Here is a 56,040-nt window from a genome sequence, read left to right as displayed (position 1 = left end):
CGATCCTGATCGTCACCCATGACCGTTACTTCCTTGACAATGTCACCAGCTGGATTCTCGAGCTGGATCGCGGCCGCGGCATTCCCTACGAGGGCAATTACTCGTCCTGGCTGGTGCAGAAGCAGAAGCGTCTGGCCCAGGAAGGCCGCGAAGACGAGGCGCGCCAGCGCGCCATCGAGGCGGAAAGCTCGTGGATTTCCTCCAGCCCCAAGGCGCGCCAGGCCAAGTCCAAGGCGCGTATCCAGCGCTATGAGGAGCTGGTCGCCAAGCAGAACGACAAGGCGCCGGGCACGGCCGAAATCATCATTCCCGTCGCCGAGCGTCTTGGCCAGAATGTCATCGAGTTCAAGAATTTGAACAAGGCGTTCGCCGATAAGCTGCTCATCGACGATCTCTCCTTCAAACTGCCGCCGGGCGGCATTGTCGGCGTGATCGGCCCGAACGGCGCGGGTAAAACCACTTTGTTCCGCATGATCACCGGCCAGGAAAAGCCCGATGGCGGCGCGATCGAGATCGGCGAGAGCGTGCAGCTCGGCTATGTCGACCAGTCGCGCGACGCGCTGGACGACAAGAAGACCGTCTGGGAAGAGATTTCCGGCGGCAATGACGTGATCTATCTCGGCAAGCGCGAGATCAATTCGCGCGGCTATTGCTCGACCTTCAATTTCAAGGGCGCCGACCAGCAGAAGAAGGTGGGCATGCTCTCGGGCGGCGAGCGCAACCGCGTGCATCTGGCGAAAATGCTGAAGAAGGGCGCCAACGTCCTGCTGCTCGACGAACCGACCAACGACCTCGACGTCGACACGCTGCGCGCGCTGGAAGAGGCCTTGGAAGAGTACGCGGGCTGCGCGGTGATCATCTCGCATGATCGCTTCTTCCTCGACCGCATCGCCACGCACATGCTGGCCTTCGAAGGCGACAGCCATGTGGAGTGGTTCGAAGGCAATTTCGCCGATTACGAGGAAGACAAGAAGCGCCGCCTGGGCGTGGACAGCGTCATCCCGCACCGGCTAAAGTACAAGAAATTCAGCCGCTGATTGTTTTCGAGGCCGGGCGATTTGCCCGGCCTTTTCTTTGCTCTCTCCGCCGTCATTGCGAGCGGAGCGAAGCAATCCACGACTCGGCGCCTCGCAGGCTGGATCGCCTCGGCCGCGACGATTGCGCGGCGAGACTTGAACGCAACCCTTTCTCCCGTCATATTGATGCAGATCAATGAATTTCGACGAGCGCCCCTTGCCGCAACACATCGTCCAGTCTGAGAAATTCGCGGGGAGCGGGACAACGTTTCCGTGCTCGGCGCCGGTCATGCGCGACCGTTCGCCGGAGGAGCCGCCCGTCGTCATTCTCATTCACGGCATCCGCTCCAACACCCTTTGGCGCCCTGAGATCGAAGCGACCTTGCGCAGTGAGGGCCTGGTCGCCCATCTCGCCAATTACGGCTATGTCGACCTGTTCCGGTTCCTGGCGCCGGTCGGGCGCTTTCGCCGCCGCGCCATCGAACAGGCCAAGGCGCAAATCCGCGAGATCGTCGGCGAGAGCGCCGTCCCGGTCTCGGTGATCGCCCACAGCTTTGGCGCCTATGTGTTCGCCCATGTCTTGCGCGAATGCGCGGACCTCACCTTCGACCGGATCATTTTCTGCGGCGGCGTGACGCCGTCGAGTTTTTGCTGGGACGATCACAAAACCCGTTTCAACGGGCCGCTGATCAACGACATCGGCGCGCGCGACATCTGGCCCGCGGTGGCGGAGGCCGTCACCTTCGGCTATGGCTCCGCGGGCGCGAACGGTTTTCGCAAACCCTGGGTCCGCGACCGGCGCCATGCCGGCCTGTCGCATTGCGATTTCCTCAACGCCGAATTCTGTCGAACCTTTTGGCTGCCCTGGCTACGCGCCGGCCATTATGTCGAGGGCGCGGCGAGCGAGCCCGCGCCGGCCCGGAGCTGGCTCGATCTGTTCAGCGTTTTCAATATCCGCACGGTGCTGTTCGGACTGGCGCTGTGGTACGGCGCGCCCCACGCCCGCGCCTACTGGGCTTTTTGAGCGCGACGCCATTCCGCCTTGAGACGTCATGCCCGCGCTTGTCGCGGGCATCCACGAGGTCCCGCTCGCCGGAGCGGCGGCATTGGCGAGATCATTCCGGCTTCAATAAGCGCACGTCGGGAAAATACTTGCGATAACGCGCGCCGCCGCCTGCGCCATGGCTTCCATGGATTTTTCCGCCCAGACGGCGTCGTTCTGAAAAATGTCGATGAGGATATTGGTGTCGACGAGAATCATTCCTCGCCACGCAGCAATTGCATGATTTCATCGCTTGTCATGCCGGTCAGCGGCCCGCCGCGAAAAGGCTGTCGGCGCGCGACCTCCTGCAACTGGCGACGGAACGCATCGACATCAGCCGGCGCCTGTTGTTCCCGCTCGATCAGAATGCCGCCGCCGGGCGCGGCGCGCACTTCCACGCGGTCTCCAGGCTTGATGCCGGCGGCGTCGCGGACCGCTTTCGGCAGCGTGACCTGACCCTTGACCGTGACCGTCGTCGCCATGGGTATTACCTCCATTCCAAGAAGGTAATACTTTCCCGCGGCGGCTTCAACGCGCTTACTCTGTACCGTCCATCAGCCGCGCCGCCGCCGCTCGCGCCTCATCGGTGATTTTCGCCCCCGACAGCATGCGCGCGATTTCCTCCAGCCGGTGACGGTCCTCCAGCGGCGCCACGCTGGTCGCCGCCCGCGCGCCCTTGTCGGCGAGGTGTTTGGAAATCCGCAGGTGTTTTTCCGCCCGCGCCGCCACCTGCGGCGCGTGGGTCACGGTCAAAACCTGCACCCGCTGCGCCAGTCGCGCCAGCCTTTGGCCGATGGCGTCGGCCACCGCGCCGCCCGCGCCCGAATCGATCTCGTCGAACACCAGGGTCGGCGCCGAGCCCCGATCCGCCAAAACCACCTTTAACGCCAGCATGAACCGCGACAGCTCGCCGCCCGACGCCACTTTCATCATCGGGCCGGGGCGGGCGCCGGGATTTGTTTGCACCCAGAACTCGAGTTTTTCGGCCCCATCGGCACTGGCGCTGGCCTCGTCCAAGGTGATCTCGGTCGAAAATTTCGCGTCCGCCAGTTTTAATGGCGGCAGTTCGGCGTTGACCGCCTTGTCCAGCTCGGACGCCGCCTTCTTGCGCGCCTTGCTCAGCGCCGCGCAGCTTTTGCGGAATGCGGCTTCCGTCGCCTCGCGCTCCGCCTCCAATTGTTTCAGACGGGTTTCCCCGGCGTCGAGTGCGGCGAGATCGTCGGCGATCTTTTGCGCCAGGACCGAAAGGCTTTCGACGGGCGCGCCATATTTACGGGCGGCGGCGCGCAGCGCAAACAGCCGCTCCTCCACCCGCTCCAGCTCGCGCGGATCGAATCGCGCGTCGCGCAGCGCCTGATCCAAAACCTGCTGCGCATGGTCGAGGGCGTTGAGCGCGGCGTCGAGCGCCTGAAGGCAGGGATCGATCAGCGCCGGCGCCTGGGGCTGGCGGCGGTCGAGCCGGCGCAGCACGCCCGAAAGCTGGGCGAGCGGCGAACCGTCGCCCGACACCGTGTCCTGGGCGTCGCGCAACTCGCCAAAAACTTTTTCGGCCTGCTGCATGGCGATGCGCTCGCCGGCGAGTTTTTCCTCTTCGCCCGGCTCCGGGCGCAGTTTTGACAGTTCGTCGAAGGAATGGCGGAGGTAATCGGCTTCCTTGCGCGCCAGCTCGATCTTTTCCCGCTCATCCTGCAGCAGCCGTTCGGCGTGGCGCCATTGCACATGGGCCGAGCGCGTCGATTCGGCCAAGGGCTCGAGCCCGCCAAACGCATCGACCAGCCTGCGGTGCAAAGCGGGATCGGCCAGCGCCCGGTCGTCGTGCTGGCCGTGGATCTCCACCAGCTCACGTCCAATCGCGCGCAAAACCTGCACGGAAACCGGCTGGTCGTTGACATAGGCGCGGCTGCGGCCATCGGCGAGTTGCAGGCGGCGCAGGATCAGGTCGCCGTCGACCAAAATCTCCTGTTCCGCGGCGATCTGGCGGGCGGGGTGGTCGATGGCCAGATCGAACACGGCGGTGATCTGCCCTTGCGGCTGTCCGGCGCGCACCAGGGCGCCGTCGCCGCGTCCGCCGAGCGCCAGCGAAAAGGCGTCGAGCAGGATGCTTTTGCCTGCGCCGGTTTCGCCGGTGAGCACGGTCATGCCGGCGGCGAACTCCAGCTCCAGCCGGTCAATCAGGACGATGTCGCGGATCGCGAGCTGGACGAGCATGTTGGTGTTCCGCAGCGTTGAACGTGTTTCTCGCAAAAACGCCGCGCGAATTCAAGAAACGATCAGCTGCTGCGGAAAAGCTTGGAGATCCAGGAGTCCTGGCTCTCCTTCGGCGACAGGCCCTGGCCCTTCAGCCGGTCGAACGCATCCTGGTAGAACGGCGAGTTCGGATAATTCGCGCCGAGCACGGCGGCGGCGGTCTGCGCCTCATGGGTGACGCCGATGGCCAGATAGCATTCGGTCAGACGCTCCAGCGCCTCCTCGGCCTCACGCGTGGTCTGATACTTGAACAGGACCTCGCGGAAACGGTTGATCGCGGCCGCGTAATTTTCCTTTTTCATGTAGAATCGGCCGACGTTCAGCTCATAGGCGGCGAGCTGGTCGCGCGCCACCTGCAGCTTGTAGCGGGCGTCCGCGGCATATTCGGATTTCGGATATTTCTCCACCACGGCCTGGAAATATTTCATCGCCCGGACCATGTTGCCCTGGTCGCGATGGATGTCGGGCATGTTTTCGAACAGAACCTGGCCCGCGAGATAGGTGACATAGGCGGCTTCGGGCGAGGTGGGATAGAGCGTGAGATAGCGGTCGGCGGCGGTGGTGGTGTCGGTGGCCTTGCCGTCGCGATAATTGGCGTAGACCTCCATCAGCAGCGCCTTGCGCGCATGCTGGGTGAACGGATGCTTCTTCTGCAATTCGCCGAATTTTTTCGCCGCCCCTTCGTAATCGCCCTTGTCCAGCTTGGTCAGGCCCTCGTTGTAGAAATGGTCGGCGGGAACCTGCGGATCGACTTTTTGCTCGTATTTGGAGGGACCGAACGGATTGAGGTCGTCCAGCGAAAAGGCGAGGGCGGGCGCGCCCGACAGGGCCAGCGCGGCAAGCGCCACAAGAAGTTTCGGGCCGTATTCGCTGTTGCGGTTCATCATGAGGCTCTGGACAGGTTTGGCGGTCTTGGCGCTTGTAACGGATGTCGCGCCGTGAGGCTATAGCGGCGCGCTGCCACAAAAGCCGGGCTTTTACGGCGAATTTAAGTCGCGCCGCGCGTCCTCGTCTTCAGGAATGAGGACGGCATGCAAAAGGCGCCGGCCTTGCGGCGGCGCCTTTGCTGTGGAGCGAAAAAGCTTCAGTTGCGTTCCGGCAGGAAGGCGGGGGCGCGCAGGTCGGCGCGGGCGCCTTCGCGATTCTGAGGAACCGGGGCCTCGACGAAACGCCAGGCGCTTTTGTCGGCGAACAGGGCGTCGAGCACGGCGACATTCATCTTGTGGCCGCCGCAATAGGACTGGTAGGCGCCGATCAGCGGCGCGCCGGCCAGCGCCAGATCGCCGACCGCGTCGAGCATCTTGTGCCGGACGAATTCGTCGGCATAGCGCAGACCCTCGGGGTTGAGGATGCGGTCGCCGTCGATGCCGACGGAATTTTCCAGGGAGGCGCCGAGGGCAAAACCCATTTTGGTGAGTTTTTCCACGTCGGAGAGGAAACCGAAGGTGCGGGCGCGGGCGAGTTCGCGGCGGAAGGCCTGCGGCTCCAGGTCGAGAATTTTGCGCTGGCGGCCGATCACCGGATTGTCGAAATCGATTTCGACATCGAGCCGAAAACCTTCGTCGGCGGGGCGCAGTTCGGAATAGCCGCGGCCGTGCTCGATTCGGACCTTTTTGAGAATCTTGATGAAGCGGCGGGGCGCTTCCAGGGTGGTGAGGCCGACGCTGTCGATGGCTTCGACGAAAGCGGCGGCGGAGCCGTCCATGATCGGGGTTTCCGGGCCGTCGACTTCGATCAGGCAATTGTCGACATTCAATCCGCGCAGCGCGGCGACCAGATGTTCGATGGTGGCGACGAGATTTTTGCCCTCTTCGCCGATCACCGTGCACAGGTCGGTCATGGTGACCTTGGTGTGGCGGGCTTCGATCCGGCGGCTGGCGCCATTGGCGAGGCCGGTGCGCTGGAACACGAGGCCGACATTGGCTTCGGCGGGGTTGAGGACGAGGCGGACGGGCTTGCCCGAGTGAACCCCGATGCCTCCGGAGACGACGACGCGGTTCCGAAGCGTGGTCTGTTGGGTCGACTTCATTCGCATCCCGATCTTTTTTTCGCCCCGCCAGATTCGCGGGAGCGTTCCGCTTTTGACCGGCTATCGCCACATTTTTGGGGGACACTGATCCCGAAGGTGGCGCGCCGGACTTTTTCTCATCGGCCCCAGCCTGCGCGAGCCCTTGCGGCCCGGTCGCTCTGGAGCGGCGGCGGCGCAATGCGCTGCGCCACGTCTAGAAGGTAACCGCGCCCCCCTGTCAAACCAAATCAAACTTTCTTACGGCCCTGTTACAAATTTAACCGTCTTTTCGCCACGACCCGGAATCAGCATATTGACAGTGATTCGGCGGCCACACACAGTTGTTAAGAGAGTGTTAACACTTTTGCGCCCCATTCTATCGAATCAATTGTGGCCGGGAGAGGCCGCAGGGGCCGGCGCGGCGTTCTGATCTTGGTCAAACCTATGACCGAACGTCCGCGCGGAAACGTCCGCGGAAAAAGCTCGGTTTGCCGGCGGTTCCGGGGAGAACGCGCCGCCGCCCGACCCCCGCGACGTTAGCGCCCGGGGAGTCCTTGGTCTTCCGAATTGATTTGCCTCGGCGCCTCGTTATCTTGAACCGCGCGGCGTGACGAACACACCTCGTCAGGCGGGAGGCGGGGTTGGTGAAGGAACCGGGTCAATCGACGAAGCGGGGGGCGCAGGCCGGAGGCAGGCGCCGGGCCAAGGCGGCGGAGCCGCCATTGGCGGTGATCGCCATTGGCGCGAGCGCCGGCGGCCTCGACGCTTTGGAAAAATTCTTCGACTTCGTCCCCAACGACACCGGGGCGGCCTACGTCGTCATCCAGCATCTCGACCCGAATTTCCGCTCCATGATGGACGAGCTGCTGTCCCGGCATTCGGCGTTGCCGATTCGCAAGGCCGAGACGGGCATGCCGATCGAGCCGAACGTCATCTATCTCAATCCCGCGCGCCAGGAGATGCGGCTGGAGAGCGGGAGGTTCCGGCTGTTTCCCTCCGAAAAGGTCGGCGGCCTCAACCTGCCGATCAATTCCTTCTTCGCCTCGGCCGCGACCGAATTCGGCGCGCGCGCCATCGGCGTGATTCTTTCGGGCACGGGGTCGGACGGCACCAAGGGCTGCGAAGCCATCAGGAAGGCGGGCGGCGGCGTGTTCGTGCAGGAGCCGTCCAGCGCCAAATTCGATTCGATGCCCTCCTCGGTGCTGGCGAAAAACCTCGCCGACGGGGTCGCCGCGCCGGAAAAACTCCCCGGCCTGATCGTTGAGCGCCTCGCCGGAGAGGCCCCGCAGCAGCCCCGCCACGAGCTCCTGCTGGAGGCGGACCCGTTCGCCACCATTTTCTCGATCATCAAGTCGCGCTACGACATCGACTTCAGCGTCTACAAACATCCGACCATGGAGCGCCGCATCCGCCGGCGCATGGGGCTGGTCGGCTGCCTGAGCCTGGTCGATTACGCCGATTTCCTGGCGATCAACCGCGGGGAGGTCGCCAATCTCTTCAACGACCTGCTGGTCGACGTCACCGCCTTCTTCCGCGACGCCGAGGCGTTCGACGCGCTGATCGAACAGGTGGTCAAGCCGCTGGTGGAGCGAATCGCCGACGAGCGCGAGATTCGCGTCTGGGTGGCCGGCTGTTCCTCGGGCGAGGAGGCCTATTCGATCGCCATCTGTTTCGCCGAGGCCGCGGAAGCGCTCGGCAAGCGGCTCAACTTAAAAATTCTCGCCACCGACATCCATGCGCAGACGCTGGCCGTGGCTTCGGCGGGGCTCTATCCGGCTTCGGCGGTCGCGGGGCTGCCGGCTGAGCATGTCGAACGCTATTTCGAGCGCGAAGGCGACCAGGTGCGCATCCGAAAGAGCATCCGTCGCCTGATCGTCTTCAGCCAGCACAATATTCTCAAGGACCCGCCGTTCGCGCGCATCGATCTGCTCACCTGCCGCAATGTGCTGATCTATTTCGACGAGGACGCCCAGAAATTCGCGCTCAACCTGTTCCACTTCTGCCTGGTTCCGGGCGGCGTGGCTTTCCTCGGCCCGAGTGAATCGCTCGGCGATGTCGCCGGCGAGTTCAAGACGGTGAACCAGAAATGGCGCATCTTCACCAAGACGCGCGACATCAGGCTGTTGCCGACCGGCGTGCTGACGCCGCGCGGCCTGCACACCAGCCACGCCGGAGCGCCGCGCGCCGCCGACGCGACGCGCGGGCTCGCGCCGTCGCGGGACGTGTCGCGCGCCACTTTCGCCGCGCTGAAGGAATTGCTCGCCCGCTTCGCCCCGCCCGGATTCTTGTTGTCGCGCGATGGAACGCTGCTGCACATCTTTGGCGACGCCTCCAAATATATCGACCTGAAGCCGGGCGTTTTCACGCAAAAGATCGCCGACATGCTGCCGCGCGAACTGGCGCTGGTGGTCGCCAACGGGCTTGGCGCGCAGGCGCGGATGCCGTTCCCGAAATTCCGCCGCAGCATCAGGCGGGAGACCGAGGCCGGCGAGCGCGTCGAACTGGTGTCGATCGAGCCCGTGTCCGAAACCGAGGGGGTGAGCGATTTCCTGCTGCTGACCATCGAGACCCGCGAGGAGAAGCCCAAGGCGGCCGAGCCGGAAGCGCCGGCGGTGGAATCGGCGTCCACCGCCGACGAGGTTTTGGAGTTGCGCCGCCGCAACCAGGGCCTGCTCGACGAGCTGCAATCCACCGAAGAAAACCTGCAATCGGCCATCGAGGAGCTCGCCACCAGCAATGAGGAGCTGCAATCCACCAACGAGGAGCTGATGGCCTCGAACGAGGAATTGCAGTCGACCAACGAGGAGCTGCATTCCGTCAACGAGGAGCTCTATTCCGTCACCTCGGAGCACCAGCGCAAGATCGACGAGCTGATCCAGGTGACGCTCGACATGGAGCACCTGCTCAAGGCGACCGAGATCGGCACCATCTTCCTCGACGACAAGAAGCATGTGCGCCGCTATACGCCGGCCGCCGCGCAGGCCTTCAACCTAATTCCCCATGACGTGGGGCGGCCGATCTCGCACATCACCGTGCGCTTCGACAATGCCGATTTTCACGCGCTGCTCGACCGCGTCTCCGAGACGCGCGAAATGTGCGAAAAAGAGGTCAGCGTCGGCGGGCGCGGCTATTTGTTGCGCATCCTGCCCTATCGGGTGGACGGCGAGGACATGCAGGGCTCGGTGGTGACGCTGGTCGATATCGACAAGCTCAAGCGCGCCCAGGCGCAGGTGCGCGAACTCGACCGGCGCCAGCGCACCATTCTCGCCTCGATGCAGGATTCGCTGGTGAGCTGGGACGCGCGCACCAACCGCATCACCTTCTGCAATCAGGTGTTCGCCGCCGTCTACGACACCTCGCCCTCCGCTCTGGTCGATCGCGACGTGTTCGACGTGCTGGAGACGCTGGCGCCGGAAACTCTGCCGCACGTGCGCGCCGCCATCGAGGCGCTCAAGACCGAGCGAAAGTACGAAACCCTGATCCATCGCCAGCGCGCCGACGGCGGCGAGATCTGGCGCACGGTGATTTTTGCCCCCGTCCAGGACGACGAGGGGGCGACCATCGCCTATGTCGCCTGCGGGCGCGACGTCTCGGAGCAGGTCCGCCATGTCGCGGCGCTCAAAGAACTTTCGGCGATCGAGGGCGACCTCAATCTGCCGGTGCAGGAGGCGATCCGGCCCGCCCTGGAGATCGGCCTGCGCATTCTCGGCCTCGACCGCGCGCTCGCCACCGAGGTCGCGGGCGACCATCATCGCGTCATCGGCGTGGTCGGCGGGCCGGACGACGGGCTCGCGCCGGGCACGCCGGTCTGGCTGCCCCATGATCTGTGCAACCGCGCCTGCGGCACGCCGGCGGCGGGGACCTGCCGGTTCTGTGCGCCGGAGGGGACCAGCTGGCCGCAGATCGCGCCGGGCGCCGAGGCCCACGCCACTTGTCCCGAGGATGGCGACCTCTGCGAGATCGTGCTCGACGGCGCCCATATCAGCCTGCGCGACGGACGCGCCGAGCTGGTCGAAACGGAGCAGGGCTCGGCCACCTATATCGGCATACGCCCGCAAACCAACGGCAAGGTCTATGCCGCCGTCAGCTTCTTTTCCGACGCCGGGCCGAAATTCGGGCCGCTCACCAACATCCAGCGCGGCTTCGTCAAGCAGATCGCCCAATGGATCGGGCTCAAGATCGAGGCGCACAACGCCCATCAGGCGCTGCTGCGCAACGAGAGCAAGCTGCGCCTGCTGTTCAACAGCGTGCCGCAGTCGATCTGGCTGATCGACGCCGACCGCCGCGTGCTGCGCGCCAATCGGGCGGCCGCGTCCACCGTGGGCCTCTCGCCGGACGATGTCGTCGGCATGGACATTGACAGCGTGCTGGCGCCGCTCGACGCCGACTGGCGCGCCCATAATGAGGAGGCGCTGACGACGGGCCGCGCCAGCACCAATGTGCTGACGCAAGCCACCGACGCCGACGGGGCGGTGCGCTGGACCTCGACGGATCGCATTCCCTATCGCGACGCCGCCGGCGACGAGAACGCCATGCTGCTGATCGTCACCAGCGACATCACCCAGCTCAAGGCGCGCGAGATCGCGCTGTCGGCGGCCAATGCGGCGCTGGACGCCAGCCAGGTCCGGTTCGAGCGGCTCTACCGCCACACGCCGGTGATGATGTGCTCCTTCCTCGCCGACCGCAGCATTGTCGTCGCCAGCGACGCCTTGCTCGACAAGACCGGACGGGCGCGCGACGCCGTCATCGGCCACGACATCTGCGACCTGCTCGACGCGGACTCGCGCGAAACCCTGGTCGGCGAACTGCTGCCGTCGCTCAGCGAGGCCGGCTATTGCCAGGGTGTTCCCTTGCGTCTGGTCGCCAGCGACCAGACGGTGATCGAGGTCGAGTTCTCCGCTTTCGCCGAGACCGAGACCGAGCCGGAACTGTCCTATCTCTGCGTGCTCGTCGATGTCACCGCCCGCAACCGCGCGCAGGAGGAGCTGCAGCGCGCCAACATGCGTCTCGCCAGCGCCAATGAGGGGCTGGAGAAATTCGCCCATGTGGCCTCGCACGACCTCCAGGAGCCGCTGCGCAAGATCAGCGTGTTCGGCAAGATTCTGGTCGACGAGCATGGCGCTTTGCTCAACGCCGAAGGGCGCCATTGCCTGGAGGTGATGACCGACGCGGCGGTGCGGATGCGCGACCTCGTGCACAACATCCTGGCCTTCTCCTACGCCAACAACGCCCAGGCCGAGACCGAGGACATTTCGCTCGATTCGGTGGTCGGCGAGGTGGTGAGCGAACTCGACGCCTCGATCCGGTCCAATGCCGCCATCGTCGTCAGCGCCGGCCTGCCGGTGATCCGCGGCGACCTCACCGGCGTCCAGCAGCTGGTCCGCAATCTCGTCTCCAATGCGATCAAATACCGTCGCGCGGAAGAAGATCCGCGCGTGGCGATCACCGCGCTGATCGAGACGCATGGCGATTGCGTGCTGCGCGTGCGCGACAATGGCCGCGGCATCGAGGCGTCGCAGCAGGCGCTGATCTTCCAGCCCTTCACCCGGCTGATGCCGCGCAGCAAGATCGCCGGCTCGGGCCTCGGCCTCGCCATCTGCAAGTCGGTGTGCGACCGGCGCGGCTGGACGCTTTCGGTCGAGAGCGAGCCCGGCGTCGGCTCGACTTTCGCCGTGGTCATCCCGGCGCAGGATGTGGTGGGTCCGGCGGACTAGCTCCGCCCGGCGGGGGATGCAACCTTCGTCGGATCAGTGCAACGCTTGCGTGTATTAACTTTTGATTTAGAATTGATAAAACTGGTTGGTGGCCATCTGATTCGTGAGTCGGTTGCGTGCGTGGGGCGGCGGCGTTTCGCCGGTTGAGGGATTCCCAATGCTCGAAGTCGCCGGCCACGCGAAGTCACCCTACATCCTCATCGTGGATGACGACGACGACGACGTCTTCCTGATGAAAAGCGCCCTCAATCGGATCGGTTGGGGCGCGGGGTCGCATATCGAGTGCGGGCGGGTCGACAATGGCGTGGACGCGCTGGCCTTGTTGTCGCGTAGAGATTTGCTCGCGGAATTGCCGGCGGCGGTGATCCTCGACATCAACATGCCTAGGCTCGACGGCGTCGGGGTTTTGCGCGCGGTGCGGCATTCCCTCGATTTGCGCGAATTGCCGATTTTCGTCCTGACCACCACGGCGACGGAAACGGTGCATTCCGCCGCCATGGATCTCGGCGCGACGCGTATTTTCGTCAAGCCGAACACGATGAAAGAGTTGACGCAAATCGTTCGTGAAATTCTGGACATTGTGCGCTGGGCGAATCTGCCGCCGGCGCCCGAGGCCAAGCGCGCGCAGGACGGCGCGCCGAAGTTCGACGCGTGAGCTTTTCGCGCGGCGCGGAGGGGTTTGAGGCAAATTTTTGGGGGAGTGCAATGACGGCAGTCCGGCAAACAGACATGGATGTCGACGCGGATTTTGACTATCTGGCGCAGCCTTTGCGCGAGACGGTGCGGGTGCTTCTCGTCGACGACGATCCGATCGACCGCGAGCTGATCATGCGCGCGGCGCGCGGCGGCGAACAGCTCGACCTGCATTTCACGCAATGCGGTTCGAGCGGCGAAGCCAAGGCGTCCGCGGGGCGCGCTCACTATGATCTCGCCATCGTCGACTATTGGCTGGGCCAGGAAACCTCGATCCCGCTGATCCAGGAATTCCAGCACAAATACAATCTTCCCGTGGTGCTGCTGACGGGGCTCGACACGCCGGAAGTGCGCCGCTGCGGTTTCCGGGCGGGCATCACCGGCTACCTGTCCAAGGATGCGCTGATCGTCCAGGCCATCGAAAGCGCGGCCCTCGGCGTGCTCTATGCGGGCGGCGCCCGGGCGCGGCGCGCGGCGGCGGAGTGATCGTCGTCCGCTGAGATCTAGGTTTTCTAGCCCCCCGGCCTCCCCTGCGGCGGGGCACAGAGAACCTATGCTTGCCGTCGTTTCATTGTCGCGGGCGGTCGCCCGATCGATGTCGCGTCAGGCGCCGACCAGCGCCAAAAAACCCTTTATCAGCGTCAACGGCGTCGGTGGACAGCCGGGAATGAAGAGGTCCACGGGAACGACCTTTTCGACGCCGCCCAGGCAGTCCGGGCTTTCCGCGAAAACGCCGCCGTCTCCGGCGCAGGCGCCCATGGCGACGACCCATTTCGGCGCGGGCGTGGCGTCATAGGTGCGCTGCAAGGCCTCGCGCATATTTTGGGTGACCGGACCGGTCACCAGGAGGACGTCGGCGTGGCGCGGAGAGGCCACGAATTTCAGCCCGAAGCGCTCGAGATCGTAGAGCGGGTTATTGAGCGCGTGGATTTCCAGTTCGCAGCCGTTGCACGATCCCGCATCCACAGCGCGGATCGCCAGGCTGCCGGCGAATGTCGCGTCGATTTTTTGTTTCAGTTTTTGGGCGAGCGCCAGCAGTTCCGGGTCGTCGGCGACGGGCGTCGGCTCGGTGAGCGGCTTTTTGGCGACGGTCTGGAACAACAGCTTGCGCATGAAAAGACCTAGAGGTCGTGCCCGGAATAGGAGCAGTTGAACGATTTGTTGCAGAGCGGGAAGTCGGCGACGATGTTGCCTTGGATGGCGGCTTCGAGCAGCGGCCATTGCAGCCAGGAGGGGTCGCGCAAATGGCAGCGCTCGACCAATCCGTTTTTGACGCGCACCCAAACCAGCACGTCGCCGCGAAACCCTTCGACCATGGCGAAACCCTCGCCGGTGATTGCGGTGGGCTCCGCAAAAATGTCGCCGGTCGGCAGACGCTCCAGAATTTGCTCGATCAGGCCAAGACTTTGTTCGACGTCCTTGATCCGAATCCAGACGCGGGCGTTGACGTCGCCTTCGGTCAGGACCGGGATCGAAAAACGCAGGCGGTCGTAGGGCGGATAGGGCAGGGCGCGCCGCGCGTCGAAGGCGCGGCCGGAGGCGCGGCCGACAAAACCGCCGGCGCCATATTGTCGCGCCAGCTCCGGCTTGAGCACGCCCGTTCCGACGGTGCGGTCCTGCAGGGACGTGGTGGAATCGTAGAGTTCGACCAATTGCGGAAAGGCCGCGCGGATGGAGGCCATCAACTCTTGCAGACGCCACGCCGCCTCGCCGTCGAGATCGGCGCGCACGCCGCCCGGCGCGACCAAATCCATCATCAGCCGATGGCCAAAGCAGGCGGCGCAAGCGCGCAAAACTTTTTCGCGCAACACGGAGCAATGGGCGAGCATCAAGGCGAAGGCGGCGTCGTTGCAGACGGCGCCGATGTCGCCGAGATGATTGGCCAGACGCTCCAGTTCCGCCATCAGCGCGCGCAGCCAATGCGCGCGCTCGGGAATCTTTAAGCCCCCCGCGGCCTCGACGGCGCGTGAAAACGCGATTGCATAGGCGACAGTGCTGTCGCCCGAACAGCGCCCGGCCAGAAGCGCCGCGCGTTCGAGGTTTGCGCCCGTCATCAGCGCTTCGACGCCCTTGTGGACATAGCCGAGCCGCGCCTCCAGCCGAACAATGGTTTCGCCGTTGCAGGTGAAGCGGAAATGGCCGGGCTCGATAATGCCGGCATGGACGGGGCCGACGGGAATCTGGTGCAGCCCCTCGCCCTCGCTCGCCAGAAAGGCATAGGGCTGGCTGTGATCGAGCCAGGGCCGCGCGTCGGGCGCGTCAAACGGAATTTGGCCGGAGAGGTCGCGAACGGCCCGCTCGAAACGAATCGCCGGCGGGTGCAGCGCGCCGACGGACGGAAAAAATCGTCCGGGGCGGCAGGCGAGGCTGGCGACGGACACGCCTTCGGGCGCGTCGAGAAGGGCCATATGGACCGCCTCGGAATCGCCCCACAGGCTCAAAAAAGTTCCGTGGCCGTTCGACAGCCATTCGGCGAGACCTTCCCAAATCGTCTCGTCGACCATCCGCCGCGGCCACGGCCCATGGCCGGCGACCGGCGGCAAGGCGGCGAAGGCTTGGATCAGCGTCGTCACAAAACCTCCGTCAGTGCAGCGAAGCGGCGATATGCTGGAACCACGCGACCAGCGGCGGCGGCAGATAGACGCCGGCGATCAGGACAAGCGACAGATGCGCCGCCAACGGCAGATAGGAGGCATGGACCGGCCCGGTCTCGCCCTTGGGCTCGCCGAAGGCCAATCCGTGCAGCCGCAGCAGCAGCGCGCCGAACGCGACCAGCAGACCGATCACCAGCAAAACCGCCAGCACAGGCGCGCGCGAAATGGTCGAGCTGACAATCAAGAACTCGCTCATGAACACGCCAGCGGGCGGCAGTCCGGCGATGGCGATCACGCCGACCACCAAAGCCCATCCCAGGAACGGATGGGTGGTGGTCAGCCCCCTGATGTCGGCGATCTGTTGCGTGCCCTTGACCTGGGTGACGTGGCCGACGGCGAAGAAAATCGCCGATTTGGTCAGGCTGTGCATGGTCATGTGCAGCAGCCCGGCGAAATTGGCGATGGCGCCGCCCATGCCGAAGGCGAACACGATGATGCCCATATGCTCGATCGAGGAATAGGCGAACAGCCGTTTGATGTCGCCGCGCCGGTAAAGCATGAAGCCGGCAAAGACCAGGGACAAAAGCCCGAGCGCCACCATCAGTGGCCCCGGCGCGATGGCGCCGGCATTGGCCGCCATCAGCAGCTTGAAGCGCAGCACCGCATAGAGCGCGACATTGAGCAGCAGGCCCGACAGCACCGCGGAAATGGGCGTCGGACCCTCGGCATGGGCGTCGGGCAGCCAGGCGTGCAGCGGCGCGAGCCCGACCTTCGTCCCGTAGCCGAGCAGCAGGAAGACGAAAGCCAAATTGAGCAAAGCCGGATCGAAGGCGGCGACATGCTGGATCAATTCGGTCCAGACCATGCCGTTCAAACCCTCGCCGACCACGGGCCGCGCCGCCATATAGATCAGGATGGTGCCGAACAGGGCGAGCGCGATGCCGACGCTGCCAAGGATAAAATATTTCCAGGCCGCCTCCAGCGCCGCCGGGGTGCGATAGATGCCGACCATGAGCACGGTGGTCAGCGTCGCCACTTCGATCGCCACCCACATGATGCCGATATTGTTGGCGACCAGCGCGAGATTCATCGCCCCGAGCAGCAATTGGTACATGGCGTGGTAGAAACGCAGATGCGCGCCGGTCAGCCGCTGCGTCTCGAGTTCATGGGAAATGTAGCTGGCGCTGAAGGCGCTGGTGGTGAAGGCCACAAACGTGTTCAGCACGACGAAGACGATGTTGAGGTCGTCGACCAGCACATAGCGTCCGGAATGCGGGCGAGCCGCCAGCAGCGAACAGGCCGCGACGAAGGTCACAAGAGCGGAGCCGACATTGATGGCGGCCGAAATTTTGTAGGATTTCAGCGACGCCAGCACAGCCGCCGTCAGCAGCGGCAGGAACAGGATGATCTGGATGTTATAGGCGGCGAGCGCGTTCATCGGTGCTCGCCCCTGAAATCGTCGAGCGCCTGGAGATCGACGGAATCAAACCGTTCGCGGATGCGGAACAGGAAGATGCCGATGACGATCAGTGCGATCAGCACGGAAAAGGCGACGCTGATCTCGACCACCAGCGGCATGCCTTTTGCCGCTGCGGCGGCGAGGATCAGGCCGTTCTCCAGCGACATGAAGCCGACCACCTGACTCACCGCATTGGTGCGCGTCACCATCATCAACATGCCCAGCAGCACCACCGAAAGCGCAAAGGCGAGGTCCTCGCGGGTCAGCGGGTCGGCGCCATGGGTGACGCGCAGCATCACCACCATCGACAAAGCGACGAGGCCGATGCCGCCGAGCATGGTTGGCACGAGACTCACCACGGTCTCGACCTCGCGATGCACCCCGAGCCGCGCCACCATGCGGTGCAGCGCAACGGGAATGATCAGCGCCTTGAAGACGAGCGTGATGCCGGCGGTGATGTAGAGATGCGGCGCCTCCTGGATATGGGCCTGCCACGCCACGGCGAAGGCGAGCGTCAGCGCTTGCAGGGCATAGGCGTTGAGCAAGGCGAACAGCCGGTCCTGGTAGAGCAGCACAAAACTGATCAGCACGAGGCCGCCCGCCAAAAAATGCGCGATGTCGAAGGCGAGACGATCCATCACAGGCTCTCCGACATGAAGCGCAGCAGCGTGGCGAGCAGGCCGAGCATCAGCGCCACGCCAATGAAATCGGGCACGCGGAACACCCGCATTTTCGCCACCGTGGTTTCGAACAGCGCCAGCATCCCCCCGGCGGCGGCAAGCTTGCCGGCATAGGCGGCGAAGCCGAGCACATGGGCGTTGAAACCGGCGCCGACGGGAGCGAGCCCCCAGGGGAAGAAGATGCAGGCGATCAGCGAGACATAGACGATCAGTTTGAGCTGCGACGACAGCTCGATCATGGCGAGGTGGCGGCCGGAATATTCCAGCACCATCGCCTCATGCACCATGGTGAGTTCGAGATGGGTGGCCGGATTGTCGACGGGAATGCGCGCATTCTCGGTGATGGCGACGATGACGAGTCCGACCAGACCCAGCACCAGGGACACGCGCAGGCCCGCGGCATACATGACGAAGCTGGCGACGTAGGACAGTTGCGTCGTGCCGGCGATCAGGGCGACGGAGAACACGATCATGATCAGCGCAGGCTCGGCCAGAGTCGCGAACATCATTTCGCGGCTGGAGCCGAGCCCGCCAAAACTCGTGCCGACATCCATGCCGGCCAACGCGAGAAAAAACCGGGCGCTGCCGAGCAAGGCGATGATGGCGATCAGGTCGGCCGACCAGCTGAACAAAAGTCCGGTGGCGAAAGTCGGAACCAGCGCCGCCGCCACCCAGGTCGCCGCAAAAATCAGATAGGGCGCGGCGCGGAACAGCCAGGAGGCGCTGTCCGCCACCACCACTTCCTTGCGCGCCAGTTTGATCAGGTCGCGATAGGGCTGGAGCAGGGGCGGGCCGCGCTTGCGCAACAGCCGCGCCTTCACTTTGCGGATGAATCCGGTGAGCAGCGGCGCTGAAAACAGCACCAGCAGCATCTGCACCATCTGGATGGAGAGCTGTTCCAGCATGGCTCAGGTCCAGATCGCCAGCGCCAGCAGCAACACGACCAAAGCCGCGAAGACGAGGCTGAGATATTGCTGGATGGTCAGGAATTGCAGCCGGTTCAGCACATCGGCGAGCTTTTGCACGCCGCCGACGACCGGCTTGTAGACGATCTCCCAGGCGCGATCACGCAGGCGCAAGTCGTAGCGCGCCGGGCGCAGATCGCCGGGCGCCGGCATGTCGACGCTTTCCTGCGTGGTGAAGACAAAGCCGGAGAACACGCGCCGGATTGGCTGGGCAAAGCTTTCCGGCGAATATTGCGTGTTGGTCGCCGCATCGGGAAAGCCGCAGTCCCAGGGGGAGGCGACGCGCACCGCGTTCGAGGCGGTGCGGTGAATGATGAAGGCGGCGAGCATCGCGGACAAAGCGATGAACAGAAAGACCAGCAGGCCGTCGTAGGAGCTGCGGCTTTCGGCGATAGGCGCGATGGCGAACCAGCCGACGGCGGATTGCGGCGCCATGCTGACGCCGACGAGGCCGCGCACGATGGGGGCGAGCGCGTCGATGACGATTCCGGGAAAAATGCCGGCGAGCAGGCACAACAGACTGAGGAACCCCATGGCGACCAATGAAAAACGGTCGACCTCGACGGCGTTTTTCGCCGCATCGCTGCGCGGCCTCCCCAAAAAACCGATTCCATAGGCGCGGACAAAGCAGGCGCCCGCCAATGCCGCCGCGAGCGCCAGCAGCGCGCCCGCCGCCGGTATCAAAAGTTTGAGCGCCCAGGACGGCAGCGACGGGCTCAGCAAAATCGCCTGGAACGCCAGCCATTCCGAGGCAAAACCGTTGAGCGGCGGCAAAGCCGAAATGGCGGCGCAACCGACCAGCACGAACAGGCCGGTCGCCGGCATGCGATTCAAGAGCCCGCCGAGTTTTCCCAGATTGCGCTCGCCGGTCGCGGTGAGCACGGCGCCGGCGCCGAAGAACAGCAGGTTCTTGAAGATGGCGTGGTTGAGCACATGGAACAAAGCCGCCGTCATCGCCAAAGCGGCGGCGGCGCCGAAATTATTGGTCTTGAAGGCCAGCGCCAGGCCGAGCGCGACAAAAATCACGCCGATGTTTTCAATGGTCGAATAGGCCAGCACGCGCTTGAAATCATTCTGCAGCAGCGCGAACAAAACCCCGAGCACGGCGGTCCCGGCGCCGGCGGTGAGCACGGGAATGCCCCACCACCAGTCGGCGGGACCGGCGAGGTCGAACACGAGTCGCAAGAATCCGTAGACGGCGACCTTGGTCATTACGCCGCTCATCAGCGCGGAGACATGGCTGGGCGCGGCGGGATGGGCGAGCGGCAGCCAGACATGCAGCGGCGCGAGGCCGGCTTTTGAACCGGCGCCGAACAGGGCGAGCGCCAGGATCAGGCCGGCGAGCACAGGCGTGGGCGGGTGCGCGCGGATGGCGTCAAAAGCGTAATGGCCATCGGCGCCGGCGAGCAGGCCGAAGGCAAGCAGCAGCGCGAATGTGCCGAGACTCGCCATCAGAATATAGACGAAACCGGCGCGGGCGTTGGCGGGATCGCGGGAATGAGCCATGACCAGCGCCCAGGAGGCCAGCGACATCAGCTCCCAGGACAGGAGAAAGGTGAAGGCGTCGTCGGCGACCAGGACCAGATTCATCGCCGCCAGAAACACCGGGAAGAACGGCAGGACGCGGCCGGGCTCGGATTCGTGGCGTCCATAGCCGATGGCGAAAAAGCTCGCGGCCGCCGCGCCGAAATTGATGACCGCGAGGAAGAAGGTCGAGATCGTGTCGATGCGGAAATGCGCGCCGAGCCAGGGCAGGCCGAAGGGCAGGGTGACGGTTGCCGCCTGACCGCCGCCCAGCAGGCGCGCCAGCGCGGCGGCGCCCAGCAAAGCGGTGATGACGAAGGCGGCGCTGTACACAAGCGTCGAGCCGCCGCGCGCGCGGCTCAGGGCCACGCCCAAAAATCCCAGGACGAGCAGGGCGGCGTCGCCGAGGAGCCAGGCGGAAACAGGCATGGGTCAGCCCGTCCCCCTGGCGCAACCGGCCGACGGGCGCGGCGTCCGGCGCCATCCCTCCAGAGTCATGTTTCACCCATCAGAATTCACAGAGCGAACGTGAGAACTCCAGCCTACGCCCTATATTTTCATGGTCAACATGGTAAGGTGCGAATTGCGTTTTTATTCACCATCGCTTCACCGGAGGCCACGTGATCACCGCCTGCCAGATGCGCGCCGCCCGCGCCCTGCTCGGCATCGACCAGCGGCAATTGGCCGAGATGTCGGGCGTGTCGCTGCCGACCATCCAGCGCATGGAGACCAGCGAAGGCAATGTGCGAGGCGTGGTGCAGACGCTGACCAAGGTGATCGAGGCCCTCGACCGGGCTGGGGTGGAGATCATCGGCGAGAACGTCGAGAGCCGCGGCGGCGGCCGCGGCGTCCGGCTCAAGGCCGCTCCGGCGAAATAATTCAGCCGCGCCGCCTCGCATAAAGCGCCCCGCCGGCGAAGCAGATCAGCGCGAAGGCGGCGGCCGCGCCCGCCCGCGCCACATCGCCTGAGACAACCGGCGCCCAGTCCTCCGCTTCGCCAACGAATCGCCCGGAGGTGCGGTGCAGGTCGGTGATCGGCGTCTCCAGATTGTCGGCGCGATCCGGCGCCGCGCGCTCGGATGACATTTGCCCGGTGAGAGCGGTGCGCGCCAAAAAATGGTCGAGCAGCCAGGGCGCCAGGCTGTTTCCCAGAATTGTCAGGAATGTCGGAACGCCCAGCCAGAGCTCGCGGTCATGGCCCTTGGCGGCGCGAAAAACCGCTTCCGCCGCGACCTCGGGTTTGATCGGCCGCCCCACCGGACGCGGCGCGAACGGAATTTTTATGCGCGCCCAGTCGAATTGCGGCGTGTTGACCGCAGGCAGTTCGACGATGGCGACGCCGATCCTAGAACCTTCCGCGATCAGCTCCGTGCGCAGCGAGGCCGTAAAACCGCGAATGGCGTGCTTGGCGGCGCAATAGGCGGATTGCAGGGGAATGCCGCGATAGGCGAGCGCCGAGCCGATCTGCACAATTTGACCTTTGCCGCGCGCCCGCATCGATTTCAGCGCCGCCATGGTCCCGTGAACGCAGCCGAGATAGCACACTTCGGTGACGCGGCGCACCTCGCCCGGGCTGATGTCGGCGATGCGGGCGAACACGGTTTCCATGGCGTCGTTGACCCAGACATCGACGGGTCCGAGCGCGCGCTCCAGCCGTTCGGCGGCGCGAAAGACGGCGTCGGGGTCGGCGACATCGGCGGGCTCGAAGGCGACGGCCTCGGCGCCGAGCTGCAGCAGCCCATGGCTTGTGTCCTCCAGCGCGGCGGCGTCGCGCGCGATCAGGCCGATCCGGTCGCCGTTGACGGCGAAACGTTCGGCGCTGGCGCGGCCGACCCCGGCGGAGGCGCCGGTGATGATGATGACGCGGCTCATGCGCATCGAACGCGGGGCGACGCCGGGCGTTCCGGCGCAAAGCGGCGCTCGCGCCCGCGAATATCTGGGTTCCCGTCGAACCTCTGTTCGTCGTTCAAGTTATCTAGCGCATGACAGGCTGGGTCCGCCAAAACGCGGCCTTAGCCATCGCCGGAGCCATTTCGAATCCAACGGGCGCCGCAGCCAAACTGCTCTCCCGCCAAAAAACTTCGGCGTGACCCTCGGGGAGGTGCAAGTGAAAAAGCTGTTGGCCGTTTCAACTTCCGTCATCGCGCTCGTCGCCATGCAGGGCGGCGCGCGCGCCGCCTCGGAATCCCTGGACCAGATGAGCAAAGACGCCGCGCAATGGGTAATGCCGGCCAAGGATTATGCGAACACCCGTTACTCCACGCTCAAACAGATCAATGCGCGCAACGCCAACAAGCTCGAGCCGGTGTGGAGTTTTTCGACCGGCGTGCTGCGCGGCCATGAGGGCGCGCCGCTGGTGATCGGCGACGTGATGTATGTGCACACGCCCTTCCCGAACAATGTCTACGCCCTCGACCTCAACGACGACGGCAAGATCCTATGGAAATACGAACCCAAGCAGGACCCCAATGTCATTCCGGTGATGTGCTGCGACACCGTCAATCGCGGCCTGGCCTTCGGCGACGGCAAGATCTTCCTCTACCAGGCTGACACGACGCTGGTCGCGCTCGACGCCAAGACCGGCAAGCAGGTGTGGTCCGCCGTCAATGGCGATCCGAAGAAGGGCGAAACCGGCACCGCCGCGCCGCTGGTGATCAAGGACAAGGTGTTCGTCGGCAATTCCGGCGGCGAGTTCGGCGTGCGCGGCGCCATCACCGCTTACGACACCAATTCCGGCAAGCAGGTCTGGCGCGCCTATTCGACCGGCCCGGACAAGGAGATGCTGATCGATCCGGAAAAGACCACTTCGCTCGGCAAGCCGGTGGGCAAGGATTCCAGCCTGAAAACCTGGGAAGGCGATCAATGGAAGATCGGCGGCGGCGCGGTCTGGGGCTGGTTCTCCTACGACCCGCAGCTCAACCTGATCTATTACGGCACCAGCAATCCCTCGACCTGGAACCCGAAGCAGCGGCCGGGCGACAACAAATGGTCGACCTCGATTTTCGCCCGCGATGCGGACACGGGCGAGGCCAAATGGGTCTATCAGATGACCCCGCACGACGAGTGGGATTATGACGGCATCAACGAGAATATTCTCGCCGATCAGGACATGAGCGGGAAGTCCGTCAAGACGCTCGTCCATTTCGACCGCAACGGCTTCGGCTACACGATCGATCGCACCAATGGCGAGCTTCTGGTCGCCGAAAAATTCGATCCGGCGGTGAACTGGGCCACCAAGGTCGACATGGACAAGAGCAGTCCGAACTACGGACGCCCCGAGCAGGTGAAGAAATACTCCACCGAGGCCAATGGCGAGGACGCCAACACCAAGGGCGTGTGCCCGGCCGCGCTCGGCTCCAAGGACCAGCAGCCGGCTGCGTGGTCGCCTGACACAAAACTGTTCTACGTGCCGACCAACCATGTCTGCATGGATTACGAACCGTTCCGCGTCGCCTATACGCCGGGGCAGCCCTATGTGGGCGCGACCCTGTCGATGTATCCGCCGGAGGGCAGCGCCAATATGGGCAATTTCATCGCCTGGGACGCCACCAAGGGCAAGATCGTCTGGTCGCTGCCGGAGAAATTCTCGGTCTGGTCCGGGGCGCTGGCCACCGCCGGGGACCTGGTGTTCTACGGCACGCTCGAAGGCTATCTGAAGGCGGTCGACGCCAAAACGGGCAAGGAGCTTTACAAGTACAAAACCCCGTCGGGCATCATCGGCAATGTGATGACCTATGAGCACAAGGGCAAGCAGTACGTGGCGGTGCTCTCCGGCATTGGCGGCTGGGCGGGCATTGGCCTCGCAGCCGGCCTCACCGATCCGCATGCCGGGCTGGGCGCGGTGGGCGGCTATGCGGCGCTGAGCAATTACACTTCGCTTGGCGGAACCTTGACCGTCTTCGCCGTCGGCGACTGAAACCATCGTCAGGGACGCGTCGGCAAGACGCGTCTTCTTTTTGCGTGAGGCCCCGATGCTCTCGGTTGTCGTTCTGATCTGCTCCATCGCGACATCGCCCGCCGACTGTCGGGACCTGACGGCGCTCCAGGTGGTCAGCGGCGGGGAGGCGCGCACGGTGGCCTCCTGCGCCGCCCACGCCCAGGAATCGCTCGCCCGCGCCGCGATCAAGCCGGCGCCCGACCGCGAATACGCCAAGGTCCAGTGCCTGCATAAGCGCGAGACCCCTTAGCGGCATTGGCGCCGGCGCGTCCAAGGTTATAGCCTGCCCAAAAAGGGGAGGAACCAATGGGCGGCTATGTCGGCGCGATCGACCAGGGCACGACCTCGTCGCGCTTCATCATTTTCGATCGCCGCGGCGAGATCGTTTCCATCGACCAGATGGAGCACGAGCAAATCACGCCCAGGCCGGGCTGGGTCGAACATGACGCCGCAGAAATCTGGCGCAACACCCAAACGGTCATCCAGGGCGCGCTGGCGAAACGCGGTTTTGCGCCCGCCGATCTGCGCAGCGTCGGGCTGACGAACCAGCGCGAGACCACGGTCATCTGGAATCGCCACACCGGCGAACCCTTGCACAATGCGCTGGTGTGGATGGACACGCGCACCGACGAACTCGTGCGCGAATTTTCGCAAGACGGCGGCCAGGATCGGCTGCGCGAAAAAACCGGACTGCCGCTCGCCACCTATTTTTCCGGCCTGAAATTGCGCTGGCTGCTCGACCATGTTCCCGGCGCGCAAAAAGGCGCGGCTTCGGGCGATGTGCTGTTCGGCACGATGGATTCCTGGATCGCCTGGAATTTTTGCGGACGGCACATCACCGATGTCACCAACGCCTCGCGCACCCAATTGATGAACCTGCAAACGCTCGATTGGGATCAGGAGATTTTGGACCTGTTCGACATTCCGCGCGCCTGCCTGCCGGAAATCCGCTCCTCCAGCGAAGTTTTTGGGCGCGCGACCGGCGTTCTGGACGGCGTTCCGCTCGCCGGCATTTTGGGCGACCAGCACGCGGCTTTGTTCGGCCAGGCTTGCCTGCATCCCGGCCAGGCGAAAAACACCTATGGCACCGGCTGCTTCATGCTGATGAACACCGGTTCAAAACCGTTTCCGTCGACATGCGGGCTGATCACGACGCTCGGCTACAAGCTCGGCGACGCGCCGCCGGTCTATGCGCTGGAGGGTTCGATCGCCATCACCGGGGCTTTGGTGCAATGGCTGCGCGACAATCTCGGCCTGATCGGCGCGGCTTCGGAGATCGAGCCGCTCGCCAAAAGTGTTCCGGACAATGGCGGCGTTTTCCTTGTGCCGGCCTTCAGCGGGCTCTATGCGCCGCATTGGCGCGCCGATGCGCGCGGCCTGGTCGCAGGGCTCACGCGCTTCGCCAATAGAGGCCATCTCGCCCGCGCCGCGCTGGAAGCCACGGCCTACCAGACCCGCGAAGTGCTCGACGCCATGACCCGCGATTCCGGCGTGGCGATCAAGGAATTGCGCGTCGATGGCGGCATGGTCGTGAACGACCTTCTCATGCAGTTCCAGGCCGACATGCTGGGCGCGCCGGTGGTGCGGCCAAGGGTGATCGAGACGACGGCGCTCGGCGCCGCTTATGCGGCGGGCCTCGCCACGGGATTTTGGGACTCCACCGACGACATCGTCGCCAATTGGGAGGCGGACCGGCATTGGCGCCCCGCCATGCGGGCGGGTGAGCGCGAAAAGCTTTTCGGCATGTGGAACAAGGCGGTGACGCGGTCTTTGGATTGGGTTGAATGAGGCGACTCCCGCCACATATACGAGCGTTTCCGCGTCGTCATGCACCTATGTGTCGTCATGGCCGTGGGTTGAGGACCGCTAATCCACCACCGGAAACGTCGCGCAAATAGCAAGCGCCAGCGCGGCGGCATTGGCCAGCGCCGCCACGCGCGGGTCGCCGGTGCGCTTGTAGGCGAGCCGGCTGACCCATCCGAACAGGATGAAGACCAGGCAGATCACCGGAACGATCATCACCAGGAAGAACAGTTTTGACGGATTGAGCGCGACGGCCGCCGCCAGCGACACGACGACACAGATTTTCGTGAAGAGATAGCCGCCCTTCGCCGCCCCGACCCCTCGCGTAAACCATTCGTCGGCGAGCATATAGACGATCACGCCGCAGAACATGGGCGGGATCAGCAGCCAGCGCTCGGCGGTGGGCGCGACCGAGGTGGCGAAGGCGTCGATGGGCAGCCCGAACCCGAGGGCGTAATAGGCGAGGATCGGCAGAGCCGCGACAATGCAGCCGCGCCAGGGCGCGCGCCAAAGTTTTTCTGGCGGCGCCGTCAGCGCCAGGCCCGCCAGGGTCAGCGCGCCGTAAAGCGCGAAGTGGACGACCAGATAATCGCCGAGCAGGATCGGCAAAAAATCCGTCGGAATCTTCCACAGGATCAGCGGCGTCAAAAGCGCGGGGGCGACGGCCACCGGCCATTGCCGCTTGAACGGCAGGCCAGCGCCCAGCGGAACGGGAGACAGGTCCGGCAGCAGGCGCGACAGCGGCGCGGCCAGCGCGAATAGGCCGAGGAACAGCAGGCCGAGCGCCTTGCCGCGAGAATCGATCGCGCCGATTTGCGTGCGCCCGAACACGCCGTTCAGCCAGTCGAGCATTTCGGTGAGGCCGTCGCGGCTGTAGATGACGCCGACATGTTCGGCGCCCTCGGCATAGACCAGACGGCGCGCGGAACCCTTGGCCATCTCGCCGTAAGTGACGCGTTCCTGCGGCGCCGGCGCGGCCATGCCGATGATGCGCAGCGCGTCGTCCTTCAGCCGCGACGCCTCCCAGGCGCCGTCGACAATGAGAAGGTTTTTCGGTTCGCTCGCCGTCGCCTTGCTGCCGAAATTGGAGAAGGCGACCACGCCCGCGACCTTGTCGTTGTTGACGGCATTGTCGATGACCAGGATCGCCGCCATGGAATGACCGACGAGGCCGACGCGCGGCCCCGCGCCGGGCAGGGTCAGCGCGAAGCGGATCATCCGGTCGATCTCGTCGCTGAGAATGCGAAAACTGAGGTCGTGATCTTTGACGCCGCCGGACAGCGGCCGCGTGTTGCGCCCATGGCCGGCGAAATCGAAGGTGACGGCGGTATAGCCGGCGTGCGCAAGGGTTTCTGCGACCGGCTGCATCAATTGCTGCGACCCCGCGAACCCATGCGCCACGACGACGACCGGGCCGGGCGGCGCGTTCGCGGGCCGGAACAAGGTCACCGGCATTTCATCGACCTGCGTGGTCTCGATCTTCAGATCGGTTTTTGGCGCGAGCAGCGACCACAGTGCGAAGACAATGGCGAGGACGGCGGCGAGAAAAACGATCGCGCGAATCTTCATCGGGTCCGATCTGCTAGTTCAGGGACACTCAAGATAGGACCGTGTTCGCGGGATCGCCAGACTCATCCTTCGCCGGCGAGCGCGGGACGATGGGTCCGCTCCGCGACATAGGCGACGATCATGTCGCCGCCCTCGACGCTGACGCGCGGCGACAAAGCCAGCGCTTGCGCGACGGCGGCGACGGCGCTCTCGTTGCTGACGAGCTGGCGGACGACGCGCAGACGCGCGGTTTCCTGGTCGATGATTCGCGCGGTCCACAGCACGAAGGCGCCGGGGAATTCGCGCCAGCGCGGAAAATCGGGTTCGATGGCTTCGAAGCGATCGACGTCCTCGCGCACAACAAGCTTGTGGAAGTCGGCGAGCGCCGCCATGGTTTCCAAGAGGTCGCGGGCGTCGCGTGTTTTCGAGGTCACGTCGAGCGCGCGCGCGGGGCCGCCGAAGAAATCGCCGCTATCGGGCTCCGCCGGCTTCGGCTTGAATTTCCTGCGGAAAGACTGGTGGAAATAAGCGGGATCGATCTTCAGGACATCGACGATGTCCTGCGGCGCAAAGTCCTCTTTCGACGTTGCGGCGAGGCGATGCGGAAACCGGAAACTGGCGAGCGTTGTCGTGTTCATGACGCGCAACTCCTCCTCGATTGCGTTCGCGCCCTGTGCCCCAGCAAGACTGGCGCCGCGGCGATCCGCGGGGATTCATGTGCGATTCCAGCGAAACAAGTTGACAAATATTTCGCGCGACGCTGAATGAAGTAAAATACACAAGGCAAGAGACGAACTCATGACCGACGAGACGCAGGCTACCGAAATCACGTCCGACGCCGAACCGGCCGTCGCCGAAACTCCGGCGAGTGTCGAAACGCCCGCTCCGGCGCCGGAGCCGCAGCCGAAGAAACGGACCGTGAGGGCGAAGGCCGAGAAGCCGAAAGTCGCCAAGCCCAAAGTCGTGAAGCCGAAAGCCGAGAAGCCGGCGAAAGCGCCGCGTGCGAAAAAATCTGCTGAAGCCGCTCCTGCGCCGGCGCCGGAAGAGCCCGCCGCCGCTCCCGCCAAGCCCGCGAAAGCGGCGCGCAAGCCTGCCGCCCGCACCGCGAAAGCGAAGACCGCCAAGCCGGTGAAGGCGGAAGCCAAGCCCGCCAAGCCCGCCAGAGCGACCAAGGCGACCAAGGCGGCGAAGCCCGCCAAATCCGCAGCCCCCGCCAAATCCGCCGCGCCGGCAAAACGCGCGAAGCCCGCCGCGAAGCCGGTGAAGGCCGCGAGCAAGCCGGTGAAGGCCGCCGCCGCGAAACCCGCGCGCGCCGCCAAAACCGCCGCTGCTTCCGGACGCGGCGCCAAGGTCGCGCGCTACACCACCAACGAGCTGAACGCCGCCGCAAAAAAGGCTGGACTGATCGTGGATTTCACCCCGGTCGTCACCAAGGCGGCGAGCATTGGCCGCGGCCCGGCGCGCGATTTCAAGGTCGACGCCGTCATCGCGCATCTGCGCGGCTCCAACGGCGACCTGATCCGCGAGCGCGGTCCCGGCACGCCGTTCTACAACGACAAGGAAAGCCTGGCGGCGGTGGAAATCTTCGAAAAATTCCGCGGCAAGACTTTTCACAACAAGCTCAAGGTCGAATTGCTCTGACGCATTTCGCGTGAAGGCGGTCGCCGTCGTTACGACGTCGGCGATCGCTTGCAGCGTTTGGCGCCAGGGGAGCCGACCATGAGCGCAGATGGGACGGTCGCTCCCGAGGAAAGGCGGCGGATCATCGTCGCCAGCGTGATCGGGACGACGATCGAATTCTTCGATTTTTACGTTTACGCGACCGCCGCCGTGTCGATCTTCCCGCTGCTGTTCTTTCCCAAGGGCGAAGGAACGGCGGCGCTGCTGGCCTCCATGGCGGCGTTTGGCGTCGCCTTTGTCGCCCGCCCGATCGGCTCCATGCTGTTCGGCCATTTTGGCGATCGCGCCGGGCGCAAGGCGACGCTGATCGGCTCGCTGCTGCTGATGGGCCTCGCCACTTTCGCCGTGGGGCTGCTGCCGCCCTATCACAGCGTCGGCCTGCTGGCGCCGGCGCTGCTGGCGTCGCTGCGCTTTTGCCAGGGCCTCGGGCTCGGCGGCGAATGGTCCGGCGCCGCTCTGCTCGCCGTCGAGACCGCCGCGCCGGGCGAGCGCGCCAAGGCGGCGATGTGGCCGCAACTCGGCGCCCCCTTCGGCTTCATTCTGGCCAACGGCTCCTTCCTCGCTTTGACCACCGCCTTCGCCTTCCAGTCGGGCGCGGCGCGGCTCGACGATCCCTTTCTCGTCTGGGGCTGGCGGCTGCCGTTTCTCGCCTCCATTCTCATGGTTTTGGTGGGGCTTTACGCGCGCATAAAACTGAATGAAACGCCGGTGTTCTTGCGCGCCGTGGAGCGCGGCGAAAAGCTGCGGTCGCCGGTGACAAAAGTGTTTCGCGACAATTTCGGCGCGCTTGTTCGCGGCGCCTTCATCATGGTCGCCACCTACGGCATTTTTTATCTGATGAACACCTGGACCCTGTCCTACGCGATCGGCAAGGTCGAGCAGGGCATGCTGGGCGTCGACTATCGCACGTTTCTGAGCCTGCAACTCGTCGCCGTGCTGTTCTTCGCTCTGTTCATTCCGGTTTCCGGCGCGCTCGCCGATCGTTTTGGACGACGCCGGCTGCTGATCGTGGTGACCGGCGGCATCATCCTGTTCGGCCTGAGTTTCGGCTGGTTTCTGTCGCCGGCGATCATGGGATCGGGCGCCGGCGCAAACCTCTGGCTGATGGGATTGTTCCTGAGCCTTGGCATGAGCCTGATGGGCCTGTCCTTCGGCCCGATGTCGGCGCTGCTGCCGGAACTGTTTCCCACCAACACGCGCTATACCGGCTCGGGCATTTCCTATAACGCGGCTTCGATCCTCGGCGCGGCGCTCACGCCTTTTGCGGCGACCTGGCTTGCTTCCGCTTATGGTCCGGGATTGGTGGGCTATTATCTCGCCGGGCTCGGCGGCGCGACGCTTGTGGCTCTTCTGCTGAGCGAGGAGACGCGGGCGATGGACCTCGAAACCATGGAGGCGTCGGCCGCCGCGATCGAGGCGACGTCGCCCTAATCAGCGCGCCATATCCATGAGCTTGTCCATCGGCATCATATTGTCGGCGAGATGCGCCATTATCCAGACGGAGCCCGCGAGGATCAGGAAGACGACGAGCACGCCGTAAGCCAGCGCCAGCACATTGTTGGTGTTGTCTGGCCCCGTGGTGATGTGCAGGAAATAGACGAGGTGAACCCCCATCTGGGCGATGGCGAGCACGATCAGCGCCATGGGCACGGCGGGTCCCCAGATCCAATGCGCGCCCGCAGCCCAGAACGACGCGACCGTCAGCACGACGGAAAAGCCGAGGCCGAGATTGGCGTTGAGCACCCAATGGCCGGCGCTTTCTTCCGCGACATCGCCGGGGGCGTGATCCTCGCGCTTGTCGAGCGTGCCCGTATACTCGTGCGGATCGAATTCGAGATTGCTCATGATCCGGCTCCGATCAGATAGACGATGGTGAAAATGCCGATCCAGACGATGTCGAGCGCGTGCCAGAACAGGTTGAAGCAGATCAGCCGATGCACGATTTCGGTTCTAAAACCCTTGAACTGAACCTGCGCCATCATGGTGGCGAGCCAGAGCCCGCCGATGCTGACATGGACGCCATGCAGGCCGACCAGGCCGAAAAAGGCGGTGAGCATGCCGCTGCGCTGCGGGGTGACGCCGTTGCGGACCAGATCGTAAAATTCCTGCGCCTCCAGCAGGACGAAGGCGAGGCCGAGCGCCGCGGTAATGGCGAGGAAAACCTGCGTCCACAGGCGATTGCGGGCGTTGGTGGCGGCAAAGGACAGGCCGCAGGAATAGCTGGACAGCAGCAGCGCCGCGGTTTCCAGCGCGACGCGGCGGAGGTCGACGATGTCCGAAATTGTGGGGCCGCCGGCGGTCGCCTCCCGCTGCACGGCGAAAGCCGCGAAGAAGCAGGAGAACATCACGATGTCGCTGAGCAGGAAAATCCAGAACCCGTAGCCGACGATGACGCGCTTGCTGGCGGGCCCCGTCGCGCCATGGCCCGCGCCCAGGGCGGGCCCGGCGTCGCCATGACCGCGGCGGCCGAGGCGGTTGGGGTCTTCGCGGACGCGGCGCAGCGTCGCTATGGCGGCGGGAAGGTCGTAATCGCTCATGGCGTCGCCCCCTGATGGGCGAGCCTTTGCAGCAGCGCCTCGCGGGCGGCGCGGCGGGCGCGATCGACCCGCGCCACCTCCTCGGCGGGAACGTGGACTTCATGAATGTCGCGCCAGGCGAAGACGACGAAGCCGGCATAGGCCGCGGCGAGGCCGAGGATGGCGAGCCACCAGATTTGCCAGACCAGGGAAAAGCCGACCACGGTCGCAAAGAAGGCGGTGTAAAAGCCGACGGGGCTGTTCACCGGCATTTCGATATCCGCATAGCGCGGTTCGGGCGCCAGCTGTTGCGATTCAATCGCCTGCAGCTTGATGCCCCAGTAGGCTTCTTCGCCGGCGACATCGGGCAGGGTGGCGAAGTTGAAGAACGGGGCCGGGGAGGGGGTGGCCCATTCCAGGGAGCGGCCGTCCCAGGGGTCGCCGGTGAGGTCGCGCAATGCGTCGCGGCGAACAATGCTGACGACGAGCTGGGTGATCTGGCAGACGACGCCGGCGATCAGGATGACGACGCCGACCACAGACAGGTAGAGCATCGGGCGCCAGGCCTCGATTTCGACATGCTGCAAACGCCGCGTCATGCCTTCGAGGCCAAGCACATAAAGCGGCGCGAAGGTCACCCAAAAGCCGATGAACGCGCACCAGAAGGCGGCCTTGCCCCAGCCCTCGTGCAGGCGGAAGCCGAACGCTTTCGGGAACCAATAGTGGATGCCGGCGAACAGCGCGAAGACCACGCCGCCGACGATGACATTGTGGAAATGCGCGACCAGAAACATCGAATTGTGCAGGACGAAATCGGCGGGCGGCACGGCGAGCAGCACGCCGGTCATGCCGCCGATGACGAAGGTGAAAATGAAGCCGAGCGACCACAGCATGGGCACGGAAAAGCGCACGCGCCCGCCATACATGGTAAAGATCCAGTTAAAGATTTTGACCCCGGTGCCCACGGCGATGATGCTGGTGGAAATGCCGAAGGCGGTGTTGACCGCGGGCCCGGAGCCCATGGTGAAGAAATGGTGCAGCCACACCATCAGCGACACTAGGCAGATGAACAAAGTGGCGGCGACCATGGAGCGGTAGCCGAACAAAGGTTTGCCGGAAAAAGTGGAAAAAATTTCGGAGAAAATGCCGAAGGCGGGCAGGACCAGAATGTAGACTTCCGGATGTCCCCAGGCCCAGATCAGGTTCCAGAACATCATCGGATTGCCGCCGAGATCATTCGAGAAGTAATGCCAGCCAAAAAAACGGTCGAGGCTGAGCATGGCGAGCGTCGCGGTGAGGATAGGAAAGACGGCGACGATCAGCAGGCTGGCGGCGAGCGTGGTCCAGCAAAACATCGGCATGCTGAAATAGCCCATGCCGGGACAGCGCATCTTTAAAACCGTCGTGACGAAATTCACCCCCGTCATCAGCGTGCCGATGCCGGAGATTTGCACGGCCCAGAGATAATAGTCGACGCCGACCCCGGGTGAGTAAGTCGCCTCGCTGAGCGGCGGATAGGGCAGCCAGCCCGTGCGGGCGAATTCGCCGATGAACAGCGACAGGTTGACCAGCAGCGCGCCCGAAGCGGTCAGCCAAAAGCTGACGGAATTGAGCGTCGGAAAAGCCACGTCGCGCACGCCGAGCTGCAGCGGCGTGACAAAGTTCATCACGCCAATCACCAGCGGCATGGCCGCGAAGAAAATCATGATCGTGCCGTGCGCGGAAAAGATTTGGTTGTAATGCTCGGGCGGCAGATAGCCGGCTGCGTTGATGGCGAGCGCCTGATGGCTGCGCATCATGATGGCGTCGGCGAAGCCGCGGATCAGCATGACGATGCCAAGCAGGCAGTACATCACGCCGATGCGCTTGTGGTCGACGGAGGTGATCCACTCGCGCCACAAATAGGGCCACCAGCCTTTAAACGTGATCAGGCCGAGCACGCCGAGAATGACCACGATCATGACGACCGAAGTGATCAGCGGAATCGGCTCGTGGATGGGAATGGCGGACCAGGACAGCTTTCCCAGCATCACAGACTCCAGCCGGCTGACGCTTCGCGCCCGCTGTTTTCAAGTTCCGGTCCGGGCGCGGGGCCGAGCTTTTGCTTCGCGATGGCGTCGAAAAGTTTGGGGTCCACCGAGCCGTAAGCCGCCGTTCCCATCCGGCTCTGCCGCCGCAAATTTTTGAAGGCGGCCTCGTCCAGCGTCGGGCCGCTCACCTGCTGCACCCAGCGGTCGAACTGGTCGCGCGGCAGGCTGGAGACGTTGAACTTCATGTCGGAAAAACCGTCACCGCTAAACTGCGCCGACACGCCCCACAGCTCGGTGGGATGATCGGCTTGCAGGTGCAGCTGCGCGACCATGCCGGGCATGGCGTAGATCATCGAGCCCAGGCGCGGAATGAAGAAGACGTTGAAGACGCTTGCCGAGGTGATGGAAAAGTGGATCGGGGTCCCCGCGGGCACGACGAGCTGGTTGACGGTGGCCACGCCCTGTTGCGGGTAGATGAACAGCCATTTCCAGTCGAGCGCGACGGCTTGCACCTCCAGCGCCGGGGTTTTGGAGTCGAGCGGACGGAACGGGTCGAGCTTATAGGAGCCGATCCAGATCACGCCGCCCAGAAAGATGATGACCAGGATCGGGATCGCCCAGACCACCGCCTCGATGCGGCCGGAATAGGACCAATAGGGCAGATAGGGCGCCCGCGTGTTCGACGCCCGGTAGCGCCACGCCGTCCAGCCTGCGAGCAGCAGCGTCGGGACGATGACCGCGAGCATGATCAGCGTGGCGTCGATCAGAATGGTCGCAATGTCGGCGCCGACGGGACCGGTGGGCGCGAGCACGCCGGTACATCCCGAGAGGCCGCCGGCGGCAGCCAGCGACAACAGGCGTGGCGCCGGCCGGCTCATTTTTGCGGAGGCTGGCTGTTCTGGTTGTTGCGCGGCTTATTGGCTTCATGGTGGCCCACGACGCAGCCGGCCGCCGCGCCGAGTTTGCCATGGCCGGCCAAGTGCCCGGCGACGCCGCCGACGATCGCGCCCTTGATGCAGCCCTTGGCTAGCGCTTGCAGCGGCGCCGCCGCCATCAGCGAGAGCGCCGCGAGCAGGATGAGATGTTTCATGAAAGCTTCTCCTCACGCCATCAAACGCGATGGCGCGCGGTTCGTTTCTCCGTGGTGTCCGGCGAAAGGAGACGCATCCGTGCCCTACAGCATCCGCCTGCATCGCGTGCTCACGACCACGCCTGATGGTTCTCGAGCCTTTCTCGAAGCCGACGCTCTGGCAAAATGGCTGCCGCCCTCGCGCGCCAATCTGGCGCTTCTGGTCGAGCCGAACATTGCCTCATGAACCGCCGGACGTGCGTATCAAACGCGTCTACGAGCCGCCGTCCGGAGAGGACGGGCTGCGGGTGCTGGTGGATCGGCTGTGGCCGCGCGGCGTCAGCAGGAAGGCGGCGGCGATCGATTTGTGGATGAAGGAGGCGGCGCCGAGCGACGCGCTGCGCCGCTGGTTCGCCCACGATCCCAAGCGCTGGGAGGCGTTTCGCCGCCGCTATGAAGCGGAGCTTTTGGAGCGCGCGGAGCCGCTCGCCGAACTGCAGGCGCGAGCGCGCGCCGGCCGCGTTACGCTGGTCTACGCGGCGCGCGATAAGGCGCACAACCAGGCGGTGATCTTACGCGACCTGCTGGTTCGACCGGCGTCGGATTGAGGAAATGGAGCGGGTGAAGGGAATCGAACCCTCGTATTCAGCTTGGAAGGCTGCTGCTCTACCATTGAGCTACACCCGCGCGCGTCTCCTTATGCCAAGCAATTTTGGGCGGGTCAATCGCCCAAAAAGCCTCCGCTCTGGCGCCGCCACAGCTGCGCATAAAGCCCGTCGCGCGCCAGAAGCTCCGCATGCGAGCCGTCTTCGACAATTCGGCCCTTGTCCAGCACCACCAAGCGGTCGAGATGGGCGATGGTCGAGAGGCGGTGGGCGATGGCCAGCGTCGTGCGGCCGCGCATCAGCTCGCGCATCTCCTGCTGGATCGCGGCCTCGACCTCGCTGTCCAGCGCGCTGGTCGCCTCGTCGAGCACCAGGATCGGCGCATCCTCCAGGATCACCCGCGCAATGGCGATGCGCTGGCGCTGCCCGCCCGACAGTTTTACGCCGCGCTCGCCGACCTGGGCGTCAAAACCGCGGGCGCCGTCCTGGTCGTAAAGGGATTCGATGAATGCTTCGGCATGGGCGCGGCGCGCCGCCTCGCGCAGCTCCTCCGGCTCGGCGTCGGGGCGGCCATAGCCGATGTTTTCGGCGATGGTGCGGTGCAGGAGATTGCTGTCCTGGGTCACCACGGCGATGTGGCGGCGCAGGCTGCGCTGGGTGACGGTCGAAATGTCCTGGCCGTCGATCAGGATTTTTCCGGATTTGAGGTCGTAGAAACGCAGCAGCAGATTGACCAGCGTGCTCTTGCCCGCGCCGCTGCGGCCGATCAGCCCGACCTTCTGGCCCGCGGGTATTTTCAGGTTGAGCCCTTTCACGACGGTCTCGCCGCCATAATCGAAGGAGATGTCGTGGAAGGCGATGGCTCCGCCGCCGGGCTGCACCGCCAGCGCCTTGGCCTGGGGGCGGTCCACCACCGACCAGGGTTTGGTGATCGTCTCCATACATTCCTCGACCCGCGCCAGCGCTTCGAACACCGCGGTCGATTCGTGGCGGATCCAGCCCGACATGTTGACGAGTTGCCAGACCATGGGGATCACCATGATCGCCACGCCCGAGGAAATGCGGCCCTCCTGCCAATAGGTGAGCGCCAGCGCCGGCGCCGAGATCATCAGCGCCACATTCATCAGCGTGTGCGTCGCGCCCATGCGCCAGATGCGGTCGAGCGCGCGGCCGAAACTGGCGCCGTGCAATTCCAGCTCGGCGAGCGTCGCCGCGCTTTCCTCGCGCTCGCGGGCGAACAGCTTGACCAAGCCGATATTGGCGTAGACGTCGTTGACGTGGCCGACCAGTTTGGTGTGGTCGCGGTTGTGGGCGAGTTGCAGTTTGCGCGCGCCCGGCAGGAAATAGAACAGCGAGCCGACATAGGCGATCAGCCACAGGATCACCGGCGTCGCCAGCCAGATTTCGAAATGCATCATCGTGCCGACCACGGCCACGGAGAAGAAGCCGCAATACCACATGGCGCTCATCACGCTGCGCAGCGGGTCGCGCAGCGCCGCGCCGCCTTCGATCACCTTGTTGGCGATGCGGCCGGCGAAATCATGGGCGAAATAGGCCATGGAATGGCCGAGCGTGTAGCGCGCCAATTGGTGGCGGATCAGATTGTTGAAGCGCGGCGTGTAGATGTGGTCGTAGATGTGCCACAGCGCGATCATGGCGGCGCCCCAGGCCAGCAGGATCGGAATTGCCGTGCGCCACAGCCAGGGATGGGACAGCACGTCGCGCGTTTCGCTGGCGGCGTTGATGTCGTTGACGAGCCAGCCGATCATCACCGGAATGGTCGCCTGTCCCGCGGCGACGCCGGCCTCCAGGATCAGCAGCACCAGCAGCAGCCCCTTGATCTGGCGGACAAAATACCAGACGAACGGCCAGAGTTCTGAGGGCGGCGGCCCTTTTGGCGCGCCTTCGAGATTGATGTGGAACAGCATGGGTTTCGCAGGTGAGGGGAGGGCGGCTATCCTTTTACGGAAGCCGCGCGCGGGAAGCGAACGATTTGTGGCGCGCCGTGATCATGGCAGGATGCGGTTGGGGACAGGAACGAATTGCGCCCAAATCTTCGCCCAACCTGAGGTGTCCCGGAGGCAATTCGATCCAGTCCCCGGCCGCGATCATTGGGGGCGCAAATGGACACTCTCGATCAACTCATGCCGGCGCTGGCGGTTCTCGCCATCATCCTCTACCTGCTGCCGCGCTTCCTCGGCGGGCGGGTCGGGGCGGCGTTGCCGCGCATCGCGGCCGCCCTTCTCCTGGTCGGCTTGCTGATCGCGCTCGTCCAGACCTTCTTCTGGTTCTCGAAATAGCCCCGGAACGACCGTTCCCTGGTCGCGTTTGCACCGGAGGGAGCGGAGTTATGCGAGTGGGAACCTGCATTGTCGGGTCAGCGCTGCTGGCGGCCTGCGCGCAGGCCGCGCCGGCGCCGGCGGGAAACCGGCCGCTCCTCGAAAGCGCCAACGTCCACAACGTGCAACTGCCGCATGCCAGATGCGCCTGCCATTACACCGGTTTGTGGCGCCGTCCATTGTTCTGGCAACTGCGCCACCAGTGGCGCGGCGGAGCCCCGGATCGCGCGTGGTAGCGCGCCCCAGCGCGCGTCCGGCCAATTCGGGCGCTCCGAATAATCTTTTCGGCGCCCAAGTAGAATTCCATAAAAAAACAGAAAACGCGCGTTGCGAAAGGTCTTGCGCATCCGTTTGGAACATGAACGGCTTCTTGGCGTTCGAGGCGCAGCGACTTAGCGCGCAGGAGTTGAACGATGAACCTCAAACTCTCCCTGATCGCGGCACTGGCGTTGACTGCGGCCGGCTCGGCCGAAGCCGCGTCCGCCTTTGTTGCGCCGCCCACGGCGACGGTTCAGCAAGCCCAATATTATGTTTACGACAACTGGCAGCATTCCCCCCGCCGCTTCGGGCCCTGGTATCATCAACCGCCGGTATGGCGTTATCAGCGCCGATTCCGCAGCCACGATCCGGAATTCCACAACGGACCATAGCTGATGCGCCAAAGGCTTCGTATCGTCGTCAGCTTGGCGACGCTCGCCGCGCAGTCGGCCCAGGCCGCCCCGCTTGGGGCGTCCCCAATTTTTGACGTGGCGATGGACCAGCCCGCCGAGCGTTACATCTACGACAACTGGCGCCATCCCCGTCATCGCTGGCCGCCCGGCTACCATGAGCCGCCGATCTGGCGTCAACGTCAGTTCCGCAGCGACGATCCCGTGTTCCGCGGACGTTAAGCTGCTCGGATGGAGCGCAAGAAGGCGTCGACCTCCGCGCGCAGCAGACCGGCCTGGCTCGCCAGGTCCCCGGCGGAGGCGAGGATCTGATCGGAGGCGCTGGAGGATTGCCGCGCCGCCTGGAGGACGCCGCCGATATTGTCGGTCACCTGCCGCGCGCCCGCCGACGCCTCCTGGACATTGGCGGAGATTTCGCGGGTCGCCTCGCCCTGCTGGCTGACCGAGGCGGCGATGGATTGGGCGATCGCCGCCGCCTTTTCGGTGGCGCGGACCACGCCGATGATGTTTTCCGAGGCGCGATGGCTGACGGCCTGGATGTCGGTGATCTGCGCGCCGATCTCGGCGGTGGAGCGCGCGGTCTGTTCGGCGAGACTCTTGACCTCCTGGGCCACGACCGCAAAGCCGCGCCCGGCCTCGCCGGCGCGCGCCGCCTCGATGGTGGCGTTCAGCGCCAGCATGTTGGTCTGCGCCGCAATGTCGGAAATCAGGCTGACGATGCCGCCGATTCTTTCGGCGGCGGCGGCGAGTTCGCGCATGCGCGCGTCGGTGCGCTCGGCCTGATCCGCCGATTCCTCGGCGATCTGCTGCGACTGCTTCACCTGCTCGTCGATTTCGCGCACCGAATAGGACAATTGCTCGGTGGCCGAGGCGACCGAGCCGATGTTCCCCGAGGAGGCCTCGGAGGCCTTGGCGACGGCGGCGGCCTGGGTCGCGGCTTCGGCCGCCGAATCGCTCATGATGCGGGCCGTGGACTGGAATTCCTCGGCCGCGCGCGACACGCCGCTGACAATGCCGCTGACGGAGGCCTCGAATTTTTCCGCGAGCTGCGCGGCGAGCGCCCGGCGCTGCGCCTCCTGGCTGGCGCGGGCGGCGGCGGCCTCCGTCTCCAGCTCCTGGCTGCGCAACAGGTTGGCCTTGAACACATGCAGGGCCTGGGCGAGGGCGCCGATCTCGTCGCCGCGGTCGTCGCCGCCGATGTCGACGCTGGAATCGCCCTTGGCGAGTTTTTGCAGGGCGTCGATGGCGCGCCGCAGCGGCGTTAGCAGGCCGAACAGCAGGGCGCCGCCGACGGCGACCGCCAGGCCCAGGGTGAAGATCATGGCGCCCGCCACGATCTTGCGGCTGAAGCTGGCGATCTCCTCCTCGGCCGCGTCTTCGCGGGCCGCGGCGGCGAGATTATAGTCGAGGTCCTTGGCGACGATCTTGATCAGCTTGTCGCGGGCGGCGGCGTCGCCATTGTTGAAGGCGTTCATCGCGCCGGTCATGTTGCCGGAGCGGGCGATGTCCTGGGTGTCGAGGGCCGACTGGCGGAACAGCGACCAGGCCGAGACGAAATCGGCCATCAGCTTGTCCTCCTCGCTCCCGGATTCGACCAGCTTGCGGTAATTGGCCAGGGCGTCGTCGACCTTGGCGGCCGCCTTGGCCATGTCGTCCTCGACCTGCTCGGCGCCGAAATTGGCGGCGATCGCCAGCAGGCCCGCGGCTTCGGCGTTGCGATAGGCGTTGACCGAGGCGCGCAGCAGCGACGCTTTATAGACCGAGGGGAGCCGGTTCTTGCTGATGATGGCGGCGGTGTCCTCCATCTGCGCCATCTGCGCCAGCGACAGCGCGCCGAGCGCGGCGACGACGACCAGCAGCCCGGAGAACGCCGCGATGATCTTTACGCGCGCGCTGATGTTCCGCCAAACCGACTTGATCACGTCCGCCTCCCCATTCCATTCCATGGCGATTTGGCGGAAGGCTAGGAAGGGAAGGTTGTGCTGGGCTTGCGCGTTGAATTTTGGGGGGATTGACAGCGCATCCGGCGCAAGAGCGCAGCCGGATGCGCGGGCCGGTTCAGCCGATGATGTGCTTCTCGATCTCCCAGACCGGCATTTTGGTGAAATCCTTGTCGATCTCGGCGATGATTCGCGCCTTCACGTCGTCGTGCAAGACTTTGCGCAGCTCCGCCAGAGTGCGGGCGGGGGCGGCGATCACCAGCGCCGGGGCGTCGCGCTCGCGCACCAGCTGTTCCAGCGCCCCCGCGGCGTGCTGGGCGAATTTATGCTCCTCGATGTCGTGCCAGTCGGTGGGTTCGACCGCGCTGCGGGCGGTGCCCGAGCTCACGCGGCCCGGACGGTCGCTGCCCTGCTCGCGGGTGGCCGGATTCGGCGCGTCGGCCAGAACCCGCTCGGTGACGAAATTGGCGTAGACCTCGTCCCCTTCATTGCGCAGAAAAAGGGCTTTGCGGCCATCGCCGATGAAGACGAAGGCGTCATGGGGAACTGCAAGCTTGGTCACGGCTATCGACTCCTGTTCGGAAGACTCGTTCGCCGCGGCGAAAGGGGCTTCCATCCACGAGTGAACGCCTGGCGTCACCGAAACGCCATGATGCGCGTCAAGATTTCGCCACTTTCAGGCTCGGCGCCGGCGGCTTCGGCGCCGCCGCGCGGGTGGCGAGGAAAATCCCGATTAGCGCCACCAGATAGACCGCCACCTGCATCCCCGAGGGCTGGTCGACATAGCCGAACAGCACGTGGAGCACGCGGCCGATCATGCTGTCGTCGGGAAGGAGGGCGGAGGTGTTCCAGAGCGTGCGCGACCAGGCCTCGACCAGCCCCGCCTGCTGGAGATAGACCACGCTTTGCGAGGCCATGCCGGCAGCCAAAAAGGTGATCAGCGCAGTGGTGACGCCGAACAGGGTTTTGGCCGGAATCTTGACCAGGCCGTAGAACATCAGGGCGGACAGGGCCGCGCCCAGCGCCACGCCCGCCGCGCCGCCCGCCAGCATGGCGCCGACCGTCTCCTTGCCGGAGGCGGCGACGCCATAGAGGAACAGGACGACTTCCGAGCCCTCGCGCAGCACGGCGACGGCGACGACAATGGCGAGCGCGGTCAAATCCTTGCCGCCCTCGGCGACCTCCTGTCCGACGCCGCGCAGCTCCGCCGCCATTTCGCGGCCGTGGCTCGCCATCCAGATGTTGTGCCAGGCGAGCATGCAGGACGCGAGAATCAGCACGCCGGCGTTGAACAGCTCCTGGCCCATGCCTTCGAGCGCGCCGGCGATCTCCTTGGCGAAAATGGCGAGCAGGCAGGCGCCGAGCACGCCCGCGGCGACGCCGCCGGCGACGAAAAAGCCGCGGCGCGGCACGCCCCTTGTAACCGCCAGCACGATGCCGACGATCAGGCCGGCCTCGATGACCTCGCGAAAGACGATGATGAGCGCGCCGAGCATTTTGTTCAGTCCTATTCGACGATGAGGGCGCCCTTGGCGACGTCTTCGTTGAACTCGTCGACGAAGGCGTAACGGCCGGGCTTCATGGGTCGGACGTGCAAGCTCTGTTCCGCGCCGGCGGCGATGACCTTTTCGAGCTTCAGTCCCTTGCTTTCGAATTCCATTGCGGCTTTGCCGGCATTGCGCACCGTGAGGGTGAACGCCCTGTTGGCGGGAGCGCGTAATTCGGCGGGCGCGAATTTGCCGTCTTCGAGGGTCAGACGCAAGACGGTCTCCTCGGCGGCGTTCAGCGCCGCGCCGGACAGGGCGGCGAAGCCCAGCGTGAACGCGGTGAGAAGGATTTTTCGCACGTTCGGCTCCTGGGGTCCGGGTGAGCGCGGCGACGGGGGCGACACGCCGCCGCGCTGTGGGGCAAACGGCGACGCGGAGGAGAGAGATCGCGTCGACGCGTCAGACTTGTCGCAGCCGGAAAGCCGCCCGGCAATTGAATGTGCGTAGTTTAGAATGGTTCAAAAACGATCTGCATGGCGCAGGCGCTCGATCAGCCAGCGTCCGGCGGGGCCGGGGGGCGAGGCGGCGCGATAGACCACGCTCATCGGCGGGCTTCGCGCCGCCGGCGCGTCGGCGATCTCCAGGATTTTCAGCCGGCCTTCCTCAAGCTCGCGGGCGATGGCGTGGCGGGGCATCGAGCCCCAGCCCAGGCCGCTGAGCAGGAACGCCTGTTTGGCGTAGAGGTCGGCGAGCCGCCAGGTGGTGGGCGAGAGCACGCCATATTCGCGCTCGGGCGCGGCGCTGTCACGTTCGGTGAGCACCAGCTGGACCTCGGCGGCGAGATGTTCGCGGGTGATCGGCCCCTCGATCCGGGCGAGCGGATGGGTGGGCGCCGCCACCATGACGATTTCGACGCCATAGAGCGGCTCGCTGGCGCAATCGCCGGGAATGGGGGTGGGGCCGACCACGGCGAAACTGGCGCGGCCGTCGAGCACCGGTCTGAGCGCGCCGCCGAGAACCTCGACATAGAGCCGCAGCGGCGTCGCGGGAAAGGCGTCGCGGAAGTCGGCGGCGGCCTCCGCCATGGCCTGAACGGGAAAGTAGACGTCCATGACGGCGCAGAGCTCGGCCTCCACCCCCTTTTTCATGCCGGTGGCGCGAAAATGCAGCTTGTCGGCGGCGGCGGCGATGGCGCGGGCGTCGGCGAGCAGCAGCTTGCCTTCGCCGGTGAGCGTCGGCGAGCGCGTGGTGCGGTCGAACAGGGCGACGCCGGTTTCCTCCTCCAGCCGCCGGATCAGGTCGCTGACGGCGGATTGGGCGCGGCCGAGCTTGCGCGCGGCGGCGGAAAACGAGCCGTGTTCGGCGGCGGCGACAAAAACTCTGATCTGGTCGAGGGAGAAGCGGTCGCGCATTCTATCTGAGATTCCGATGGAATTTATCGCAAAGTAACGGCTGGACGGAGGGGCCGCAAGCCGGCATTTTGCTTTCATAGCCAAGGCGGAGTTCACCGCCGCAATTTTGGAGAGGTCCATGAAAGCCCTTGTTTTCGCCGCCGCTGTGCTCGCCGCCGCGCCCGCTCTCGCCGACGGCGCCAAATCCGTGAAAGCGGGTGAGTACACGATCGATTCCGCCCACAGCCAGGTGCTGTTCTCGGTCTCGCATTTCGGTCTGTCGAATTTTTCCGGCGGCTTTTCCGGCGTCGAAGGCAAGCTGAAGCTCGACCCGGCCAAGCAGCTCAACAGCCAGCTCGAAGTGTCCGTCGCGACCGGGACGGTGGCGACGCCGGTGGACAAGCTCACCGGCGAGCTGCGCGATCCCGAATGGCTCGACGCCGCCCAATTCCCCAAGGCGACCTTCGTCTCCAAAAAGGTGACGCAGACCGGCGCTGAGACCGCCGACATCGCCGGCGAGCTGACCCTGCATGGCGTCACCAAGCCGGTCACCCTGCACGCCCATTTTGTCGGCGCCGGTCTGAACCCGATGAAGAAGGTTTATACGGTCGGCTTCGACGCGACGGGGGTGATCAAGCGCACCGAATTCGGCGTCTCCAAATATGCGCCGATGATCGGCGACGAGGTGACGCTCACCATCCACGCCGCCTTCGAGGCCGCGAACTGAGATGAATCGCTATTCGCGCGGCGCGGTCGTCCTGCACTGGCTGAGCGCCTTGTTCGTTCTCGCGGCGATCGGCGTCGGCCTTTACATGAAGAACGCGCCGCTGCCGCCGAAAACCATGTTCGCGCTGTTCCAGCTCCACAAGAGTCTGGGGGTGACGGCGCTGGGGCTGGTGGCTTTGCGGCTGGTCTGGCGGGCGACGCATCGCCCGCCGGCCCTGCCTGACGGGCTGGCGGCCTGGGAGCGCGCGGCGGCGCATGGCGTCCATGTGCTGCTCTACGTCTTGCTGATCGCCGTGCCGGTCAGCGGTTGGATCGTGGTTTCGGCCTCGCCGCTGAACATTCCGACCGTGCTTTATGGCGCGATTCCCTGGCCGCATTTGCCCTGGTTTTCGACGCTTGCGGACAAGAAGGCCTGGGAGCCGCTGCTCAAGGCGATCCATGACACCGGCGCCTTCGTGTTCATCGCGATCATCCTCGGCCATGTTGGGGCCGCCGTGCGCCATGCGGTGAAGGGCGATGTTCCGCTGGCGCGGATGGGCTTTTCGTTTCGGAGGAAAGACGGTTGAAAATTGATGTCATGCAGGGCGCCGCTTTACGAACCCCTCATCCGGCGCTTCGCGCCACCTTCTCCCGCAAGGGGAGAAGGATGGGGCTGGTCTTGATGGCGCTTGCGCTGTCCGGGGCGGCGCAGGCTTCGGAATGGAAAATTTTGCCGGGGAGCGCCCTGACCTTTACCGGGACGCAGATGGGCGACAAGTTCACCGGCGCCTTCTCCCGGTTCGACGCCAAGATCAGCCTCGACCCCGATCATCCCGAAGCGGCGAAGATCGCCGTCTCCGTCGATCTCGCCAGCGCCGCCACCGGCGACCGGCAGCGCGACGGGGCCTTGCCGGACAAGGATTGGTTCGATGTGGCGAAAACGCCCACCGCCAGCTTTGTCGCCACCGAGGTTTCCCGCACGGAAAAAGGGTTTGTGGCCCGTGGCGATCTCACCCTGCGTGGCGTGACGAAAAAGATCGTCCTGCCCTTCACCCTCGACATCAACGGCAAAACCGCGCGCGCGAAAGGGCATGCCGATCTGCTGCGCAACGAGTTTGGCGTGGGGCAGGGCGATTACAGCAGCGATTCCTGGGTCGCGTTTCAGGTCGGCGTCGACGTCGATCTGGTGGCGGAACGGGCGGAGTGATCCGCCCCCGCCTCAGGACAGTTCGCCGATGTGCTTTTGCGCGTAGAGCTGCACGCCGATCTGCTTGATCAGTTCGAGCTGCGTCTCCAGGAAGTCGATGTGCTCTTCCTCGTCATGGGTGAGCTCTTCGAACAGGTTTTGGGTGACGCGGTCGTTGACCGACAGGCAATAGGCCGCGGCCTCCAGATAGAGGGCGCGCGCGTCGGTTTCGGCCGCGAGATCGGCGCGCAAAATTTCTTCGATATTCTCGCCGATGCGCAGGGCGTCCAGCTCCTGCATGTTGGGAAAACCGTCGAGGAACAGGATGCGCGCCGTCACCTTGTCGGCATGTTCCATCTCCTCGATGGATTCCTTGCGCCATTTCTTTGCGAGGTCGCGATAACCCCAATTGTCGAGAATGCGGTAGTGCAACCAGTACTGATTGATCGCGGTCAGTTCGCTGCGGAGGGCCCTGTTCAGATATTCGATGACTCTGGCGTCGCCGCGCATGCTGACCTCCTGCAATCATTGTGCGAAGCCAGTGTATCGGTTGCGAGATTCGCGGCAAGCGGGAATTTTCGGCGCCGTTAGGTGCGAAAGCGTCGCTTTGCTCAGGCGCAAGCCTCCATGCCGGGCTCGCGCGCCGCATGTTCTTCGCCGCAGCAGCGGGAGTCCAGGGCCGCGCGGATGTTGCGCACGCATTTGCCGCATTTCGGGGAGCGGCCGAGCCCGCGGAACACATCGGCGGGGCGCTCGGCCGGCGCCCCGCAGGGTTTGGACGCGCCATGCACGTCGCGATCGGAGATGACATTGCAGGAACAGATGATCAATTCCGAACCCTCGCCGTTTCTTCGTTAACGCCAGAACAATGCCAGCGGCCGTGCTTGTCGCAAACGAAAATGGCGTTGTTTGGAAAAATTCTAAAAAGCCTCTTTCGCGACGCCGCCTGACGCGGGTTTTTGTGGGCAGGACAGGAAGACCCGAGACTGCCGGCCGACGCGTGGACCGCCCCCGTCCTTCGAGACAGCCGCTTTGCGGCTTCCTCAGGATGAGGGCTACTGCATTGATACGGAAAGATAAAAATCTTCCGTCCCGGGGCGGCGCCCGGAGGGTTCGCCTCCGGGCTTGAAATTATTGGAAGATCGCCAGCGCCTTTTGCAGCGTCTGCCAGACGCCCCAGGCCAGAGGAACGCCGACCAGGCTCCAGGCCAGCGCGGCCTTGATCCCGAATCCGCCGCCGCCGATGCCATAAGTCCCCAGGGGTCCCGAGGGAATCGCCTGCGCCGCCGCCAGTTTTTCCGACTCGGTTTCGGGCATGAGATATTTGGGGTTCACCGGCCGCACCAAAGCGTTGCAGATCAGGCCGACCACGAGGAAGCCGGCAAGAATGTAGAGCGTCGCGTCATAGAGACGGTCCGCCGGCACGCCCGCCGCCTTGTTGAACTCGCGGATGTAGTTGACGACCACGGGCCCGACAATGCCGGCGGTCGACCAGGCCGTGAGCAGGCGGCCATGGATCGCGCCGACGTAGGCCGTGCCGAAAATGTCGGCGAGATAGGCCGGGACGGTGGCGAAACCGCCGCCATACATTGAGAGAATCACGCCGATCGCCAGCACGAACAGGGCTTTGTTGCCGGTGTGCGCGAGCGTCGGCGCTGCGGCGTACAGGGCGATGCCGAGGCCGAAGAAGATGAAATAGGTCGCCTTGCGTCCCAGATGGTCGGACGAAGACGCCCAAACAAAACGTCCGGCGATGTTGAACAGCGAGAGCAGGCCGGTGAAGCCGGCGGCGATCACCGCGATTTTCGTCTTGTCCGCGGCGTCGAGGGCGGCGAAGCCCAGTTCCGGCTTGCCGATCAGGCCGCCGCCGAAAATTTCCTGGAGCATGGGCGAGGCCATGCCGATCACGCCAATGCCCGCGGACACGTTCAGGCAGAGCACGAGCCAGATCAGCCAGAATTGCGGCGTCTTGTGCGCGTCGCGCAGATGGACGTTGCCGGTGGAAATCAGCTTGTTGCGGCGGACCGGCGGGGTCCAGCCTTCCGGGCGCCAGCCATGCGGCGGCACGCGATAGCCCAGCGCGCCGCCGAGCATGTAGAGGAAGTAGATTCCCCCGAGCACGCAAAACGTCTGCCAGACGCCGACGCCATCAGCCGATTTGAAATGGTTCATCAGCATGGCGGCCAAGGGCGAGCCGATCATGGCGCCGCCGCCAAAGCCCATGATCGCCATGCCCGTCGCCATGCCGCGCCGGTCGGGGAACCATTTGATCAGGGTGGAGACCGGCGAAATGTAGCCGAGGCCGAGGCCGATGCCGCCGATGATTCCGGGACCAAGCCAGAGCAGCCAGAGCTGGTGCCAATAGACGCCGAGCGCGCCGAGCAGCAGGCCGCCGGCCCAACAAAACGCCGCGACCAGGCCCGCCTTGCGCGGTCCCGCGCGCTCCAGCCAGCCGCCCCAGATGGCGGCGGAGGAGCCGAGCAGCACGAAGAACAATGTGTACATCCAGCCGAGATCGGCCACTTTCCAGTCGCAGGTCGTGGTGAACAGGGCGGTGAGCAGGCCGGTGTCCGCGGGGCAGGCGACGGATTTGGTGACGCCGATGGATTGCGACAGCGGCAGCCAGAACACGGAAAAACCGTAGGCCATGCCGATGCAGAGATGGATGGCCAGCGCGGCCGGCGGGACCAGCCAGCGGTTGAACCCAGGCTTGGCCACGGTGGCCTCGCGGTCAAGCCAGTGCGGCGCCGGCGGGGCGCCAGCGTGTGTCGTCGCAGTCATTGCTTCCTCCCAGATGCGGCCGGATTGTTTTTGGGTCCGGTCCGTATTTCGATTTTTTACGAAGGCCTCGGCCTTCTCCCTCGCCCCGTTTACGGGGAGAGGGTTAGAGGGGCGGGGTCGTTGGCTTCGATGTCGTCAAGCAAGCTTTCCTGACGACATCGAGGATCGCGCCCAAGCCCCTCACCCTAACCCTCTCCCCGCAACGAAGTCGGCTGTTGCCGACTTCGTCGCTTAGAGTGGCGCAAATCGGGAACACCCGATTTGCGCGCGGGGACAGGGGATCAAAACGCCTCCGCCTTTCTGCGCTTCACCAGGGCGCGGGCGGCGTCGAGCGGGGGCGGGTCGAGCGTGCGGCCGGTGGCGGCGCACAAAAATTCCTCGCGCATTTTCGGCGTCCAGAATTTGTTGATGTGGCCGGCGATCGCCTCGGGCGCCATGCCGCCATAAGCCTTGTAGTAATCGGCGATCTGGACGGCCATGCGCAGGATTTTGGTTTCGCTGTCGTGAATTTCACTCATGAAACATTCCTGTGTTCCTGCGCATTGGTCTCGGCGATTTCGCCTGCGAAGACCGCGAAACTGTCGGCGCGGGCGATGGCCGCGAGCGTCAATCCCAGCGCCTGCGCGCGGGCGATGGCGAGGCCGGTCGGCGCCGAGATCGCGGCGAGCAGCGGAGCGCCGAAAAAGGCGGTCTTCTCCACCATTTCGAAGGAGGCGCGGCTGGTGACGACGACAAATCCGTCGCGCGGATCGAGGCGCGCGCGCAGCGCCGCGCCGATGCATTTGTCCAGCGCATTGTGGCGGCCGACATCCTCGCGCGCCGCCAGAATCGAACCGTCGCGGGCGCAAAAGGCGGCGGCGTGAACGGCGCGGGTCGCGGCGTTGAGCGGCTGATTTGCGGAGAGATGGCGCAGCGCCATGAAGATCGACTGCGCCTCGACCGGCGCGACCTTTTCCACGGGCCGCGCTTGCGGCAGCATGTCGGCGCTTTCGACGCCGCACAGGCCGCAGGAGCTGCGCCCCTCAATGGCGCGGCGCCGCGCCAGATGCCCGCGCATTTTTTCGGGCGCGAGGCGGATGTCGACGGCGAGGCCCTGGCCTTGCCGGGTCACGTCGAGCGCGCGCAGCTCGTCGGCCCGGTCGATCAAGCCTTCGCTGAGGCAGAAGCCGTAAGCGAAATCCTCGGTGTCGCCGGGACTCGCCATCATCACGGCATAGGGCACGCCGCCGAACAAGAAGCTGACCGGCGTCTCCTCGGCGATCGCGCGCTCGCCGGTGTGGGTGAAGCCGTTGGCTTCGAACACTTTTGTCGGCATGTTGTGCGCGAGGGCGAAATCACTCTGCGGCATCGACCACCTCCAGGCGGCGCAGCGAAAAATCCTCGTCGGCGTTGCGCTGCTGCCATTCGGAAAGGGAGTTGGTGCGCCGCACCTCCACCGCCGTCACCTTGTATTCCGGGCAATTGGTCGCCCAGTCGCTGTTGTCGGTGGTGACGACATTGGCGCCCGAACCCGGATGATGGAAGGTGGTGTAGACCACGCCGGGCTGCATGCGTTCGCTGATTTTTGCGCGCAGAGCCACGTCGCCGGCGCGCGAGGCGACGGAGACGAGTTCGCCATCCAGAATGCCGCGCTGTTCCGCGTCGAACGGGTGGATTTCCAGCACGTCCTCGGCGTGCCAGGCGCTGTTTTCGGTGCGCCGCGTCTGCGCGCCGACATTATATTGCGACAAGATGCGTCCGGTGGTGAGGATCAGCGGGAAACGCGGCCCGCTGCGCTCGCTGGTCGGCACATATTCGGTGAGCATGAATTTGCCGGCGCCGTTCACAAAACGCTCGACATGCATCATCGGCGTGCCATTTGGCATGGCCTCGTTGCACGGCCATTGCACCGAGCCCAGCTCTTCCAGCTTGGCGTAGCTCACGCCGGCGAAAGTGGGGGTGAGCGCGGCGATTTCGTCCATGATTTCGGAAGGGTGCGCGTAGCTCATGGGATAGCCGAGCGCGGTCGAAAGGTCGCAGATCGCCGCCCACTCGTCCTTGCCCGACAGAGGCGTCATCACTTTTCGCACGCGGTTGATGCGGCGCTCGGCGTTGGTGAAGGTGCCGTCCTTTTCGAGAAAACTCGCGCCGGGCAGGAAGACATGGGCGAATTTCGCGGTCTCGTTGAGGAACAGGTCCTGGACCACAACGCATTCCATGTTTTTCAGAGCGGCCGAGACATGGTTGGTGTTCGGGTCGGATTGCGCGATGTCCTCGCCGTGGACAAACAGGCCTTTGAAGGCGCCGTCCAGCGCTTCGTCGAACATATTGGGAATGCGCAGGCCCGGCTCGTCGTCGAGCTTGATTTGCCAATGCTGTTCGAATGTCGCGCGCACAGACTCGTTACCGACATGGCGGTAGCCGGGGAATTCGTGCGGGAACGAGCCCATGTCGCAGGAGCCCTGCACATTGTTCTGGCCGCGCAGCGGATTCACGCCGGCGCCGACATGGCCGATATTGCCGGTGGCCATGGCGAGATTCGCCAGCGCCATCACCGTGGTCGAGCCCTGGCTGTGCTCGGTGACGCCGAGGCCATAATAGATCGCCGCATTCTTCACGCTGGCGTAGAGCCGCGCCGCCGCACGGATTTCTGACGCGGGAACGCCGGTGAATTGTTCGGTATATTCAGGCGAATTTTGCTCGAGCGCGATGAAGCGCGCCCAGGATTCAAAGGCGTCGCGGTCGCAGCGGGCGGCGATGTAATCCTCCTTGAGCAGGCCCTCGGTGACGATCACATGCGCCAGCGCATTGACCACCGCGACATTGGTTCCGGGCATGAGCGCCAGATGATGCGTGGCTTGCACATGCGGCGTGCGCACGAGATCGATGGCGCGGGGATCGATGACGATCAGCTTGGCGCCCTGGCGCAGGCGCTTCTTCATCCGCGAGCCGAACACCGGATGGGCGTCGGTCGGATTGGCGCCGATCAGCAGCATCACATCGGCTTCGTCGACCGATTTGAAGTCTTGCGTGCCGGCGGAGGTGCCGAGCGTTACCGACAGGCCGTAGCCGGTGGGCGAGTGGCAGACGCGGGCGCAGGTGTCGATGTTGTTGTTGCGCAGCGCCGCGCGCACCAGCTTTTGCAGGACGTAAACTTCCTCGTTGGTGCAGCGTGACGACGAAATGGCGCCGACGGATTCGCGGCCGTATTTCGCTTGCAGGCGCTTGAACTCGGACGCGGTGTGGGCGATGGCCTCTTCCCACGAAACTTCGCGCCAGGGGTCGGTGATCTTTGCGCGGATCATCGGCTTGGTCTTGCGATCCTTGTGGGTCGCGTAGCCATAGGCGAAGCGGCCTTTGACGCAGCTATGGCCCTCGTTGGCGTGGCCCTGCTTGTACGGGACCATGCGAATGAGCTTTTCGCCGCGCATTTCCGCCTTGAACGAGCAGCCGACGCCGCAATAGGCGCAGGTGGTGACTTTCGAGTGCTCCGGCTGGCCCTCGGCGATCACGCTCTTTTCGATCAGCGTCGCGGTCGGGCAGGCCTGCACGCAGGCGCCGCAGGAGACGCATTCGCTGGAGAGGAAATCGGTGGGGCCGGAAGCGATGCGGCTGTCAAAACCGCGTCCGCTGGCGGTGAGCGCGAATGTGCCTTGCACCTCCTCGCAGGCGCGGACGCAGCGATAGCAGACGATGCATTTGGCGGGATCGTAGGTGAAATAAGGGTTGGACGCGTCCTTCACGTCTTTCAAATGGTTGGCGCCGTCGCCGTAGCGCACTTCGCGCAAGCCGACTTCGCCCGCGACGTCCTGCAATTCGCAATCGCCATTGGCGGCGCAGGTCAGGCAATCCAGCGGATGGTCGGAGATATAAAGCTCCATCACGCCGCGCCGCAGCTTCGCCAGGCGTTCGGTCTGGGTGTGGACCACCATGCCGTTTTCCGCCGGCGTGGTGCAGGAGGCCGGCGTTCCGCGCCGCCCCTCGATCTCCACCATGCACATGCGGCAGGAGCCGAAACTTTCGAGCGAGTCGGTGGCGCAGAGTTTGGGAATGCTGACGCCGCGTAGGGTCGAGGCGGCCATCACCGAAGTTCCCTTGGGCACGGTGACCTGCTCGCCGTCGATGGTGAGGGTGACGGTTTCGGCATGGGTCCGGATCGGCGTGCCGGTGTCCAGTTCCTTGATCAACATGGAACGCTCCTATTCGGCGGCGTTTTTGTGCGCGGCGGGGGCGAAATCTTCCGGGAAACGATTGAGCGCGGAGAGCACGGGATTCGGGATCAGTCCGCCATGGGCGCAGAGCGATCCCGCCGTCATCACGTCGCAGAGGTCGCGCAGTAGCGCGATATTTTGCGCGACGCGCTCGCCCTCGATGATCTTTTGCACGACCTCGCCGCCGCGGGTCGCGCCGATGCGGCAGGGCGTGCATTTGCCGCAGCTTTCCTCGGCGCCGAAACGCATGGCGAATTTCGCCATTTTCGCCATGTCGACGCTGTCGTCGAAGACGACAATGCCGCCATGGCCGAGCATGGCGCCGTTGGCGGCGAGCACCTCATAGTCCATTTCGAGATCGAGCTGGCTTTCGGTGATATAGGCGCCGAGCGGGCCGCCGATCTGGATGGCGCGGATCGGGCGTCCCGAGGCCGTGCCGCCGCCGAAACCTTCGACGATCTCCCTCAATGTGATGCCGAAGGCGAGTTCGATCAACCCTCCGCGCTTGATGTTGCCGGCAAGTTGAACCGGCAAGGTGCCGCGCGACCGGCCGCTGCCGAAATCGGCATAGGCCTGGCCGCCCTCGGCGAGGATGAAGGGGACGGCGGCGAAGGACAGCACGTTGTTGACCAGGGTCGGACGGCCGAACAGGCCGTGCAGCGCCGGGATCGGCGGTTTTGCGCGGACCAGCGCGCGCTTGCCTTCCAGGCTTTCGATCAGCGCGGTTTCCTCGCCGCAGATATAGGCGCCGGCGCCGATGCGCTGTTCCAGATGGAAATGCTTTCCAGGGCCAAAGGCATTGTCGCCGATCCAGCCCGCCTGTTCCGCCAGTTCGATGGCGCGCGCCATGACTTTTGCCGCATGCGGATATTCGGAGCGCAGATAGATAAAACCTTTGTCGGCGCCGACGGCATAGGCGCCGATCGCCATGCCTTCGATCAGCATGAATGGGTCGCCCTCGAAAATCATGCGGTCGGCGAATGTGCCGCTATCCCCTTCGTCGGCGTTGCAGATCACATATTTGCGGTCGGCCTGGGCGTCGTGAACTGTTTTCCATTTGACGCCGGTGGGAAAGCCGGCGCCGCCGCGCCCGCGCAGGCCGGAGGCGTGGACTTCCGCCACCACTTCCGCGGGCGACATTTGCAGGGCTTTGCGCAGGCCCTTGAAACCATCCTTCTGCAGGTAATCGTCGAGTGACAGCGGATCGACGATGCCGATGCGGGCGAAGGACAGGCGCTGCTGGCGCAGCATCCACACCATGTCGGCGACATGGCCGAGTTTGAGCGGATGTTCGCCGCCGGCGAAGGCGTTCGACTCGAAGAGGGACGGGACGTCCTCGGGGCGCACGGGCCCGAAGCCGATGCGGCCTTTCAGCGTCTCGATCTCGATCAGCGGCTCCAGCCAGAACATGCCGTGCGAGCCGACCCGCTTGATGTCGAGGGCGATGCCCCGGGCCTGCGCCTCATGGCGCAAGGCGGTCGCCACCCGATCCGCGCCGAGCGACAGCGCGGCGGCGTCGGCGGGAATATAGACAGTGAGGGTCGTCATGACGCAGCTCCTTCGCGCCGCGCGCGGGCGTGCAGGGCGGCCAGCGACTCGTCGGTGAGCGCGCCAAAAATCTCGCCGTCGTAGAGGGCGTTGGGGCCGAGCGCGCAATTGCCGAGGCAATAGACGGTCTCGACCTCGACGCCCTCGTGATAGCCGCCGTCGATCTTGCAGCCGGTGTTCTGTTCGAAGCGGTCCGCGAGCGCGTCGGCGCCGCGCGCCTGGCAGGCTTCGGCGAGGCAGAGTTTTATGGTGCGCCCCAGCGGCTTCTGCTTCTTGAAATCCTTGTAGAAGCTGAGGGTTCCAAACACTTCCGCGCGGGAAATGTTGAGCGCGCCGGCGATGATCGCCACCGCGCGCGGATCGACATAGCCGAAGGTTTCCTGCAGATCGTGCAGGATCGGCAGCAGCGGTCCTTCGAGGTCAGATTTTGCGTGAATCAGCGCTCTCGCGCGCGGTTCGTCCCACGCCGGCAGTTTTTCCATCCCTGTTTCCTGCATTTTTTATGGTTTTGCAGATTGAACCGGAGTGTGACCGCAAAGGTTCGTTTTGCGCAAATGAATTTTTTGGAAGAGGTGATAGATGGAGGCTATCAAAAATGGTTAGTCCAGCAAACTGAAACGCGTACGCTCGAAAACCCTGCGGTCCAGGCCCGGCAGCCAATCGAAGGGGCCGGGCTCCAGCAGGTCGGAATCGGGGGGAAGCTTGAATTCCGCCTTCCACAGTGGTCGCGTCAGGGGAAAGGTGTGTCCATCGGGGTTACGCAACCGGATCATGATGCAATAGACGAATTGTGCGTTGGCTTGCGCCTTGTTCTGGTCGGTTAAGGTCAAGGTGGCGACGGGGCGTTTTTGTCCTTCGTCTCCATTGATCGTGACCTGCGGCGGCTTGATTTGCTTGTGAATTTCTATTCCGGCGCCCAGGTTGAAATTTCGGATTTCGATTTCACCCGCCCTGACCGTGAAGGGCGCGATATCCAGTTGGACCACCGACATGTCGCCGACGCATCTCTCATTGTCGAACCGGTTCGTCCAAGGTTTCGCGGTGTCGGCCGCTTGCGTGTATTGCTCAAGGGGATAGGGCTCATAATTCGTGGAGCCCGGCTGAAACACCACCAGCGAGACCGCATCGATCACCAGATTCCGATTTCCGGCATTGGCGAAATTGACGTGGGATAAGTATTTTGTTGAAATCCGAAGATCGTCCTTTCGCAGTGAGATGTACTCGCCAAGTCCATCTTGGGAGACGACCAGCGCCTCCGTGCGCTTGATCGAGGTGATGTAGAAATTGTACATCGAGATCACGAATGACGTGACGGCGATGAATGTCGTCAAGTTAAGGGCTGTCTTTGGTTTCTTTTCGGTGGCGTCGCTGTGGGCCGCGTTGTCGAAATGAGCCTGTTCGTTCATCGGGAGGGCTCTCGATAGGAAATAAATTTGGGGAAATTGCTGGAAAAGTTTGCCTTGAGGTGCCCTTAAGTCAAGCGGCGGCGCGCCGCGGCGACGATCACCTTTTCGTTGGCTCTGCCGTCATTCCGCAGGGTTTTCGGCGGCGCGCGGACCCCGCCGACTCCAAGCCGCCCGCTTGCGCTCCATCCACACGCTAAAACGGTCGAGATAGAGATAAATCACTGGCGTCGTGTAGAGCGTCAGGATTTGCGACACCAGCAGGCCGCCGACGATCGACACGCCCAGCGGCCGGCGCACCTCGCCGCCCTCGCCAAAACCGATCGCCAGCGGCACCGCGCCGAGCACGGCGGCAAAGGTCGTCATCATGATCGGGCGGAAGCGCATCAGGCAGGCTTCATAGATCGCCTCAAATGGAGACATGCCGCGCTCGCGCCGCGCGTCTATGGCGAAATCCACCATCAGAATCGCGTTCTTCTTCACGATGCCGATCAAGAGCACCACGGCGATGGCCGAGATCACGGTGAATTCGATGCCGAACGCCATTTGCCCGATCAGCGCGCCCAGGCCCGCCGAGGGCAGGGTGGAGAGAATGGTGATCGGATGGATGGCGCTTTCGTACAAAATGCCGAGCACGATGTAGATCGACAGGATGGCGATCGCCAGCAGCAGCGGCATGTTGGAAAAGCTTTCCGCAAACATGGCGTTGGCGCCGTTGGTGACCTCGTGGACGCTGGCCGGCATGTGGATTTCCGCCGCCGCCGCGCGGATTTCCGCGGCCGCGTCGGATTCGCTGTCGCCGAGCGCGAGATTGTAGCTGATCGTGGTGGTGACGAAGCCGCCCTGGTGGTTGACCGACAGCGGCGTGTTGCCGCGCTCGAAATGGGCGATGGCCGAAAGCGGGATCATCGTCTCCTTGGCCGTGGAGACGGCGGCGCCGGCTGAAGCCGAGCTCTTGCCGCTCGCGGCCAGCGCATTGGTCGAGGCGTTGCGCGCGGAATCCAAGCTCGCCGAGCCCGCCGTCGTCGCGCTCGCGCCCGACTGGGTCACCGCGCCCGAGGGCAGGTTTGTGGTCGCCGAGCCCCTGGCCGCGCCGCCCGCCGTCGAAATGTAGATTTCGTCGAGCATTTGCGGGCGCTGGGTGTAGCGCGGGTCGATCTCCATGACGACGTGATACTGGTTGATCGCGGCGAAAATCACCGAGACCTGGCGTTGGCCGAACGCGTCATAGAGCGTGTTGTCGATCATCGCCGGCGTGATGCCGTAGCGCGC

53 protein-coding genes, 1 tRNA gene and 1 pseudogene (2 of these 55 running past the window's edge) are annotated in these 56,040 nt (G+C 64.7%); 19 read left to right on the top strand and 36 right to left on the bottom strand.

The genetic code is table 11. The features are described 5' to 3' along the window. Together ettA and M2320_RS08445 are read left to right on the top strand one after the other, a co-directional pair. Positions 1-1,037 carry the 3' portion of an energy-dependent translational throttle protein EttA gene (ettA, locus tag M2320_RS08450; protein WP_264596893.1) on the top strand. 616 nt of this gene lie to the left of the window's left edge, so only the last 1,037 of its 1,653 coding nucleotides appear in the window; the start codon falls outside the window, past its left edge; the stop codon is at positions 1,035-1,037. A gap of 268 nt (positions 1,038-1,305) precedes the next feature. Further along, complete coding sequence (locus M2320_RS08445; protein ID WP_264596892.1) at positions 1,306-2,040, top strand: hypothetical protein; 735 nt, start codon at positions 1,306-1,308, stop codon at positions 2,038-2,040. Positions 2,041-2,142: 102 nt separating this feature from the next. Here M2320_RS08445 and M2320_RS08440 read toward each other — a convergent pair whose 3' ends face one another. From M2320_RS08440 to lpxC, 5 genes are all read right to left on the bottom strand, one after another. Further along, complete coding sequence (locus M2320_RS08440) at positions 2,143-2,277, bottom strand: hypothetical protein (RefSeq protein ID WP_264596891.1); 135 nt, start codon at positions 2,275-2,277, stop codon at positions 2,143-2,145. Next, positions 2,274-2,540, bottom strand: coding sequence for an AbrB/MazE/SpoVT family DNA-binding domain-containing protein (locus M2320_RS08435; RefSeq protein ID WP_264596890.1), 267 nt, complete (start codon positions 2,538-2,540; stop codon positions 2,274-2,276). The genes M2320_RS08440 and M2320_RS08435 overlap by 4 nt, the downstream gene beginning before the upstream one ends. 55 nt (positions 2,541-2,595) lie before the next feature. Then, entirely contained in the window at positions 2,596-4,266 is a 1,671-nt protein-coding gene (gene recN / locus M2320_RS08430; protein ID WP_264596889.1) for a DNA repair protein RecN, read from the bottom strand. A gap of 62 nt (positions 4,267-4,328) precedes the next feature. After that, positions 4,329-5,189, bottom strand: a complete 861-nt coding sequence (locus tag M2320_RS08425; protein ID WP_184430175.1) for an outer membrane protein assembly factor BamD — start codon at positions 5,187-5,189, stop codon at positions 4,329-4,331. A 200-nt stretch (positions 5,190-5,389) separates the two neighbouring features. Next, the gene (gene lpxC / locus M2320_RS08420) at positions 5,390-6,334 is read right to left on the bottom strand and encodes a UDP-3-O-acyl-N-acetylglucosamine deacetylase (RefSeq protein ID WP_184430174.1); all 945 of its coding nucleotides are present in this window, start codon (positions 6,332-6,334) and stop codon (positions 5,390-5,392) included. A 623-nt stretch (positions 6,335-6,957) separates the two neighbouring features. Here lpxC and M2320_RS08415 point away from each other — a divergent pair. The 3 genes from M2320_RS08415 to M2320_RS08405 all read left to right on the top strand — a co-directional run bounded on the left by M2320_RS08415 (position 6,958) and on the right by M2320_RS08405 (position 13,206). Then, positions 6,958-12,027 carry a CheR family methyltransferase gene (locus M2320_RS08415; protein ID WP_264596932.1) on the top strand — a complete coding sequence of 1,690 codons (5,070 nt, stop codon included), beginning with the start codon at positions 6,958-6,960 and terminating at the stop codon, positions 12,025-12,027. 157 nt (positions 12,028-12,184) lie between these two features. Beyond that, positions 12,185-12,682, top strand: coding sequence for a response regulator (locus M2320_RS08410; protein ID WP_264596888.1), 498 nt, complete (start codon positions 12,185-12,187; stop codon positions 12,680-12,682). A gap of 74 nt (positions 12,683-12,756) precedes the next feature. Then, entirely contained in the window at positions 12,757-13,206 is a 450-nt protein-coding gene (locus M2320_RS08405) for a response regulator (protein WP_264596887.1), read from the top strand. A gap of 117 nt (positions 13,207-13,323) precedes the next feature. Here M2320_RS08405 and M2320_RS08400 read toward each other — a convergent pair whose 3' ends face one another. Genes M2320_RS08400 through hyfB form a run of 6 tightly spaced genes read right to left on the bottom strand, consistent with a single transcriptional unit; the run spans position 13,324 to position 20,371 of the window. Continuing rightward, positions 13,324-13,833: an NADH-quinone oxidoreductase subunit B family protein gene (locus M2320_RS08400; RefSeq protein ID WP_264596886.1), complete on the bottom strand. Its 510-nt coding sequence runs from the start codon at positions 13,831-13,833 to the stop codon at positions 13,324-13,326. 8 nt (positions 13,834-13,841) lie between these two features. After that, positions 13,842-15,293, bottom strand: a complete 1,452-nt coding sequence (locus tag M2320_RS08395) for a hydrogenase expression protein HypE (protein ID WP_264596885.1) — start codon at positions 15,291-15,293, stop codon at positions 13,842-13,844. Between the two features lie 10 nt (positions 15,294-15,303). Then, positions 15,304-16,752, bottom strand: coding sequence for a hydrogenase 4 subunit F (locus tag M2320_RS08390; RefSeq protein WP_264596884.1), 1,449 nt, complete (start codon positions 16,750-16,752; stop codon positions 15,304-15,306). Further along, entirely contained in the window at positions 16,749-17,411 is a 663-nt protein-coding gene (locus M2320_RS08385) for a hydrogenase-4 component E (protein ID WP_184430168.1), read from the bottom strand. Before M2320_RS08385 ends, M2320_RS08390 begins: the two co-directional genes overlap by 4 nt. Further along, on the bottom strand, positions 17,411-18,358 hold the full coding sequence (locus tag M2320_RS08380) for a respiratory chain complex I subunit 1 family protein (protein ID WP_264596883.1): 948 nt from the start codon (positions 18,356-18,358) through the stop codon (positions 17,411-17,413). The genes M2320_RS08385 and M2320_RS08380 overlap by 1 nt, the downstream gene beginning before the upstream one ends. A 3-nt stretch (positions 18,359-18,361) precedes the next feature. Next, the gene (gene hyfB, locus M2320_RS08375; protein WP_264596882.1) at positions 18,362-20,371 is read right to left on the bottom strand and encodes a hydrogenase 4 subunit B; all 2,010 of its coding nucleotides are present in this window, start codon (positions 20,369-20,371) and stop codon (positions 18,362-18,364) included. A gap of 191 nt (positions 20,372-20,562) precedes the next feature. On the opposite strand from hyfB, the gene M2320_RS08370 reads away from it, so the two are divergent. Next, positions 20,563-20,820: a helix-turn-helix domain-containing protein gene (locus M2320_RS08370; protein WP_184430165.1), complete on the top strand. Its 258-nt coding sequence runs from the start codon at positions 20,563-20,565 to the stop codon at positions 20,818-20,820. 1 nt (position 20,821) lies between these two features. Here M2320_RS08370 and M2320_RS08365 read toward each other — a convergent pair whose 3' ends face one another. Then, complete coding sequence (locus M2320_RS08365; protein WP_264596881.1) at positions 20,822-21,814, bottom strand: SDR family oxidoreductase; 993 nt, start codon at positions 21,812-21,814, stop codon at positions 20,822-20,824. A gap of 283 nt (positions 21,815-22,097) precedes the next feature. Between M2320_RS08365 and xoxF5 the strand changes: the two genes are divergently transcribed. Genes xoxF5 through glpK form a run of 3 tightly spaced genes read left to right on the top strand, consistent with a single transcriptional unit; the run spans position 22,098 to position 25,667 of the window. Beyond that, positions 22,098-23,858, top strand: coding sequence for a lanthanide-dependent methanol dehydrogenase XoxF5 (xoxF5, locus tag M2320_RS08360; RefSeq protein WP_264596931.1), 1,761 nt, complete (start codon positions 22,098-22,100; stop codon positions 23,856-23,858). A 55-nt stretch (positions 23,859-23,913) separates the two neighbouring features. Next, complete coding sequence (locus tag M2320_RS08355; protein WP_264596880.1) at positions 23,914-24,129, top strand: hypothetical protein; 216 nt, start codon at positions 23,914-23,916, stop codon at positions 24,127-24,129. A 56-nt stretch (positions 24,130-24,185) separates the two neighbouring features. Beyond that, positions 24,186-25,667, top strand: coding sequence for a glycerol kinase GlpK (gene glpK / locus M2320_RS08350; RefSeq protein WP_264596879.1), 1,482 nt, complete (start codon positions 24,186-24,188; stop codon positions 25,665-25,667). A gap of 78 nt (positions 25,668-25,745) precedes the next feature. On the opposite strand, the gene M2320_RS08345 is transcribed toward glpK, so the two are convergent. Next, a complete protein-coding gene (locus tag M2320_RS08345) occupies positions 25,746-27,251 on the bottom strand; it encodes an alpha/beta hydrolase (RefSeq protein WP_264596878.1) in 1,506 nt (501 codons plus the stop codon). A 62-nt stretch (positions 27,252-27,313) separates the two neighbouring features. Next, on the bottom strand, positions 27,314-27,868 hold the full coding sequence (locus M2320_RS08340) for a hypothetical protein (RefSeq protein ID WP_264596877.1): 555 nt from the start codon (positions 27,866-27,868) through the stop codon (positions 27,314-27,316). 160 nt (positions 27,869-28,028) lie between these two features. Between M2320_RS08340 and M2320_RS08335 the strand changes: the two genes are divergently transcribed. Further along, positions 28,029-28,871, top strand: coding sequence for a hypothetical protein (locus M2320_RS08335; RefSeq protein WP_264596876.1), 843 nt, complete (start codon positions 28,029-28,031; stop codon positions 28,869-28,871). A gap of 78 nt (positions 28,872-28,949) precedes the next feature. Continuing rightward, the gene (locus M2320_RS08330; protein WP_264596875.1) at positions 28,950-30,341 is read left to right on the top strand and encodes an MFS transporter; all 1,392 of its coding nucleotides are present in this window, start codon (positions 28,950-28,952) and stop codon (positions 30,339-30,341) included. Here M2320_RS08330 and cyoD read toward each other — a convergent pair whose 3' ends face one another. Genes cyoD through M2320_RS08305 form a run of 5 tightly spaced genes read right to left on the bottom strand, consistent with a single transcriptional unit; the run spans position 30,342 to position 34,546 of the window. Further along, positions 30,342-30,755 carry a cytochrome o ubiquinol oxidase subunit IV gene (gene cyoD, locus M2320_RS08325; RefSeq protein WP_264596874.1) on the bottom strand — a complete coding sequence of 138 codons (414 nt, stop codon included), beginning with the start codon at positions 30,753-30,755 and terminating at the stop codon, positions 30,342-30,344. Next, positions 30,752-31,447 carry a cytochrome (ubi)quinol oxidase subunit III gene (locus M2320_RS08320; RefSeq protein WP_184430156.1) on the bottom strand — a complete coding sequence of 232 codons (696 nt, stop codon included), beginning with the start codon at positions 31,445-31,447 and terminating at the stop codon, positions 30,752-30,754. Before M2320_RS08320 ends, cyoD begins: the two co-directional genes overlap by 4 nt. Further along, a complete protein-coding gene (locus tag M2320_RS08315; RefSeq protein WP_264596873.1) occupies positions 31,444-33,456 on the bottom strand; it encodes a cbb3-type cytochrome c oxidase subunit I in 2,013 nt (670 codons plus the stop codon). Before M2320_RS08315 ends, M2320_RS08320 begins: the two co-directional genes overlap by 4 nt. Further along, on the bottom strand, positions 33,456-34,310 hold the full coding sequence (cyoA, locus tag M2320_RS08310) for a ubiquinol oxidase subunit II (RefSeq protein ID WP_264596872.1): 855 nt from the start codon (positions 34,308-34,310) through the stop codon (positions 33,456-33,458). Before cyoA ends, M2320_RS08315 begins: the two co-directional genes overlap by 1 nt. 20 nt (positions 34,311-34,330) lie before the next feature. Continuing rightward, entirely contained in the window at positions 34,331-34,546 is a 216-nt protein-coding gene (locus tag M2320_RS08305; RefSeq protein ID WP_264596871.1) for a hypothetical protein, read from the bottom strand. A gap of 79 nt (positions 34,547-34,625) precedes the next feature. On the opposite strand from M2320_RS08305, the pseudogene M2320_RS08300 reads away from it, so the two are divergent. After that, positions 34,626-34,727, top strand: a pseudogene (locus M2320_RS08300) (toxin); the annotation flags it as partial. Between the two features lie 55 nt (positions 34,728-34,782). Then, entirely contained in the window at positions 34,783-35,133 is a 351-nt protein-coding gene (locus M2320_RS08295) for a DUF488 domain-containing protein (protein ID WP_264596870.1), read from the top strand. A 5-nt stretch (positions 35,134-35,138) separates the two neighbouring features. Here M2320_RS08295 and M2320_RS08290 read toward each other — a convergent pair. Further along, positions 35,139-35,212 (bottom strand) — tRNA-Gly (locus M2320_RS08290). Positions 35,213-35,246: 34 nt separating this feature from the next. Next, positions 35,247-37,058 carry an ABC transporter ATP-binding protein gene (locus M2320_RS08285; protein ID WP_264596869.1) on the bottom strand — a complete coding sequence of 604 codons (1,812 nt, stop codon included), beginning with the start codon at positions 37,056-37,058 and terminating at the stop codon, positions 35,247-35,249. Between the two features lie 195 nt (positions 37,059-37,253). On the opposite strand from M2320_RS08285, the gene M2320_RS08280 reads away from it, so the two are divergent. The 3 genes from M2320_RS08280 (at position 37,254) to M2320_RS08270 (ending at position 38,359) form a co-directional block, all read left to right on the top strand. After that, on the top strand, positions 37,254-37,430 hold the full coding sequence (locus M2320_RS08280; protein WP_264596868.1) for a hypothetical protein: 177 nt from the start codon (positions 37,254-37,256) through the stop codon (positions 37,428-37,430). 452 nt (positions 37,431-37,882) lie between these two features. After that, positions 37,883-38,119, top strand: a complete 237-nt coding sequence (locus M2320_RS08275; protein ID WP_264596867.1) for a hypothetical protein — start codon at positions 37,883-37,885, stop codon at positions 38,117-38,119. 3 nt (positions 38,120-38,122) lie between these two features. Beyond that, on the top strand, positions 38,123-38,359 hold the full coding sequence (locus M2320_RS08270; protein WP_264596866.1) for a hypothetical protein: 237 nt from the start codon (positions 38,123-38,125) through the stop codon (positions 38,357-38,359). On the opposite strand, the gene M2320_RS08265 is transcribed toward M2320_RS08270, so the two are convergent. The 5 genes from M2320_RS08265 to M2320_RS08245 form a co-directional block, all read right to left on the bottom strand. Then, entirely contained in the window at positions 38,356-40,059 is a 1,704-nt protein-coding gene (locus M2320_RS08265; RefSeq protein ID WP_264596865.1) for a methyl-accepting chemotaxis protein, read from the bottom strand. The two genes, M2320_RS08270 and M2320_RS08265, sit on opposite strands and share 4 nt — an antisense overlap. Before the next feature lie 136 nt (positions 40,060-40,195). Further along, entirely contained in the window at positions 40,196-40,639 is a 444-nt protein-coding gene (locus M2320_RS08260; RefSeq protein WP_264596864.1) for a host attachment protein, read from the bottom strand. A gap of 97 nt (positions 40,640-40,736) precedes the next feature. After that, positions 40,737-41,573 carry an FTR1 family iron permease gene (locus tag M2320_RS08255; protein ID WP_264596863.1) on the bottom strand — a complete coding sequence of 279 codons (837 nt, stop codon included), beginning with the start codon at positions 41,571-41,573 and terminating at the stop codon, positions 40,737-40,739. Positions 41,574-41,584: 11 nt separating this feature from the next. Beyond that, the gene (locus M2320_RS08250; protein ID WP_184425096.1) at positions 41,585-41,923 is read right to left on the bottom strand and encodes a cupredoxin domain-containing protein; all 339 of its coding nucleotides are present in this window, start codon (positions 41,921-41,923) and stop codon (positions 41,585-41,587) included. 159 nt (positions 41,924-42,082) lie between these two features. Further along, positions 42,083-42,976 (bottom strand): LysR family transcriptional regulator, encoded by an 894-nt coding sequence (locus tag M2320_RS08245; RefSeq protein ID WP_264596862.1) that lies wholly within the window; start codon positions 42,974-42,976, stop codon positions 42,083-42,085. A gap of 118 nt (positions 42,977-43,094) precedes the next feature. Here M2320_RS08245 and M2320_RS08240 point away from each other — a divergent pair, with 118 nt between their 5' ends. The 3 genes from M2320_RS08240 (at position 43,095) to M2320_RS08230 (ending at position 44,867) form a co-directional block, all read left to right on the top strand. Continuing rightward, positions 43,095-43,682: a YceI family protein gene (locus M2320_RS08240; protein ID WP_210304215.1), complete on the top strand. Its 588-nt coding sequence runs from the start codon at positions 43,095-43,097 to the stop codon at positions 43,680-43,682. A gap of 1 nt (position 43,683) precedes the next feature. Then, positions 43,684-44,247, top strand: coding sequence for a cytochrome b (locus M2320_RS08235; protein WP_264596861.1), 564 nt, complete (start codon positions 43,684-43,686; stop codon positions 44,245-44,247). 80 nt (positions 44,248-44,327) lie between these two features. Continuing rightward, positions 44,328-44,867, top strand: coding sequence for a YceI family protein (locus M2320_RS08230; protein WP_264596860.1), 540 nt, complete (start codon positions 44,328-44,330; stop codon positions 44,865-44,867). A 12-nt stretch (positions 44,868-44,879) separates the two neighbouring features. Here M2320_RS08230 and bfr read toward each other — a convergent pair whose 3' ends face one another. From bfr to M2320_RS08180, 10 genes are all read right to left on the bottom strand, one after another. Further along, positions 44,880-45,356: a bacterioferritin gene (gene bfr, locus M2320_RS08225; protein ID WP_184425106.1), complete on the bottom strand. Its 477-nt coding sequence runs from the start codon at positions 45,354-45,356 to the stop codon at positions 44,880-44,882. A 101-nt stretch (positions 45,357-45,457) separates the two neighbouring features. Beyond that, the gene (locus M2320_RS08220) at positions 45,458-45,676 is read right to left on the bottom strand and encodes a (2Fe-2S)-binding protein (protein WP_264596859.1); all 219 of its coding nucleotides are present in this window, start codon (positions 45,674-45,676) and stop codon (positions 45,458-45,460) included. A 301-nt stretch (positions 45,677-45,977) separates the two neighbouring features. Next, entirely contained in the window at positions 45,978-47,627 is a 1,650-nt protein-coding gene (locus M2320_RS08215; RefSeq protein WP_264596858.1) for an OFA family MFS transporter, read from the bottom strand. Positions 47,628-47,908: 281 nt separating this feature from the next. Further along, complete coding sequence (locus M2320_RS08210; protein ID WP_264596857.1) at positions 47,909-48,145, bottom strand: formate dehydrogenase subunit delta; 237 nt, start codon at positions 48,143-48,145, stop codon at positions 47,909-47,911. Further along, positions 48,142-48,975, bottom strand: coding sequence for a formate dehydrogenase accessory sulfurtransferase FdhD (gene fdhD / locus M2320_RS08205; protein WP_264596856.1), 834 nt, complete (start codon positions 48,973-48,975; stop codon positions 48,142-48,144). Before fdhD ends, M2320_RS08210 begins: the two co-directional genes overlap by 4 nt. Further along, entirely contained in the window at positions 48,962-51,796 is a 2,835-nt protein-coding gene (gene fdhF, locus M2320_RS08200) for a formate dehydrogenase subunit alpha (protein WP_264596855.1), read from the bottom strand. Before fdhF ends, fdhD begins: the two co-directional genes overlap by 14 nt. Positions 51,797-51,805: 9 nt before the next feature. Further along, a complete protein-coding gene (locus M2320_RS08195) occupies positions 51,806-53,365 on the bottom strand; it encodes a formate dehydrogenase beta subunit (protein WP_264596854.1) in 1,560 nt (519 codons plus the stop codon). Further along, positions 53,362-53,847: an NAD(P)H-dependent oxidoreductase subunit E gene (locus M2320_RS08190; RefSeq protein WP_264596853.1), complete on the bottom strand. Its 486-nt coding sequence runs from the start codon at positions 53,845-53,847 to the stop codon at positions 53,362-53,364. The genes M2320_RS08195 and M2320_RS08190 overlap by 4 nt, the downstream gene beginning before the upstream one ends. 117 nt (positions 53,848-53,964) lie before the next feature. Then, a complete protein-coding gene (locus M2320_RS08185) occupies positions 53,965-54,771 on the bottom strand; it encodes a hypothetical protein (protein WP_264596852.1) in 807 nt (268 codons plus the stop codon). Between the two features lie 120 nt (positions 54,772-54,891). Further along, positions 54,892-56,040, bottom strand: partial view of an efflux RND transporter permease subunit gene (locus M2320_RS08180; protein ID WP_264596851.1) — the 3' end only. 2,160 nt of this gene lie beyond the right edge of the window; 1,149 of the gene's 3,309 nt are visible here — the last part of the coding sequence; the start codon falls outside the window, past its right edge; its stop codon occupies positions 54,892-54,894.

Source organism: Rhodoblastus acidophilus (assembly GCF_025961575.1).
Classification (GTDB): Bacteria; Pseudomonadota; Alphaproteobacteria; order Rhizobiales; family Beijerinckiaceae; genus Rhodoblastus; species Rhodoblastus acidophilus_C.
Note: the sequence above shows the minus strand (reverse complement) of the source record. Positions and strands in the feature narration are given on the sequence as shown.

What these genes read in the sequence shown, in the direction of transcription:
- M2320_RS08445 (WP_264596892.1), top strand. Translation starts at nt 1,306, where the DNA reads ATGCGCGACCGTTCGCCGGAGGAGCCGCCCGTCGTCATTCTCATTCAC.
- M2320_RS08440 (WP_264596891.1), bottom strand. Translation starts at nt 2,277, where the DNA reads ATGATTCTCGTCGACACCAATATCCTCATCGACATTTTTCAGAACGAC.
- M2320_RS08435 (WP_264596890.1), bottom strand. Translation starts at nt 2,540, where the DNA reads ATGGCGACGACGGTCACGGTCAAGGGTCAGGTCACGCTGCCGAAAGCG.
- recN (WP_264596889.1), bottom strand. Translation starts at nt 4,266, where the DNA reads ATGCTCGTCCAGCTCGCGATCCGCGACATCGTCCTGATTGACCGGCTG.
- M2320_RS08425 (WP_184430175.1), bottom strand. Translation starts at nt 5,189, where the DNA reads ATGAACCGCAACAGCGAATACGGCCCGAAACTTCTTGTGGCGCTTGCC.
- lpxC (WP_184430174.1), bottom strand. Translation starts at nt 6,334, where the DNA reads ATGAAGTCGACCCAACAGACCACGCTTCGGAACCGCGTCGTCGTCTCC.
- M2320_RS08410 (WP_264596888.1), top strand. Translation starts at nt 12,185, where the DNA reads ATGCTCGAAGTCGCCGGCCACGCGAAGTCACCCTACATCCTCATCGTG.
- M2320_RS08405 (WP_264596887.1), top strand. Translation starts at nt 12,757, where the DNA reads ATGGATGTCGACGCGGATTTTGACTATCTGGCGCAGCCTTTGCGCGAG.
- M2320_RS08400 (WP_264596886.1), bottom strand. Translation starts at nt 13,833, where the DNA reads ATGCGCAAGCTGTTGTTCCAGACCGTCGCCAAAAAGCCGCTCACCGAG.
- M2320_RS08390 (WP_264596884.1), bottom strand. Translation starts at nt 16,752, where the DNA reads ATGAACGCGCTCGCCGCCTATAACATCCAGATCATCCTGTTCCTGCCG.
- M2320_RS08385 (WP_184430168.1), bottom strand. Translation starts at nt 17,411, where the DNA reads ATGGATCGTCTCGCCTTCGACATCGCGCATTTTTTGGCGGGCGGCCTC.
- M2320_RS08380 (WP_264596883.1), bottom strand. Translation starts at nt 18,358, where the DNA reads ATGCTGGAACAGCTCTCCATCCAGATGGTGCAGATGCTGCTGGTGCTG.
- hyfB (WP_264596882.1), bottom strand. Translation starts at nt 20,371, where the DNA reads ATGCCTGTTTCCGCCTGGCTCCTCGGCGACGCCGCCCTGCTCGTCCTG.
- M2320_RS08365 (WP_264596881.1), bottom strand. Translation starts at nt 21,814, where the DNA reads ATGAGCCGCGTCATCATCATCACCGGCGCCTCCGCCGGGGTCGGCCGC.
- xoxF5 (WP_264596931.1), top strand. Translation starts at nt 22,098, where the DNA reads ATGCAGGGCGGCGCGCGCGCCGCCTCGGAATCCCTGGACCAGATGAGC.
- M2320_RS08355 (WP_264596880.1), top strand. Translation starts at nt 23,914, where the DNA reads ATGCTCTCGGTTGTCGTTCTGATCTGCTCCATCGCGACATCGCCCGCC.
- glpK (WP_264596879.1), top strand. Translation starts at nt 24,186, where the DNA reads ATGGGCGGCTATGTCGGCGCGATCGACCAGGGCACGACCTCGTCGCGC.
- M2320_RS08345 (WP_264596878.1), bottom strand. Translation starts at nt 27,251, where the DNA reads ATGAAGATTCGCGCGATCGTTTTTCTCGCCGCCGTCCTCGCCATTGTC.
- M2320_RS08340 (WP_264596877.1), bottom strand. Translation starts at nt 27,868, where the DNA reads ATGAACACGACAACGCTCGCCAGTTTCCGGTTTCCGCATCGCCTCGCC.
- M2320_RS08335 (WP_264596876.1), top strand. Translation starts at nt 28,029, where the DNA reads ATGACCGACGAGACGCAGGCTACCGAAATCACGTCCGACGCCGAACCG.
- M2320_RS08330 (WP_264596875.1), top strand. Translation starts at nt 28,950, where the DNA reads ATGAGCGCAGATGGGACGGTCGCTCCCGAGGAAAGGCGGCGGATCATC.
- cyoD (WP_264596874.1), bottom strand. Translation starts at nt 30,755, where the DNA reads ATGAGCAATCTCGAATTCGATCCGCACGAGTATACGGGCACGCTCGAC.
- M2320_RS08320 (WP_184430156.1), bottom strand. Translation starts at nt 31,447, where the DNA reads ATGAGCGATTACGACCTTCCCGCCGCCATAGCGACGCTGCGCCGCGTC.
- M2320_RS08315 (WP_264596873.1), bottom strand. Translation starts at nt 33,456, where the DNA reads ATGCTGGGAAAGCTGTCCTGGTCCGCCATTCCCATCCACGAGCCGATT.
- M2320_RS08305 (WP_264596871.1), bottom strand. Translation starts at nt 34,546, where the DNA reads ATGAAACATCTCATCCTGCTCGCGGCGCTCTCGCTGATGGCGGCGGCG.
- M2320_RS08285 (WP_264596869.1), bottom strand. Translation starts at nt 37,058, where the DNA reads ATGCTGTTCCACATCAATCTCGAAGGCGCGCCAAAAGGGCCGCCGCCC.
- M2320_RS08280 (WP_264596868.1), top strand. Translation starts at nt 37,254, where the DNA reads ATGGACACTCTCGATCAACTCATGCCGGCGCTGGCGGTTCTCGCCATC.
- M2320_RS08275 (WP_264596867.1), top strand. Translation starts at nt 37,883, where the DNA reads ATGAACCTCAAACTCTCCCTGATCGCGGCACTGGCGTTGACTGCGGCC.
- M2320_RS08270 (WP_264596866.1), top strand. Translation starts at nt 38,123, where the DNA reads ATGCGCCAAAGGCTTCGTATCGTCGTCAGCTTGGCGACGCTCGCCGCG.
- M2320_RS08255 (WP_264596863.1), bottom strand. Translation starts at nt 41,573, where the DNA reads ATGCTCGGCGCGCTCATCATCGTCTTTCGCGAGGTCATCGAGGCCGGC.
- M2320_RS08245 (WP_264596862.1), bottom strand. Translation starts at nt 42,976, where the DNA reads ATGCGCGACCGCTTCTCCCTCGACCAGATCAGAGTTTTTGTCGCCGCC.
- M2320_RS08240 (WP_210304215.1), top strand. Translation starts at nt 43,095, where the DNA reads ATGAAAGCCCTTGTTTTCGCCGCCGCTGTGCTCGCCGCCGCGCCCGCT.
- M2320_RS08235 (WP_264596861.1), top strand. Translation starts at nt 43,684, where the DNA reads ATGAATCGCTATTCGCGCGGCGCGGTCGTCCTGCACTGGCTGAGCGCC.
- M2320_RS08230 (WP_264596860.1), top strand. Translation starts at nt 44,328, where the DNA reads ATGGGGCTGGTCTTGATGGCGCTTGCGCTGTCCGGGGCGGCGCAGGCT.
- bfr (WP_184425106.1), bottom strand. Translation starts at nt 45,356, where the DNA reads ATGCGCGGCGACGCCAGAGTCATCGAATATCTGAACAGGGCCCTCCGC.
- M2320_RS08215 (WP_264596858.1), bottom strand. Translation starts at nt 47,627, where the DNA reads ATGACTGCGACGACACACGCTGGCGCCCCGCCGGCGCCGCACTGGCTT.
- M2320_RS08210 (WP_264596857.1), bottom strand. Translation starts at nt 48,145, where the DNA reads ATGAGTGAAATTCACGACAGCGAAACCAAAATCCTGCGCATGGCCGTC.
- fdhD (WP_264596856.1), bottom strand. Translation starts at nt 48,975, where the DNA reads ATGCCGCAGAGTGATTTCGCCCTCGCGCACAACATGCCGACAAAAGTG.
- fdhF (WP_264596855.1), bottom strand. Translation starts at nt 51,796, where the DNA reads ATGTTGATCAAGGAACTGGACACCGGCACGCCGATCCGGACCCATGCC.
- M2320_RS08195 (WP_264596854.1), bottom strand. Translation starts at nt 53,365, where the DNA reads ATGACGACCCTCACTGTCTATATTCCCGCCGACGCCGCCGCGCTGTCG.
- M2320_RS08190 (WP_264596853.1), bottom strand. Translation starts at nt 53,847, where the DNA reads ATGGAAAAACTGCCGGCGTGGGACGAACCGCGCGCGAGAGCGCTGATT.
- M2320_RS08185 (WP_264596852.1), bottom strand. Translation starts at nt 54,771, where the DNA reads ATGAACGAACAGGCTCATTTCGACAACGCGGCCCACAGCGACGCCACC.